The organism is Streptosporangium sp. CA-135522, from assembly GCF_050949235.1.
Lineage (GTDB): Bacteria > Actinomycetota > Actinomycetes > Streptosporangiales > Streptosporangiaceae > Streptosporangium.
The window spans coordinates 1176250-1231156 of the sequence record NZ_CP192026.1 but is presented as its reverse complement, the minus strand read 5'-3'; the positions used below and the strand labels follow the sequence as shown (position 1 = coordinate 1231156).

General features: G+C 67.4%; 65 protein-coding genes and 1 tRNA gene (2 of these 66 running past the window's edge). 5 read left to right on the top strand and 61 right to left on the bottom strand.

Annotated features, from left to right (window positions below):
* Positions 1-388: the 5' portion of a 30S ribosomal protein S9 gene (rpsI, locus tag ACQPYK_RS06180; protein ID WP_433251525.1), read on the bottom strand. It extends 131 nt beyond the left edge of the window; only the first 388 of its 519 coding nucleotides appear in the window; the start codon lies at positions 386-388; the stop codon falls past the left edge of the window.
* A gap of 69 nt (positions 389-457) precedes the next feature.
* The gene (gene rplM / locus ACQPYK_RS06175) at positions 458-901 is read right to left on the bottom strand and encodes a 50S ribosomal protein L13 (protein WP_433251522.1); all 444 of its coding nucleotides are present in this window, start codon (positions 899-901) and stop codon (positions 458-460) included.
* A 430-nt stretch (positions 902-1331) separates the two neighbouring features.
* Between rplM and ACQPYK_RS06170 the strand changes: the two genes are divergently transcribed.
* The 3 genes from ACQPYK_RS06170 to ACQPYK_RS06160 all read left to right on the top strand — a co-directional run bounded on the left by ACQPYK_RS06170 (position 1332) and on the right by ACQPYK_RS06160 (position 5706).
* Entirely contained in the window at positions 1332-2006 is a 675-nt protein-coding gene (locus ACQPYK_RS06170) for a CAP domain-containing protein (protein ID WP_433251519.1), read from the top strand.
* Positions 2007-2041: 35 nt separating this feature from the next.
* A complete protein-coding gene (locus tag ACQPYK_RS06165) occupies positions 2042-3181 on the top strand; it encodes a hypothetical protein (RefSeq protein WP_433251516.1) in 1140 nt (379 codons plus the stop codon).
* Between the two features lie 929 nt (positions 3182-4110).
* Entirely contained in the window at positions 4111-5706 is a 1596-nt protein-coding gene (locus ACQPYK_RS06160) for a hypothetical protein (RefSeq protein ID WP_433251513.1), read from the top strand.
* 12 nt (positions 5707-5718) lie between these two features.
* On the opposite strand, the gene truA is transcribed toward ACQPYK_RS06160, so the two are convergent.
* The 53 genes from truA to ACQPYK_RS05895 form a co-directional block, all read right to left on the bottom strand.
* Positions 5719-6681 (bottom strand): tRNA pseudouridine(38-40) synthase TruA, encoded by a 963-nt coding sequence (gene truA / locus ACQPYK_RS06155; RefSeq protein WP_433251510.1) that lies wholly within the window; start codon positions 6679-6681, stop codon positions 5719-5721.
* Positions 6682-6724: 43 nt separating this feature from the next.
* Positions 6725-7240 (bottom strand): 50S ribosomal protein L17, encoded by a 516-nt coding sequence (rplQ, locus tag ACQPYK_RS06150; RefSeq protein WP_433251507.1) that lies wholly within the window; start codon positions 7238-7240, stop codon positions 6725-6727.
* Between the two features lie 85 nt (positions 7241-7325).
* Entirely contained in the window at positions 7326-8342 is a 1017-nt protein-coding gene (locus ACQPYK_RS06145; RefSeq protein WP_433251504.1) for a DNA-directed RNA polymerase subunit alpha, read from the bottom strand.
* Between the two features lie 97 nt (positions 8343-8439).
* A complete protein-coding gene (gene rpsD, locus ACQPYK_RS06140; RefSeq protein ID WP_433251501.1) occupies positions 8440-9066 on the bottom strand; it encodes a 30S ribosomal protein S4 in 627 nt (208 codons plus the stop codon).
* A gap of 20 nt (positions 9067-9086) precedes the next feature.
* Entirely contained in the window at positions 9087-9491 is a 405-nt protein-coding gene (rpsK, locus tag ACQPYK_RS06135) for a 30S ribosomal protein S11 (RefSeq protein WP_012887860.1), read from the bottom strand.
* 45 nt (positions 9492-9536) lie between these two features.
* Positions 9537-9917: a 30S ribosomal protein S13 gene (gene rpsM, locus ACQPYK_RS06130; RefSeq protein ID WP_344913759.1), complete on the bottom strand. Its 381-nt coding sequence runs from the start codon at positions 9915-9917 to the stop codon at positions 9537-9539.
* Between the two features lie 211 nt (positions 9918-10128).
* A complete protein-coding gene (gene rpmJ, locus ACQPYK_RS06125) occupies positions 10129-10242 on the bottom strand; it encodes a 50S ribosomal protein L36 (RefSeq protein ID WP_003956441.1) in 114 nt (37 codons plus the stop codon).
* 24 nt (positions 10243-10266) lie between these two features.
* Entirely contained in the window at positions 10267-10488 is a 222-nt protein-coding gene (gene infA, locus ACQPYK_RS06120) for a translation initiation factor IF-1 (RefSeq protein WP_012887858.1), read from the bottom strand.
* Positions 10489-10996: 508 nt separating this feature from the next.
* A complete protein-coding gene (locus ACQPYK_RS06115; RefSeq protein ID WP_433251497.1) occupies positions 10997-11503 on the bottom strand; it encodes a hypothetical protein in 507 nt (168 codons plus the stop codon).
* Between the two features lie 146 nt (positions 11504-11649).
* Entirely contained in the window at positions 11650-12114 is a 465-nt protein-coding gene (locus tag ACQPYK_RS06110) for a hypothetical protein (RefSeq protein ID WP_433251494.1), read from the bottom strand.
* A gap of 106 nt (positions 12115-12220) precedes the next feature.
* The gene (locus ACQPYK_RS06105) at positions 12221-12664 is read right to left on the bottom strand and encodes a DUF1707 SHOCT-like domain-containing protein (protein WP_433251491.1); all 444 of its coding nucleotides are present in this window, start codon (positions 12662-12664) and stop codon (positions 12221-12223) included.
* A gap of 51 nt (positions 12665-12715) precedes the next feature.
* Positions 12716-13540, bottom strand: coding sequence for a type I methionyl aminopeptidase (map, locus tag ACQPYK_RS06100; RefSeq protein ID WP_433251488.1), 825 nt, complete (start codon positions 13538-13540; stop codon positions 12716-12718).
* A 120-nt stretch (positions 13541-13660) separates the two neighbouring features.
* On the bottom strand, positions 13661-14311 hold the full coding sequence (locus tag ACQPYK_RS06095; protein WP_433251485.1) for an adenylate kinase: 651 nt from the start codon (positions 14309-14311) through the stop codon (positions 13661-13663).
* On the bottom strand, positions 14311-15627 hold the full coding sequence (secY, locus tag ACQPYK_RS06090; RefSeq protein WP_433251482.1) for a preprotein translocase subunit SecY: 1317 nt from the start codon (positions 15625-15627) through the stop codon (positions 14311-14313). Before secY ends, ACQPYK_RS06095 begins: the two co-directional genes overlap by 1 nt.
* 176 nt (positions 15628-15803) lie before the next feature.
* Entirely contained in the window at positions 15804-16259 is a 456-nt protein-coding gene (gene rplO / locus ACQPYK_RS06085) for a 50S ribosomal protein L15 (RefSeq protein ID WP_306859603.1), read from the bottom strand.
* A gap of 2 nt (positions 16260-16261) precedes the next feature.
* Positions 16262-16444, bottom strand: a complete 183-nt coding sequence (rpmD, locus tag ACQPYK_RS06080) for a 50S ribosomal protein L30 (protein ID WP_012887849.1) — start codon at positions 16442-16444, stop codon at positions 16262-16264.
* A gap of 3 nt (positions 16445-16447) precedes the next feature.
* Positions 16448-17080: a 30S ribosomal protein S5 gene (gene rpsE / locus ACQPYK_RS06075; RefSeq protein ID WP_012887848.1), complete on the bottom strand. Its 633-nt coding sequence runs from the start codon at positions 17078-17080 to the stop codon at positions 16448-16450.
* 40 nt (positions 17081-17120) lie between these two features.
* A complete protein-coding gene (gene rplR / locus ACQPYK_RS06070; protein ID WP_433251477.1) occupies positions 17121-17504 on the bottom strand; it encodes a 50S ribosomal protein L18 in 384 nt (127 codons plus the stop codon).
* 2 nt (positions 17505-17506) lie between these two features.
* Positions 17507-18049, bottom strand: a complete 543-nt coding sequence (gene rplF, locus ACQPYK_RS06065) for a 50S ribosomal protein L6 (RefSeq protein WP_433251474.1) — start codon at positions 18047-18049, stop codon at positions 17507-17509.
* Between the two features lie 17 nt (positions 18050-18066).
* Positions 18067-18465, bottom strand: a complete 399-nt coding sequence (gene rpsH, locus ACQPYK_RS06060) for a 30S ribosomal protein S8 (protein ID WP_355594192.1) — start codon at positions 18463-18465, stop codon at positions 18067-18069.
* Positions 18466-18609: 144 nt separating this feature from the next.
* Positions 18610-18795 carry a type Z 30S ribosomal protein S14 gene (locus ACQPYK_RS06055; protein WP_012887844.1) on the bottom strand — a complete coding sequence of 62 codons (186 nt, stop codon included), beginning with the start codon at positions 18793-18795 and terminating at the stop codon, positions 18610-18612.
* A 2-nt stretch (positions 18796-18797) separates the two neighbouring features.
* Positions 18798-19379: a 50S ribosomal protein L5 gene (gene rplE / locus ACQPYK_RS06050; RefSeq protein WP_433251470.1), complete on the bottom strand. Its 582-nt coding sequence runs from the start codon at positions 19377-19379 to the stop codon at positions 18798-18800.
* The gene (gene rplX / locus ACQPYK_RS06045) at positions 19379-19684 is read right to left on the bottom strand and encodes a 50S ribosomal protein L24 (protein ID WP_306859613.1); all 306 of its coding nucleotides are present in this window, start codon (positions 19682-19684) and stop codon (positions 19379-19381) included. The genes rplE and rplX overlap by 1 nt, the downstream gene beginning before the upstream one ends.
* Positions 19685-20053, bottom strand: a complete 369-nt coding sequence (gene rplN / locus ACQPYK_RS06040; protein ID WP_012887841.1) for a 50S ribosomal protein L14 — start codon at positions 20051-20053, stop codon at positions 19685-19687.
* A 27-nt stretch (positions 20054-20080) separates the two neighbouring features.
* Positions 20081-20275, bottom strand: coding sequence for a hypothetical protein (locus ACQPYK_RS06035; protein ID WP_433251466.1), 195 nt, complete (start codon positions 20273-20275; stop codon positions 20081-20083).
* 37 nt (positions 20276-20312) lie between these two features.
* Positions 20313-20594 (bottom strand): 30S ribosomal protein S17, encoded by a 282-nt coding sequence (rpsQ, locus tag ACQPYK_RS06030; protein WP_012887840.1) that lies wholly within the window; start codon positions 20592-20594, stop codon positions 20313-20315.
* Complete coding sequence (gene rpmC / locus ACQPYK_RS06025) at positions 20587-20823, bottom strand: 50S ribosomal protein L29 (protein WP_012887839.1); 237 nt, start codon at positions 20821-20823, stop codon at positions 20587-20589. The genes rpsQ and rpmC overlap by 8 nt, the downstream gene beginning before the upstream one ends.
* Positions 20823-21242, bottom strand: coding sequence for a 50S ribosomal protein L16 (gene rplP, locus ACQPYK_RS06020; RefSeq protein ID WP_012887838.1), 420 nt, complete (start codon positions 21240-21242; stop codon positions 20823-20825). The genes rpmC and rplP overlap by 1 nt, the downstream gene beginning before the upstream one ends.
* A gap of 2 nt (positions 21243-21244) precedes the next feature.
* Positions 21245-22108: a 30S ribosomal protein S3 gene (gene rpsC / locus ACQPYK_RS06015; protein ID WP_433251461.1), complete on the bottom strand. Its 864-nt coding sequence runs from the start codon at positions 22106-22108 to the stop codon at positions 21245-21247.
* The gene (gene rplV / locus ACQPYK_RS06010) at positions 22108-22461 is read right to left on the bottom strand and encodes a 50S ribosomal protein L22 (protein ID WP_012887836.1); all 354 of its coding nucleotides are present in this window, start codon (positions 22459-22461) and stop codon (positions 22108-22110) included. The genes rpsC and rplV overlap by 1 nt, the downstream gene beginning before the upstream one ends.
* A 115-nt stretch (positions 22462-22576) precedes the next feature.
* Positions 22577-22855 (bottom strand): 30S ribosomal protein S19, encoded by a 279-nt coding sequence (gene rpsS / locus ACQPYK_RS06005; protein WP_012887835.1) that lies wholly within the window; start codon positions 22853-22855, stop codon positions 22577-22579.
* An 11-nt stretch (positions 22856-22866) separates the two neighbouring features.
* Positions 22867-23703: a 50S ribosomal protein L2 gene (gene rplB / locus ACQPYK_RS06000; RefSeq protein WP_433251456.1), complete on the bottom strand. Its 837-nt coding sequence runs from the start codon at positions 23701-23703 to the stop codon at positions 22867-22869.
* A 91-nt stretch (positions 23704-23794) separates the two neighbouring features.
* Positions 23795-24097, bottom strand: coding sequence for a 50S ribosomal protein L23 (gene rplW / locus ACQPYK_RS05995; RefSeq protein WP_433251453.1), 303 nt, complete (start codon positions 24095-24097; stop codon positions 23795-23797).
* Positions 24097-24744: a 50S ribosomal protein L4 gene (rplD, locus tag ACQPYK_RS05990; RefSeq protein WP_433251450.1), complete on the bottom strand. Its 648-nt coding sequence runs from the start codon at positions 24742-24744 to the stop codon at positions 24097-24099. The genes rplW and rplD overlap by 1 nt, the downstream gene beginning before the upstream one ends.
* The gene (rplC, locus tag ACQPYK_RS05985; RefSeq protein WP_400703728.1) at positions 24741-25394 is read right to left on the bottom strand and encodes a 50S ribosomal protein L3; all 654 of its coding nucleotides are present in this window, start codon (positions 25392-25394) and stop codon (positions 24741-24743) included. Before rplC ends, rplD begins: the two co-directional genes overlap by 4 nt.
* Positions 25395-25408: 14 nt before the next feature.
* A complete protein-coding gene (rpsJ, locus tag ACQPYK_RS05980; protein WP_012887830.1) occupies positions 25409-25717 on the bottom strand; it encodes a 30S ribosomal protein S10 in 309 nt (102 codons plus the stop codon).
* Between the two features lie 304 nt (positions 25718-26021).
* Complete coding sequence (gene tuf / locus ACQPYK_RS05975; protein WP_012887829.1) at positions 26022-27215, bottom strand: elongation factor Tu; 1194 nt, start codon at positions 27213-27215, stop codon at positions 26022-26024.
* A gap of 163 nt (positions 27216-27378) precedes the next feature.
* Positions 27379-29427: an elongation factor G gene (gene fusA, locus ACQPYK_RS05970; protein ID WP_433258705.1), complete on the bottom strand. Its 2049-nt coding sequence runs from the start codon at positions 29425-29427 to the stop codon at positions 27379-27381.
* An 87-nt stretch (positions 29428-29514) separates the two neighbouring features.
* Entirely contained in the window at positions 29515-29985 is a 471-nt protein-coding gene (gene rpsG / locus ACQPYK_RS05965) for a 30S ribosomal protein S7 (protein ID WP_012887827.1), read from the bottom strand.
* A 2-nt stretch (positions 29986-29987) separates the two neighbouring features.
* Complete coding sequence (gene rpsL, locus ACQPYK_RS05960; protein ID WP_012887826.1) at positions 29988-30359, bottom strand: 30S ribosomal protein S12; 372 nt, start codon at positions 30357-30359, stop codon at positions 29988-29990.
* Positions 30360-30888: 529 nt separating this feature from the next.
* A complete protein-coding gene (locus ACQPYK_RS05955; protein ID WP_433251445.1) occupies positions 30889-34776 on the bottom strand; it encodes a DNA-directed RNA polymerase subunit beta' in 3888 nt (1295 codons plus the stop codon).
* Between the two features lie 26 nt (positions 34777-34802).
* The gene (rpoB, locus tag ACQPYK_RS05950) at positions 34803-38270 is read right to left on the bottom strand and encodes a DNA-directed RNA polymerase subunit beta (RefSeq protein ID WP_433251443.1); all 3468 of its coding nucleotides are present in this window, start codon (positions 38268-38270) and stop codon (positions 34803-34805) included.
* 444 nt (positions 38271-38714) lie between these two features.
* Positions 38715-39230, bottom strand: coding sequence for a hypothetical protein (locus ACQPYK_RS05945; protein ID WP_433251440.1), 516 nt, complete (start codon positions 39228-39230; stop codon positions 38715-38717).
* On the bottom strand, positions 39227-39736 hold the full coding sequence (locus tag ACQPYK_RS05940; protein WP_433251437.1) for a hypothetical protein: 510 nt from the start codon (positions 39734-39736) through the stop codon (positions 39227-39229). The genes ACQPYK_RS05945 and ACQPYK_RS05940 overlap by 4 nt, the downstream gene beginning before the upstream one ends.
* Positions 39737-39977: 241 nt before the next feature.
* Positions 39978-40979 (bottom strand): ABC transporter ATP-binding protein, encoded by a 1002-nt coding sequence (locus tag ACQPYK_RS05935; RefSeq protein WP_433251434.1) that lies wholly within the window; start codon positions 40977-40979, stop codon positions 39978-39980.
* 374 nt (positions 40980-41353) lie between these two features.
* Positions 41354-41746 carry a 50S ribosomal protein L7/L12 gene (gene rplL, locus ACQPYK_RS05930; RefSeq protein ID WP_433251431.1) on the bottom strand — a complete coding sequence of 131 codons (393 nt, stop codon included), beginning with the start codon at positions 41744-41746 and terminating at the stop codon, positions 41354-41356.
* An 84-nt stretch (positions 41747-41830) separates the two neighbouring features.
* Positions 41831-42355 (bottom strand): 50S ribosomal protein L10, encoded by a 525-nt coding sequence (gene rplJ / locus ACQPYK_RS05925; RefSeq protein ID WP_433251428.1) that lies wholly within the window; start codon positions 42353-42355, stop codon positions 41831-41833.
* Between the two features lie 285 nt (positions 42356-42640).
* Entirely contained in the window at positions 42641-43462 is an 822-nt protein-coding gene (locus tag ACQPYK_RS05920) for an LppX_LprAFG lipoprotein (RefSeq protein WP_433251425.1), read from the bottom strand.
* Between the two features lie 152 nt (positions 43463-43614).
* A complete protein-coding gene (rplA, locus tag ACQPYK_RS05915; RefSeq protein ID WP_433251422.1) occupies positions 43615-44328 on the bottom strand; it encodes a 50S ribosomal protein L1 in 714 nt (237 codons plus the stop codon).
* 177 nt (positions 44329-44505) lie between these two features.
* Positions 44506-44937: a 50S ribosomal protein L11 gene (rplK, locus tag ACQPYK_RS05910; protein ID WP_184755528.1), complete on the bottom strand. Its 432-nt coding sequence runs from the start codon at positions 44935-44937 to the stop codon at positions 44506-44508.
* A gap of 115 nt (positions 44938-45052) precedes the next feature.
* Positions 45053-45847, bottom strand: coding sequence for a transcription termination/antitermination protein NusG (nusG, locus tag ACQPYK_RS05905; RefSeq protein WP_433251419.1), 795 nt, complete (start codon positions 45845-45847; stop codon positions 45053-45055).
* A gap of 67 nt (positions 45848-45914) precedes the next feature.
* Positions 45915-46163: a preprotein translocase subunit SecE gene (gene secE / locus ACQPYK_RS05900; RefSeq protein ID WP_433251416.1), complete on the bottom strand. Its 249-nt coding sequence runs from the start codon at positions 46161-46163 to the stop codon at positions 45915-45917.
* 76 nt (positions 46164-46239) lie between these two features.
* Positions 46240-46312, bottom strand: a tRNA-Trp gene (locus tag ACQPYK_RS05895).
* A gap of 255 nt (positions 46313-46567) precedes the next feature.
* On the opposite strand from ACQPYK_RS05895, the gene ACQPYK_RS05890 reads away from it, so the two are divergent.
* Positions 46568-47773 carry a pyridoxal phosphate-dependent aminotransferase gene (locus ACQPYK_RS05890; RefSeq protein ID WP_433251413.1) on the top strand — a complete coding sequence of 402 codons (1206 nt, stop codon included), beginning with the start codon at positions 46568-46570 and terminating at the stop codon, positions 47771-47773.
* A 123-nt stretch (positions 47774-47896) separates the two neighbouring features.
* On the opposite strand, the gene ACQPYK_RS05885 is transcribed toward ACQPYK_RS05890, so the two are convergent.
* The 3 genes from ACQPYK_RS05885 to ACQPYK_RS05875 all read right to left on the bottom strand — a co-directional run bounded on the left by ACQPYK_RS05885 (position 47897) and on the right by ACQPYK_RS05875 (position 50982).
* The gene (locus tag ACQPYK_RS05885) at positions 47897-49846 is read right to left on the bottom strand and encodes an ATP-binding protein (RefSeq protein ID WP_433251410.1); all 1950 of its coding nucleotides are present in this window, start codon (positions 49844-49846) and stop codon (positions 47897-47899) included.
* 129 nt (positions 49847-49975) lie between these two features.
* Positions 49976-50713, bottom strand: a complete 738-nt coding sequence (locus ACQPYK_RS05880) for a hypothetical protein (protein WP_433251407.1) — start codon at positions 50711-50713, stop codon at positions 49976-49978.
* Positions 50710-50982 (bottom strand): hypothetical protein, encoded by a 273-nt coding sequence (locus ACQPYK_RS05875; RefSeq protein ID WP_433251404.1) that lies wholly within the window; start codon positions 50980-50982, stop codon positions 50710-50712. The genes ACQPYK_RS05880 and ACQPYK_RS05875 overlap by 4 nt, the downstream gene beginning before the upstream one ends.
* A 153-nt stretch (positions 50983-51135) precedes the next feature.
* On the opposite strand from ACQPYK_RS05875, the gene ACQPYK_RS05870 reads away from it, so the two are divergent.
* A complete protein-coding gene (locus ACQPYK_RS05870; RefSeq protein ID WP_433251401.1) occupies positions 51136-52161 on the top strand; it encodes an adenosine deaminase in 1026 nt (341 codons plus the stop codon).
* On the opposite strand, the gene ACQPYK_RS05865 is transcribed toward ACQPYK_RS05870, so the two are convergent.
* The 3 genes in view from ACQPYK_RS05865 to ACQPYK_RS05855 are tightly spaced (at most 57 nt apart) and all read right to left on the bottom strand, a layout consistent with a single transcriptional unit that may run on beyond the window.
* Positions 52150-52944 carry a hypothetical protein gene (locus ACQPYK_RS05865; protein ID WP_433251398.1) on the bottom strand — a complete coding sequence of 265 codons (795 nt, stop codon included), beginning with the start codon at positions 52942-52944 and terminating at the stop codon, positions 52150-52152. The genes ACQPYK_RS05870 and ACQPYK_RS05865 overlap by 12 nt on opposite strands.
* On the bottom strand, positions 52931-53503 hold the full coding sequence (locus ACQPYK_RS05860) for an RNA polymerase sigma factor (protein ID WP_433251395.1): 573 nt from the start codon (positions 53501-53503) through the stop codon (positions 52931-52933). The genes ACQPYK_RS05865 and ACQPYK_RS05860 overlap by 14 nt, the downstream gene beginning before the upstream one ends.
* Positions 53504-53560: 57 nt before the next feature.
* Positions 53561-54907, bottom strand: partial view of an ATP-binding protein gene (locus ACQPYK_RS05855; protein ID WP_433251392.1) — the 3' portion only. It continues 696 nt past the right edge of the window; the window shows 1347 of its 2043 coding nt (coding positions 697-2043); its start codon lies beyond the right edge, outside the window; its stop codon occupies positions 53561-53563.

Sequence of the window (54907 nt, the reverse complement as noted above, 5' to 3'; positions counted from 1 at the left end):
CGGCCAGCGCGCGGGCAAGGCCCATGCGCAGGGCACCGGCCTGGCCGGTCACGCCGCCGCCGTTGATGCGGGCGATGACGTCGAACTGGTCCTCGGCGCCGAGCACCACGAAGGGCTCGTTGACGATCTGCTGGTGGACCTTGTTCGGGAAGTAAACGTCGAGCGGGCGACCGTTGATCGTCCACTTGCCGGTACCCGGCACGATGCGCACGCGGGCGACGGACTCCTTACGGCGGCCCGTGCCGTACGAGTTGCCCGTGGTGACGGGCTTACGGACGGCGGCCTCGCCGCTGGCAGTGGACTCGGAGGTGTACTCGGAGGGGAACTCCTCCGGGGAGTACTCCTGCTCGCCCTCGATGGGCGTCTCGACACCGGTGGACTCAGCCACGGTTCTCCTCTAACTTTCCTACTCGGCGTCGGCCGTCGGCCAACGCTGCTGGCGATAAGCAGCTAGCGACTACTGGGCGATCTGGGTGAGCTCGAAGGGCACCGGCTGCTGCGCCTGGTGCGGGTGCTCGGAGCCGGCGTAGACCTTGAGCTTCTTGATCATCTTCCGGCCGAGAGCGTTCTTGGGCAGCATGCCCTTGACGGCCTTCTCGACGGCACGGTCGGGGCGCTTGTCCATGAGCTCGCCGTAGGTCACGGAACGCAGACCACCGGGGTAGCCCGAGTGACGGTATGCCTTCTTCTGCTCGAGCTTGTTGCCGGTCAGCGCGATCTTCTCGGCGTTGATGATGATGACGAAGTCACCGGTGTCAACGTGGTTGGCGAAGGTCGGCTTGTGCTTACCGCGAAGCAGGATCGCGACGTGGCTGGCCAGCCGGCCAAGCACGATGTCGGTGGCGTCGATGATGTGCCACTGACGCTCGACTTCGGCAGGCTTGGGTGTGTACGTGCGCACGGTCGTATGCCTTCTTTGCTCGCGTCTTCGGCGCTGTCGGAAGTGACAGCAACATGGTCGGTAGGTGCGGGCACACGACAGCCCGGACCTTCCGTCTCCCTGGGATTGCGGAGATGACGCCGGACGCGCCGCGTATCGGTCTGCAGAGGAGACCAATTCGCACACAACGAACTAGCAGGATACCGGTGCGGATGAGCACGGGTCAAAAAGACGCGACCCTTCGCCGGTGTCCGTGAGCAGTCTACCGGTGACGGGGAGCTGCTCGGAATCGGCGCACTCGGGTTTCACAGAACGGTTCCAACACGTTCTCGACATTCTCTTCTTCCTCAATGCAAACATCTCTATCTTTGACAACGGTATGTGGCAGCCCCCTCACCTCCGGCATACCCAGCGGACCAGCCTGCGCCGTTTGGGAGTGTTCGCGTGTCTGATGACGGTGCTGCTGCTCGGGTTCGTCATCGGCCGGGGAAGCCGCGGCGAGGAGGCGCCCGACCAGATCTACCTCAACAACGCCGCTCCGGCGAAGCCCACTCCCACCGCGCAGCGCGCCCCGCTCGGCCGGGTCGTCCGGCCCGCCGCCACGCCCATGGTGACGCGGCGGCAGCCCACGCCGCACACCACTCGGAGCCCGCGCGATCCGGTCGACGACTTCACCGACGACGGCGAGTCCCGCTACGTCCTCAGCGGCGAGGAGGGGGCGAACGTCCCCACCGCCTCCACCCCGCTGAGCCCGATGGAGAAGGCGATCATCCGTCTCACCAACATCGAGCGCAGGCGGTACGGCTGCGCTCCGCTCCGGGTCGACCGGCGACTGATCAAGTCGGCCAGAGCCCACTCGGAGGAGATGGCCGGCAGCGGCACCTTCTCCCACAACTCCCCCGACGGCACGTCGCCCTGGGCCCGGATGGAGGCCGCCGGCTATCGCGACGGGGGCGCGGAGAACATCAGCCGCGGCTACGCCTCGGCCACCGAGACGGTGCGGAGCTGGATGGCGACCAGCAGCCACCGGGGCAACATCCTCAACTGCAAGCTGACCGCCACCGGCGTCGGGACCATGGAGGGTCCGGGTGGTCCCTGGTGGACGCAGGACTTCGGTTACTCCTGAGCCAATCGCCTTCGATACCGGGCTAGTCTCGGCGCATGGGTTTTCCCGGGGAACCGCCGCGCCGCCAGCCGTACGTCCAGCCTGACGCGTCGCCGCCCGCGCAGGGTGAGCACTGGTTCGAGCCCGCGCCGCGCCGCAACTCCCAGGGCTCCGACCCCGGCCCGCAGGGACACGCCCCCTACGCCCAATCCGTCCCGCAGGGCCACGGCGGTCCCTACGGCTCCACCCCGGGCCCGCAGGGACACGGTCCCCACGGCTCCGACCCCGGCTCGCAGGGACACGACCCCTACGGCGCCCGATCCGCCGCGCCGAGTCACGATCCCTATGACGCCGAGCCTGTGGCCGCCGCCGGGCCGGAACAGCCCGCGCGAGCGGAGCGGGGGGCCCGGCAGCGGCCTTCCCAGCAGACACCGCAGCCCCGCCAGGCGATGTGGAGCCCCTATGACGAGGGCCCACGCTCCCGGCGGCCGATCTTCATCGTGGTCGGCGTCCTTGGCGTGCTGGTCGCCGGAGGCATCGGCCTGGCCATGCTCGTCGACTCCGACCCCGCCCCGCAGTCCACCGCGGTGAGCCCTCCGGTCCGGGCCTCCAGCCTGCCGGCCCCCAACAACCCGGGGGGCAAGTTCGGATTCGCCGCCTCCCGGACCACCGACCCTTACGTGCTCACGCTGACCGAGCTGTTCAAGCGCACGAAGGTCTCGCACAAGGGTCAGAACTACCTGATGACCGTCCGCAGGACCGACAAGAAGTGCAAGGACGCCGTGGTGGGCGACAAGCTTCAGAAGGCGCTCACCGCGGGCAAGTGCACCCAGCTCCTGCGGGCCAGCTTCCGCGACGCCTCAGGGAAGATCATCGGCACCTTGGGGGTCGCCAACCTCAAGACCTCGGCGGCGGCTTCCAAGGTCATCTCCGCCGGAGCCGGTAAGTCCCGGGAGGAATACCTCAAGGCGCTGCCAGGCAAGGATAAAGTCACCAAATTTCTCGGCACGGGCGAGGCGTTCGCCGGCGGATGGAGCCATGGACACTACGCCGTAATGGTCTGGTTCCAGTACAAGGACGGGCATCTGCCGAAGAAGACCGAGGTCAAGAAGCTGAACGAGGCGGCCTTCGGGGCAGCCGACGCGACCGTCACGCCCGCCCTGGAGTCCCGCTCGCTGACCGGGAGAAGGCCCTGAGCAAGGGCGCATCGCATCGATTTTCGGCACAAAACCAGCGGGCGATACGACCGGGAACGCCCATACCCGCATGACGATCTCCGGCTATCGCTACGCTTCGACATATGCGTGGCCAGGAATCCGGGTCCGAGCACGAACGCGATGCCGAGGGTTCGGCCGCACCGGCGACGCCTCCGCCGAGTTTCGGCCAGCCTTCGCCGCACGTGCTTCGGACCGATCTCACAGGTGACGAACAGCCCTACGACCCTCCAGCGTGGCCGGAGCAGGCGCCCGGGACGGCCCAGCCGTGGACGCGCGCCGGTGACGGCGGTGCCCCCTACGACTGGTTCGCCGACCCCGAGGACGATCTCCCCACCCCGTGGCCCGGCTCATCGCAGCCCGGCCCCGCGGTGCCCGCGGAGCCTTCGGGACCGGCACGGCCGGATTTCCCCCGTCCGGAACCCCCTCTCCCTCCCTGGGCCGGTTCCCCTCCCCCTCCGGGGCCGTCCGCCCCGCCGTGGGGGGGACCATCCGCTCCCGGCGAGCCCGCTCCGCCGTGGAACGGGCCGTCCGCCCCCGGCCAACCGTCCGCCCCACCGTGGAGCGGACCGTCCACCCCGGGCGAGCCCGCTCCGCCGTGGAACGGGCCGTCCACTCCTGGCGAGCCCGCTCCATCGTGGAACGGGCCGTCCACCCCCGGCCAACCGGCCGCCCCAGCATGGAATGGGGCACCCGCCCACGGCCAGCCGTCCGGTCCTCCATGGGTCGGACCGTCCGCTCCCGGTGAGACCGCCCCGCCGTGGGGGGGACCATCCGTTCCTCAGGGACCGCCGGGGTGGACCGGCCCGGCCGCCGCCGGGCAGCCTCCGACGACTTCCGGTCCCGTGCCGCCGAGCACCCCGGCACAGAACGGTCCGGCGCAGAACGGTCCGGCACCGAGCAACCCGGTGATGAACGGCCCTGCGCTGTCCACCGACCCGATCGTGCCGGGTGCGCCGCCTTGGCAGCCGCCGCCCGCCTTCACCGCGGCCGCCGCGGGCATGCAGGTCTGGCCTTCATCCGCCCCGCAGGCCCATGGCGCCCCGCAGTGGCCCGCGGCCACGGGGGAACCGGTCTGGTCCGAGACGGAGGAGGCGGCCCGTCCGGGAGAGTCCGAGGACATCGCCGTATGGCCGCCCTCCGCGGTTCTGCCCGACGGTCTGGACGACAACACCGCCAACGTCCGCACGTCCCCGCCCACCGCGTCGGGTCGTCAGGAGCCCGCGGTCTCCACGCCGCCGCCCGGACCGGACGCCTCGCCCCCCGCCGAGACCGCCCCCGCTGCGACGCCTCCCGGGGCCGGCCATGTCCAGGCTCCTCAGCCCGGACCGGGCACCCACCCCATCGGTCCGCCGGCCTCCGAGCCGACCGTCCACCCCATCGGTCCGCCGGCTCCCGAATCGACCGTCCACCCCTCGGCGCCGATGTCGTCGCCCGAGCCGGCCTCTCCGCCCTCGGTTCCCGCGCTCGTCGCGCAGGACCCGACGTCCCAGCCGGAGTTGATGCCCCAGGTGTCCCCGACTCCCCTCGAATCCGGCACCGATCCTCAGGCGCCGACGGCACCCTCTTTCGAGTCCGCCGCACCGCCCTCGCCTCCCGGGGACCAGCTCACCCCGCCGGGCGGCATCCCGATGATCGCGCCGCCGTTCCCATCCGTCCCGGCGACGCCGTCCGCCGCCGCTCAGCAGTCGGGCCCCTCGACCGGAGCCATCGAACTGCGCGGGCCGTTCACCCCACCCTCGGCGGTCGTCCCCGAGGTCGTGACCGCTCCGCCCGCCCCGCCGGCTCGCAGTAAGACCAGCATCTTGCTGATCGCAGCCGTGGTCACGGTCGTGGTCGGCGGCATCGGCACCGGCGCCTTCTACGCCTACCAGTCGTTCAGCGCCAAGAAGACGGTCGGCGCGGCCGGCCCGGCCCCCAGCTCCGAGCCCGTCGATCCCACCGAGGACCCGCCCCCGGACGAGCCGGAACCGGTCAGCACCACGTTGATCAACTCCGAGAGGACCGACCCCGGCAAGATGACCGTGGCCGCCACCTTCACCAAGAAGGTGAAGCTGGCCGGGACGACGTTCGTCAGGGTCAAGACCGACGTCACCCGGCAGTGCCAGAAGGCCGCGGCCGGCAAGTTCGCCAACGCGCTACGCAGCGGGGACTGCCGCCAGGTGCTGCGGGCCACCTACGTGGACAGCAAGCGGAAGTACGCCGTGACCACGGGAATCGCGGTGTTGCCCACCCGGGAGTCCGCCGTGGAGGCGGACCGGGCGAAGAACCTGAACAGCAACCTGTGGTTCCGCGGCCTGCCTGGCACACCGGGCACCGGCGCCGAGCGTGTGCACATCGCGGGCGGTTACGCGGCCGGAATGGTCTGGGGCCGCTACATCGTGTTCAGCTACGCCACCTTCAGCGACGGCCACACCCCAACGGCCAAGGAAAAGAATCTCGGCAAGGTCAGCGGAGCCTTCCGCGACCAGACCGCCAAGGTCGTCGAGCGTCGTGTGACGAGCTGAGCGGACTGTCCGTCACGCGCTGAGCGTGCGTACCCGGCGGGTCTCCCTGGCCCGCCGGGCCAGCTCCTCGGCCTGCGGGTAGCGCACCTCCTCAAGGCAGAGGCCGTGCGCCGGTGCGACGTGCACTCCGGAGTCCCGTACGGCCCGCGTCAGCACCCGTCCGGGCCAGTCGACCGGAAGACGTCCCTCCCCGACGGGTAGCAGCGATCCGATGAGCGCGCGGACCATCGAGTGGCAGAACGCGTCGGCCACCACTGTCGCGACGAGGATGTCGTCCTCTCGGACCCAGTCGAGCCGCTGCAGCTCGCGAATCGTGGTCGCGCCCTCGCGCTTCTTGCAGAAGGCGGCGAAGTCGTGCTCTCCCAGAAGGGCGGCCGCGGCGGCGTTCAGCCGGTCGAGGTCGAGCGGCCGGGTGTACCAGAGCACCTCGCGGCGGCGGAGCGGGTCCACGCCGCCCGGCGCGTCGGAGATCCGGTAGGCGTACCGCCGCGACATGGCGGAGAATCGGGCGTCAAAGCCCTCAGGAGCCACCGTAACGCGATAAATCCTGACATCGGGGGGCAGAACCCCGGCCAGCCTCCTACGAAGGCTGGAGAGGCTCTCATCGATGGCGTCCATCGGCGTGACCGCGACCGGGATCCCGGCGGAGACCTCGCAGGCACCGGTCGACCCGGTGGCGATGCCGGGTGTGCGCCGGCCGTGCCGGCTCTCCAGCGCGCCGAACGCCTCGGCCTCCAGGTCCACATGGGCCACCTGCCCCCGGGCATGCACCCCGGCGTCGGTCCGCCCGGCCACGGTCAGTGCCGGTGGTTCGGGCAGCCTGAGGATCTTGCCGAGCGCTCCCTCGATCTCCCCCTGGACCGTCCGCCGGTTCGGCTGCTTGGCCCAGCCGGAAAAGTCGGTGCCGTCATATGCGAGGTCCAGGCGCAGCCGTACCACGATGTTCCTCCCGGAAAACGGGAACGGGCCCGGCATCTCCCCAGAAGGGATGCCGGGCCCGTTCACAGGACCTGAAAGATCAGGCGTTGTCCTTCTTGGCCTCGGTCTCCTCGGCGGGAGCCTCGGTGGCCTCAGCGGTCTCCTCGGCCGGAGCCTCGGTGGCCTCGTCGGCCTTGGGAGCCTCGGCCTTGGGAGCCTCGGCCGCGGCCGGAGCCTTGGTGGTGCGAACCGTGTTCAGCGGCTCGGACACCAGCTCGATGACGGCCATGGGGGCGGCGTCGCCCTTGCGGAGGCCGACCTTCGTGATGCGGGTGTAGCCGCCGGGACGCTCGGCGAAGGTAGGCGCGATCTCCGTGAACAGGTGGTGGACGACACCCTTGTCACGGACGATGGTCAGCACCTGGCGACGGTTGTGCATGTCGCCCTTCTTCGCCTTGGTGATCAGCCGCTCCGCCAGCGGGCGCAGGCGCTTGGCCTTGGCCACCGTGGTCTTGATCCGGCCGTGCTGGAACAGCTGGGTGGCGAGGTTGGCCAGGATCAGCCGCTCGTGAGCCGGGCTTCCGCCGAGACGGGCACCCTTTGCGGGCTGAGGCATTTCGTTCTCCTTGAGAGTGAACCCGCCCCGGCCGTACGAGGTACCGGGGTCGGGCCGGGGGTCGCACGACCCCCGATGTGCAAGCTCAGTACTGCTCGGTCTCGACGTACGCGCTGTCGTCGTCGTCGTAGCCACCGCCGGCCACCGCGCTGGGGTCGAACCCGGGCGGGGAGTCCTTCAGTGCGAGCGTCATCTCGTGCAGCTTCTGCTTGACCTCTTCGATGGACTTCGCACCGAAGTTGCGGATGTCCAGCAGGTCCTGCTCGCTGCGGGCGACGAGCTCACCCACGGTGTGGATGCCCTCGCGCTTGAGGCAGTTGTAGGAACGAACCGTGAGGTTCAGCTCCTCGATCGGCAGCGCCAGGTCGGCGGCCAGAGCCGCGTCCGTCGGCGACGGGCCGATGTCGATGCCCTCGGCCTCGACGTTCAGCTCGCGGGCGAGACCGAACAGCTCGACGAGGGTCTTGCCGGCGGAGGCCACCGCGTCACGGGGCTTCATGCACGGCTTGGTCTCGACGTCCAGGATCAGACGGTCGAAGTCGGTGCGCTGCTCGACACGGGTCGCCTCGACCTTGTAGGTGACCTTGAGCACCGGGGAGTAGATGGAGTCGATCGGAATACGGCCGATCTCCTGGCCCGGCTGCTTGTTCTGCGCCGCGGAGACGTAGCCGCGACCGCGCTCGACGGTCAGCTCCATCTCCAGCTTCGCCTTGCCGTTCAGCGTGGCGATGCGCAGCTCGGGGTTGTGCACCTCGACACCGGCCGGGGGCGCGATGTCGGCGGCGGTGACGTCACCGGGGCCCTGCTTGCGCAGGTACATCACCACGGGCTCGTCGTGCTCGGAGGAGACGACCAGCTCCTTGAGGTTCAGGATGATGTCGGTGACATCCTCCTTGACACCCGGCACGGTCGAGAACTCGTGCAGCACGCCCTCGATGCGGATACTGGTCACGGCCGCGCCCGGGATGGACGACAGCAGCGTGCGCCGCAGCGAGTTGCCGATGGTGTAGCCGAAACCCGGCTCCAGCGGCTCGATGATGAACTTCGACCGGGTCTCCTCGAGGGATTCCTCGACGAGGGTCGGACGCTGAGCGATCAGCATGTGGGTTCTCCCCTTCGTGACGACGCCCGCTATTTGACGTCGCTCGAACAACAGCATAGGTGCCGTACGGCGAACCGCACGGCACCCGCGTGAGCTACTACTTGGAGTAGAGCTCGACGATCAGCTGCTCCTGGACCTGGGTGTCGATCTGCTGACGGACCGGGAGCTGGTGGATCAGGACGCGCATGGCCTCCGGAGCGACGCCCAGCCAGGCCGGGTACGTCTTGTCACCGGCGGTGGCGCGGGCGACCTCGTAAGGCAGAAGGTTGCGCGACTTCTCGCGGACCTCGACGATGTCGTGCTCGCGAACGCGGTACGACGGGATGTCGACCTTCTTGCCGTTCACCAGGATGTGGCCGTGACGGACCTGCTGGCGAGCGGCGTCGCGGGACTCGGCGAAACCGGCGCGGTAGACCACGTTGTCGAGACGGCTCTCCAGGATCTGGAGGAGGTTCTCGCCGGTCTTGCCGGTCTTGCGGTTGGCTTCCTCGTAGTAGTTGTGGAACTGCTTCTCGAGGACGCCGTAGATGCGGCGGGTCTTCTGCTTCTCACGAAGCTGGAGCTGGTACTCAGACTCCTTGGGCCGGCCACGGCCGTGCTCACCCGGCGGGTAAGGACGGATCTCGATGGGGCACTTCGCGGACTCGCACTTCTTGCCCTTGAGGAAGAGCTTGGTCTTCTCCCGACGGCAGAGCTTGCAGTCCGCACCCGTGTAACGAGCCATTTTCTATCTTCTCCTGGGCGTCAGACGCGACGGCGCTTGGGCGGACGGCAGCCGTTGTGCGGCACGGGGGTGACGTCCTGGATGGAGCCAACCTCGAGGCCGGTCGCCTGCAGCGAACGGATGGCGGTCTCACGACCGGAACCGGGGCCCTTGACGAAGACGTCGACCTTGCGCATGCCGTGCTCCATGGCGCGGCGAGCGGCGTTCTCGGCGGCCATCTGCGCGGCGAACGGGGTGGACTTACGGGAGCCCTTGAACCCGACGTGGCCGGCGCTGGCCCAGGAGATCACGTTCCCGCTCGGGTCGGTGATCGAAACGATCGTGTTGTTGAACGTGCTCTTGATGTGGGCGTGCCCGTGAGCGACGTTCTTCTTTTCCTTGCGGCGCACCTTCTTCGGGGCACCCTGGCGGCTCTTAGGAGGCATTCTTTGCCTTCACTCCTGAGGTCTTCGGTCCTGCGGCTGCGCGGACTACTTCTTACCGGGCTTCTTCTTGCCGGCCACGGTCTTCTTCTTGCCCTTGCGGGTACGCGCGTTGGTCTGCGTACGCTGACCGTGCACGGGAAGGCCACGGCGGTGCCGGATGCCCTGGTAGCACTGAATCTCGATCTTGCGACGAATGTCGGCCTGAACTTCGCGACGGAGGTCACCCTCGATCTTGTAGTTCGCCTCGATGTAGTCACGCAGCGGAACGAGTTCTTCGTCCGTGAGCTGGTGGACACGGAGGTCGCCGCTGACGCCGGTGGCCTTGAGGGTCTCGAGCGCACGCGTGCGGCCGATTCCGAAAATGTAGGTGAGAGCGATCTCCAGCCGCTTGTCGCGGGGGAGGTCGACGCCAACCAGGCGAGCCATGGTCGGGCATTCTCCTTCTTTATGGCGGAGGTCCTGCGCCTCACTTCCCCTCCCCATGCCCGGGGTGAGGGCCCCGGCCTCCGACCGGGGGTCTCCTGCGGGGTACGGCCGCCGGCCGCCTACGCAGGTGTGAAACGCGATTACTTTGTGGCCTCACATGGGTCGAGTCCGCCACCAAGGAGCGGACTCTTGCAAGACCTTTTTTCCGTGACTAGCCCTGACGCTGCTTGTGGCGCAGGTTGTCGCAGATCACCATGACGCGACCGTGCCGGCGAATCACCTTGCACTTGTCGCAGATCTTCTTGACGCTCGGCTTGACCTTCATAGTCCTTATTCGTCCCTCAGACGCTTACTTGTATCGGTAGACGATCCGCCCACGACTGAGGTCGTAGGGGCTCAGTTCGACGACAACCCTGTCGTCAGGAAGGATCCGGATGTAGTGCATCCGCATCCGCCCGCTGATGTGGGCCAGGACCTTATGGCCGTTATCGAGCTGCACCCGGAACATCGCGTTCGGGAGCGACTCAACCACAGTGCCCTCGATCTCGATGGCGCCGTCTTTCTTGGCCATGTCCCTCGCGTTTCACTGATCGGTCGTCTGAGGCTTCGGAACACTAAGCAGCCGCGACCCAGCGCTTCGATGAGAGCGGCGGTTGCGACACCGCCGATGCGCAATGGTCATAGTGAACCGAAGAAGGAGTGTACGGCACCGGGCGAGGAAATGCGAAACACACGGCCGGCGCATTGACACAACCGCTACTCAGGATACCCCAGATCCACGACGAGATATCCGTCACCGTACACGGCCTGAACGATGACGTTGTCCTCACGGGAACGTATGGCCTGGTCGAAGCCGCCGCCGCAGGCCACCGGTCGACGTCCCTCACTCCCCCGGTACGGCGACGCCGCGGACCGCCGCGAACGCGAGGGCCCGGCCGCACCCGCGGGAGACCGACAGGGCGGAGGGATGATCCGGCCGCGCCCGCGGGAGACCGACAGGGCGGAGGGGTGGTCCGTGCCCGCCCGGAACGCGGCCCCGCCGATGGGCAGCATAAACCGTCCCGGCCGGGCACGGAGGTCTAGTGATCGGCTCGCTTACGGCGTTCGCGCGCCAGCACGAAGCTCGCGCCCAGGACCGTCACGGTCGCGCTCAACGCCCCGAAGAGCCAGGCGGTGCGCGTGGTGTGGTCGGCGACGGTCATCGCGACCCCACCGCCACCGGTGTTCGGGGTGCCGGTCGGATGGGCCTCGCCCACGACGAAGGTGCCGTTGTACGGCCCGCCCCGGACGCAGCGGATCGTGATGGCGTAGGTGCCGGGTGCGGCGTGCGGGCTGATCCGGGCGGCGCCCTGCATGGCGTGAGCGCGATGGCTGAGCCGTGCCGAGGTGGCGCTGAACGCCGCCGAGTAGGCGGTCGCCGGAACACCGCACGAGTCCGCGGTGATGCTGACGCTCTGTCCCGGCCGGACGGTCGACGGTGTGACGTTCACATCGTCGACACCGCTCATGCCACTTGTGAACAGGACGGCCAGCACGCTGCCCGCCATGACTGCGGCCGTCACCACGGGGTCTTGCCCGAGGCCCATCGCCCACCCCCACCTCATGGCCTGCCCCGACAACGATCACTTACCCCGTCTCGTCCGGGCCAACTGTCACGGGCGGTAAAGCTCTGACACAACGCGAAAAACCCTCCGATGACCATGCCATCGGAGGGTTCACGCGGTCGGCGTTCCTAGAACGCGTCGCCCCAGCCGCCGCAGTCGTCGAACTTGTCGCGGCCCTCGCAGACACGGATCTTGAAGTCGTCGAAGCCGCCGCTTCTCCTGAATCCGCCGTAGCCGGCGAAGCGCTGGTGTCCGAAAGTCTTGAACACCTTGGTGTGGTAGCCGGACCGGTCGTGCCACTTGAACCACACATAGCTGTACTCGCGGTCACGGTCACGGTCGAACAGGTCACCGAAGAACCAGTAGCGGCCGCCGTCCTTGTACCAGTAGCCCTTGAAATAGGACCGGTGACCGAAGTCCTCGCCGGCGCCGAACCCGGAATAATAGGGGCCGAAGAAGTGCTTGCTCGGGCCCTGCACCTGCTGGGCGGCGGACGCGCCGGCCGTCGCGGCCTGGGCGGGGGTCACGGCCAGACCGGCGGCGAGCGAACCGGCCAGAGCGGCACCGGTGAGAAGGGTACGGATCTTCCGCATGTCTTCCTCCTGAGAAGGGGTCCTGCTGTTCGGACACCGCTCACGTTAGGAAGATTGAACCCGGACTTCTGTGGAGGAATGCACACTCGACCCCGAGCGTGGACTATTACCGATTCCGGCTGTTGCCCAGGCCGGTGAGGAAGGTGGTGACCAGCAACATCACTCCCCACGGCCCCATCACCCACAGCGGCCAGGGGTAGGGGAAGTCGAAGCCGTCAGTCACGCCGAGGATGAGCCAGACCGCCCAGTTGATGCCGCTCGCCGCCGCCCAGGTGGCCCACATCGCCGTCAGGCCCTTGCGCTGTGTCTGCTGGACGTCGCGGCGCCCACGGCGCTCCCGGCGCTCTGGACGGCGGATCTGCGGCACTGACAGCTCGCGCAGGTCGACGTCGGGCAGGTCGGAGGTGAGCGTGGCCAGCTCGCCGTAGGTCTTGCTCGTGTAGAGCTGTTCCAGCCTCTCGTCGAACTCCTCGACGGTGAGGCGGCCCTGCGCGTAGTGCTCCCGCAGGACCGAGGCGACCTTGTCCCGGTCCCCGTCCGATGCCCGCATCTCCGGACCAGCCGCCATCATCAACCACATCCGCTCGCCGGCGGGCGGTGCTCACACCTTGCCCGCGTCTCCCAACAGGTCGGCAAGCCGCTCTTCTCCCCCGTCAAGCGCGGTCAGTACCCAAGGTCCATTATGTGTCACCGCGACGCTGTGTTCGAAGTGCGCCGAGGCCTTGCCGTCGACGGTGATGACGGTCCAGTCGTCCGACAGCACCTTGGTCCGGTCGGTGCCGAGGTTCACCATCGGCTCGACGGCGAAGCACATGCCCGGCTCGAAGCGCGGCCCCCGGCCGGGCTTGCCGTGGTTGGCGACCCACGGGTCCATGTGCATCTCGGTACCGATGCCGTGCCCGCCGTACTCCTGGGGGATGCCGTAGCGGCCCTGGGAGCGGACGTACTTCTCCACCTCGTGGCCGATGTCGGACAGGTGACGGCCGACGGTGAGCGCGGCGATACCCCGCCACATGGCCTCCTCGGTGACCCGCATCAGCTCGGTCAGCTTGGGGTCCACCTCGCCGACGGGAACCGTGATGGCCGAATCGCCGTGCCAGCCTTCGAGAATGGCGCCGCAGTCGATGGAGATGACGTCGCCTTCCTGCAGCGCACGCCTGTTGCTCGGGATGCCGTGGACGACCTCGTCGTTGACCGACGCGCAGATCGTGGCGGGGAACCCCTGGTATCCCTTGAAGGAGGGGATCGCTCCCTCGTCCCGGATCGCCTTTTCGGCGATCACGTCGAGATCCAGCGGGGTCATCCCCGGCCGGACGCTTTCACGGAGCAACTGCAACGTCCGGCCGACCACCAGACCCGCCGCCCGCATCTTCTCCAGTTGCTCAGGTGTCTTTACCTGAATTCCATGCTTGTGCTTCTTGAACACGTGCGCACCCCCTGGGGTGGTTCAACGGGCAATCCGGGAGCTCAATTCCCCCGATTGTGCCCTAAACGACAGCACGCCACCCATGGGAACCCATGGGTGGCGTGCTGAATGGATGCTCTTCTAGTCCGTGAAGGGGCCCAGGGCCTCCATCGCGCGCTGGGTGACCTCTTCCACCGGGCCGGTCGCGTCCACCCCGACCAGGATGCCCTCGTCGGCGTAGAAGGAGACCAGCGGAGCGGTCTGCTCCTGGTAGACCTCCAGCCGATGCCGGACGGTCTGCTCCTTGTCGTCGTCCCGCTGGTAAAGCCGCCCACCGCAGGCGTCGCAGACGTCGTCCTTCTTGTCGTCGAAGTCGACGTGCCAGATGCGGCCGCACTGGCTGCAGGTGCGGCGACCGGCCAGCCGGCGCACGACCTCGTCGTCGTCGACCACGAGCTCCAGGACGATGTCGAGAGCGACGCCGAACTCCGCGAGCATCTTCTTCAGGATCTCGGCCTGGGGCACGTTCCTGGGGAAGCCGTCGAGCAGGAAACCGTCCTGCGCGTCGCTCTCTGAGAGTCGGTCGCGGACCATCGCGATGGTGACCTCGTCGGGTACGAGGTCTCCGCGGTCCATGTATTCCTTGGCAAGCTTGCCGAGCTCCGTACCGCCCGAGACGTTGGCACGGAAGATGTCACCTGTCGAGATCTTCGGGATGGACAGGTTAGATGCGATGAACTGGGCCTGCGTCCCCTTACCCGCTCCGGGGGGCCCCACCAGGACGAGACGCACTACTTCAGGAAGCCTTCGTAATTGCGCTGCTGAAGCTGGCTCTCGATCTGCTTCACGGTGTCAAGGCCGACACCAACCATGATCAGAATGCTCGTCCCTCCGAACGGGAAGTTCTGACTCGCACCGACGACCGCCAGGGCGATGATCGGCACCATGGCGATCAGGCCCAGATAGAGCGCACCTGGAGCGGTGAGCCGCGTGAGCACGTAGTTCAAGTACTCAGCCGTCGGCCGGCCCGGGCGGATACCCGGGATGAACCCACCGTACTTCTTCATGTTGTCGGCGACTTCAACGGGGTTGAAGGTAATGGACACGTAGAAGTAGGTGAAGAAGACGATCAGCAGGAAGAAGGTGAGCATGTAGATCGGTGTGTCGCCCCTGACCAGGTTCTGCTGGATCCACTGGACGATCGCGCTGGGCTCCTGCTGGGAGTTACTGAAGAGCGTCGTGACCAGCTGCGGAAGGTAGAGCAGCGAGGAGGCGAAGATGACCGGGATGATGCCCGCCTGGTTGACCTTCAGCGGGATGTAGGTCGAGGTCCCGCCGTACATCCGGCGGCCGACCATGCGCTTGGCGTACTGCACCGGCACCCGGCGTTGGGCCTGCTCGACCATGACCACCAGCGCGATCATCGCGATACCTGTCACGATCACCACCGCGAAGACGAAGAAGCCCTTCGTCCGGGCGATGGTCAGCAGCTCGGCCGGGAAGACCGCGATGACCTGGGTGAAGATCAGGATGGACATGCCGTTGCCGACGCCGCGGTCGGTGACGAGCTCGCCCAGCCACATGATGACGGCGGTGCCGGCGGTCATCGTCAGCACCATCGTGACGATGGTGAAGACGTTGTCCTTGTCCAGCAGGATCTCCTCACGGCACTGCGGGAAGAGCTGCCCGGTGCGCGCGAGGGCGATGAAGGCGGTCGACTGGAGGATCGCCAGACCGATCGTCAGGTAACGCGTATACTGGGTGATCTTGGTCTGTCCGGCCTGGCCCTCCTTCTTGAGGGCTTCCAGGCGAGGGATCACCACCACCAGAAGCTGAAGGATGATGCTCGCGGTGATGTACGGCATGATGCCGAGCGCGAACACCGACAGCTTCAGCAAGGCGCCACCGCTGAACAGCTGCACCATGCCGTAGATGTTGCCGGCATCGCCGGACTGTGCCTGCTGGAGGCATCGGGCGATGTTTTCGTTATTGACACCCGGAGTCGGAAGAACCGAGCCGAGCCGGAACAGCGCGATGATGCCCAATGTGAAGAGCAACTTCTTGCGCAGGTCCGGCGTACGGAACGCTCGGGTAAACGCGGTCAGCACGGTCCCTCCTGCGCGCCTGAAAGGCGAGGTCGGTCAGCGATGGTTCGGGGGTGGTCCATCTTTGCTATCTCAAGTCAGCGAGCCCGCGGAAATGAGTTGAGGCCCACTATCCAGCGAACTCTAACGCACTACGGGCGCGGGGGCCCATTACGAGCCCCCGCGCCACGTCATTATGCCTACAGCTCGGAGACGGAGCCCCCGGCAGCCGCGATCTTCTCCTTGGCACTGGCGGAGAAGGCGTGCGCCTGCACGTTCAACGCCACGGAGATCTCGCCGGTTCCCAGAACCTTCACGAGCTGCCTCTTGCGGACCGCGCCCTTGGCGACCAGCGTCTCGACGGTGACGTCGCCACCCTCGGGGAACAGCTCGCCGAGCTTGTCCAGGTTGACGACCTGGTAGGTCGTCTTGAACAGGGCGTTGGAGAAGCCCTTCATCTTGGGCAGACGACGCTGGAGCGGAACCTGGCCACCCTCGAAGCCGAGGGGAACCTTGTTCCGGGCCGTCGTGCCCTTGGTGCCACGACCGGCGGTCTTGCCCTTGGACGCCTCGCCGCGGCCCTTGCGGACCTTCGACTTGTTGGCGCCGGGAGCCGGACGCAGGTGGTGGATACGGAGCGGACTGTTCTCTGCCATGTCTAGTCGACCTCTTCCACGGTGACGAGGTGCGTCACCACGGTGACCATGCCGCGGATCTCCGGGCGGTCCTCCTTGACGACGACATCGCCGATGCGCTTCAGACCGAGTGAACGCAGCGAGTCACGCTGGTTCTGCTTGCCACCGATCTTGGAACGAACCTGGGTGATCTTCAGGCGTGCCATCGGCTAGCTCACCGCCTTAGCCGCCGCGGCCTCCGCGATGCCCTCGGCGCGAGCCTTGAGCATGGCCTTGGGGGCGACATCCTCGATCGGCAGGCCACGACGGGCCGCGATCTCCTCGGGGCGGCTGAGGCCCTTCAGAGCGGCCACGGTGGCGTGCACGATGTTGATCGGGTTGTCCGAGCCGAGCGACTTGGACAGCACGTCGTGGATGCCGGCGCACTCCAGCACGGCGCGCACCGGGCCACCGGCGATGACGCCGGTACCGGGCGAGGCCGGACGGAGGAAGACGACACCCGCGGCCTCTTCACCCTGCACGATGTGCGGGATGGTGCCCTGGATGCGGGGCACCCGGAAGAAGTGCTTCTTGGCCTCTTCGACGCCCTTGGCGATGGCCGCGGGGACTTCCTTGGCCTTGCCGTAGCCGACGCCGACCATGCCGTTGCCGTCACCGACGATGACGAGGGCGGTGAAGCTGAAGCGACGACCACCCTTCACGACCTTGGCCACTCGGTTGATCTTTACGACGCGCTCGATGTACGAGACGCCCTTGTCAGCGTTGCCACCGCGGCGATCGTCACGACGACCGTCACGCCGCTCGCCACCGGCGGCGCCACCGCGACGCGGAGCTCCAGCCATCAGTGGTTCCTCTTCTCGTTGCTCTTGTTAGGACGGGCCATCAGAACTCCAGCCCGCCTTCGCGGGCGCTGTCCGCGAGGGCCGCGATGCGACCCGCGTAACGGTTTCCGCCACGGTCGAACACGACCGCGGAGATCCCGGCAGCCTTGGCCCGCTGAGCGAGAAGCTCGCCGACCTGCTTCGCCTTGTCGGTCTTCGCGCCGGAGTCGGCACGCAGGGAGGACTCCATGGTGGAGGCGCTCACCAGCGTGTGGCCCTGGGCGTCGTCGACGATCTGCACGAACAGGTGTCGCGTGGAGCGGTTGACGACCATGCGCGGACGCGCGGCCGTGCCGACCACCTTCTTGCGGACTCGGCCGTGGCGGCGGGCCCGCGAGACGGCGCGGGCGGCCGTGTGCTTGCCGAACGCAGTCTTGCCAGCCATGCCTACTTACCAGCCTTTCCGACCTTGCGGCGGATAACCTCGCCCTGGTAACGCACACCCTTGCCCTTGTACGGGTCGGGCTTGCGCAACTTGCGGATGTTCGCGGCGATCTCGCCGACCTTCTGCTTGTCGATGCCGTCCACGTGGAACAGGGTCGGCTTCTCAACGCGGAAGGTGACACCCTCGGGGGCGTCGACGATCACCGGGTGGCTGAAGCCGAGAGCGAACTCGAGCTGAGTCGGGCTCTTGGCCTGAACGCGGTAACCGACGCCCACGATCTCCAGGGTCTTGGAGTAACCCTGGGTCACACCGGTCACCATGTTGGCGATCAGCGTGCGGGACAGGCCGTGCAGCGCACGGACCTTGTTCTCGTCACTGGGACGAGAGACGGTGACGGTGCCGTCGTCGCCCTTGGCGACGTCGATCGGCTCCGCGACCGTGTGAGAGAGCGTGCCCTTGGGGCCCTTGACCGTGACATCCCGGCCGTCGATGGCGACGTCCACGCCGTTCGGTACAGGGATGGGCAGCCGTCCGATTCGTGACATGCTGTGATTTCTCCCTTCTACCAAACGAAGGCGAGGACTTCCCCGCCCACTCCACGCTTGCCGGCCTGCTTGTCGGTCATGAGGCCGCCGGACGTCGAGATGATCGCGACGCCCAGTCCACCCAGGACCCGGGGCAGGTTGTCCTTCTTCGCATAGACCCGCAGGCCGGGCTTGGAAACCCGGCGCAGGCCCGAGAGCGACCGCTCACGGCTCGGCCCGAACTTGAGCTCCACCACGAGGTTCTTTCCGACCTTGGCGTCCTCGACGCTCCAGGCCTGAATGTAACCCTCCTGCTGAAGGATCTCGGCGATGTGCGCCTTGATCTTCGAGTACGGCATGGCCACGGTGTCGTGGTACGCCGAGTTCGCGTTTCGCAGACGCGTGAGCATGTCTGCGATCGGGTCGGTCATCGTCATGGCCGGTGGCCTTCCTCACCGCGGTTTCCGCAAGGGACCTACGGTGCGGTCATGGGCGCTTGAGGCAGCGCCCGGTGAATACGACTATCTATGTGCGGCTGGGTACCGCGCGGTCCGGTGGCGTCCACCGGACCGCGCGGACTGCTACCAGCTGGACTTGGTGATGCCAGGCAGCTCGCCCCGGTGCGCCATCTCGCGGAAGCAGATGCGGCACAGGCCGAACTTCCTGTAGACGGCGCGGGGACGACCACAGCGCGAGCACCGAGTGTACGCCCGGACCTCGAACTTGGCCTTGCGAGCAGCCTTGACCTTGAGCGACGTCTTCGCCATGATCAGGCCTCCTTGAAGGGGAAACCGAGAAGCTTCAGCAGCGCCCGGCCCTGGTCGTCGGTCTTAGCGGTGGTCACGACCGTGATGTCCATACCACGCTGACGGTCGACCTTGTCCTGGTCGATCTCGTGGAACATGACCTGCTCGGTGAGACCGAAGGTGTAGTTGCCGTTGCCGTCGAACTGCTTGGGCGACAGGCCGCGGAAGTCACGGATACGCGGCAGCGCCAGCGACAGCAGCCGGTCCAGGAACTCCCACATGCGGTCGCCGCGGAGCGTGACGTGCGCACCGATCGGCATGCCCTCGCGCAGCTTGAACTGGGCGATGGACTTACGGGCCCGGACGACCGCCGGCTTCTGGCCGGTGATCACGGTGAGGTCACGGACGGCGCCGTCGATGAGCTTCGAGTCGCGCGCGGCCTCGCCGACACCCATGTTCACCTTGATCTTGGTGATCGTGGGGACCAGCATGATGTTCTCGAACCCGAACTGCTCGTTCAGCTTCGCGATGATCTCTTCGCGGTAGCGCTGCTTGAGCCGCGGAACGGGCCGCGTCTCGACGGACTCAGTGGTGTTGGCGGTCATCAGTTGTCCTCACCCGACTCGTCAGAGGCGGCCTTGGCCGACTCCTTCTTGGCAGGCTTCTCGTCATCCTTGAGCTTCTTGACGTTGCTCACGTGGATGGGAGCCTCCATGGTCTGCACGCCGCCGGTCTTGGCGCCACGCGGGCCCTGGTTGGTCTCCTTGGAGTGCTTCTTGATCATGTTGACGCCTTCGACCACCACGCGCTCCTCGCGCGGGAGGGCGGCGATCACACGACCCTTGGCACCCTTGTCCTTGCCGGCGATGACCTGAACCAGGTCACCCTTCTTCACATGAAGCTTCGGCATTTACAACACCTCCGGCGCGAGCGAGATGATGCGCATGAACTTCTTGTCACGCAGCTCACGTCCGACGGGGCCGAAGATACGCGTGCCACGAGGGTCACCGCTGTCCTTGATGATGACGGCGGCGTTCTCGTCGAAGCGGATGTAGGAGCCGTCGGGCCGGCGGCGCTCCTTGACAGTACGGACGATGACCGCCTTGACGACGTCGCCCTTCTTCACGGTGCCGCCAGGAATGGCGTCCTTGACCGTGGCGACGATGATGTCGCCGATTCCCGCGTAGCGCCGACCCGAGCCACCGAGCACACGGATGCAAAGAACTTCCTTCGCACCCGTGTTGTCGGCGACCTTGAGTCGCGACTCCTGCTGGATCACTTGAACTCCTGTTTGTCTCGCTGGTTCTCACCCGGTGGTGAGCCTTGCGGAACTGATGTGGTCTTGTTCCTCCGGCGACAGTCCTGCCTGGTCGAGCCCGCCCTGCCCGGCACTGTCGCGGTACGGCTTGCGCCCCCCGCCGTGCCGGCCGGACCTGCTCTCCCGCGAACCGCACGTCGCAGGCGGGGCGGAGATCAACTCCACCCCCTTGGACACCAGCATGGGGGGTGACCGGGTCACCCCCCACGAGGCGCGTTTCTTACTTGGCCTTCTCGAGAATCTCGATGACCCGCCAGCGCTTGCTGGCCGACAGCGGCCGGGTCTCCATCAGGAGAACGCGGTCGCCGACGCCGCAGGCGTTGGCCTCGTCGTGCGCCTTGTACTTGGTCGTCCGACGGATGACCTTGCCGTACAAGGGGTGCTTGACGCGGTCTTCGACAGCGACGACGACAGTCTTGTCCATCTTGTCGCTGACGACCAGACCCTCGCGGGTCTTGCGGTAGTTCCGCGTCTCGGTTGTGCTCTCAGCTGTCTCAGCCATCGATCGACTCCTTCTCAACCGTAACAATGCCGAGCTCCCGCTCGCGCATCACGGTGTAGATACGGGCGATCTCGCGGCGGACGGCACGCAACCGCCCGTGGCTCTCCAACTGGCCGGTTGCGGCCTGGAAGCGGAGGTTGAACAGCTCCTCCTTGGCTTCCTTCAGCTTCTGAACCAGGGTGTCCTGGTCCTCCACCCGCAGCTCACCGGCGGTCAGGCCCTTAGCCATCACGCCTCACCCACTTCACGCTTAACGAACCGGCACTTCATCGGGAGCTTGTGCATCGCACGACGCAGGGCTTCGCGAGCCACCGGCTCGGCGACACCCGACAGCTCGAACATGACGCGACCGGGCTTGACGTTGGCGATCCACCACTCCGGCGAACCCTTACCGGAACCCATGCGGGTCTCGGCCGGCTTCTTGGTGAGGGGACGGTCCGGGTAGATGTTGATCCAGACCTTGCCGCCACGCTTGATGTGACGAGTCATGGCGATACGAGCCGACTCGATCTGGCGGTTGGTCACATAGGAGTGCTCAAGCGCCTGAATGCCGAACTCGCCGAACACGACCCTGGTGCCACCCTTGGCGGCGCCGTGACGGTCGGGCCGGTGCTGCTTGCGGTGCTTGACCCTGCGCGGGATCAGCATGGTCAGCTCCCTTCAGCACCCGGCTGCGCAGCCGGGCCGGTCTCGGGGGCAGCCTGCGAGGCCGCCTCGTTCCTGGGGGCACGGTCGCCACGAGCGGCACCGCCACGACGGGGGCGGTCGCCACCGGCGCCACCACCACGACGGGGACGGTCGCCACCGGCACCGGGGCCGCGACGGTCGTCACGGTCCCGACGTTGGCCCGCACGAGCACCGGCGGCGGCCGCCTCACGCTCGGCGCGGCTGGTCGGAGCCTCACCCTTGTAGATCCACACCTTCACACCGATACGGCCGAAGGTGGTACGGGCCTCGTAGAGGCCGTAGTCGATGTCGGCGCGGAGCGTGTGCAGGGGCACGCGGCCCTCGCGGTAGAACTCCGAACGGGACATCTCGGCGCCGCCCAGACGACCGGAGCACTGCACCCGGATGCCCTTGGCGCCGCTCTTCATGGCCGACTGCATCGCCTTGCGCATGGCGCGACGGAACGAGACACGGCTGGACAGCTGCTCGGCCACACCCTGAGCGACGAGCTGCGCGTCGATCTCGGGGTTCTTGACCTCGAGGATGTTCAGCTGGACCTGCTTCTTGGTCAGCTTCTCGAGGTCACCGCGGATCCGGTCGGCCTCGGCGCCGCGGCGGCCGATGACGATGCCCGGACGGGCGGTGTGAATGTCGACCTGAACCCGGTCGGTGGTCCGCTCGATCTCCACCTTGGAGATGCCGGCCCGCTCCATGCCCTTCTTGAGCATGCGGCGGATCGCCACATCCTCGGCAACGTACGACTTGTAGAGCTTGTCGGCATACCACCGGCTCTTGAAGTCGGTCGTGATGCCGAGGCGGAACCCGTGCGGGTTAACCTTCTGACCCACTAGCGGGTCCTCCCCTTCGGCTCGCGGGACTCCACGATCACGGTGATGTGGCTGGTCCGCTTGTTGATCCGATAGGCACGACCCTGAGCGCGGGGACGGAACCGCTTCAGCGTCGGGCCCTCATCGACCCACGCACGGCTCACGAAGAGCGTGTCGCGGTCGAGTTTGAAGTTGTGCTCCGCGTTGGCAATGGCGCTGGACAGCACCTTGTACACGGTCTCGCTCGCCGACTGGGGAGCGAACTGCAGCACGGCCTGCGCCTCCGAAGCGGGCAGCCCGCGAATGAGGTCCACCACACGGCGGGCCTTCATGGGCGTGTGGCGCGCGAACCGCACCTGAGCCCTGGCTTCCATCGCTTACTCCTCTTAACCTTCTGCTTCGTATGGTCGAGTCCATCTCGCCTCGCAACGATCGGTACAGCTGCCGCTGCCCGGCCGTTCCCGGCTCGACTTTCTCTCCCTAAGGCGCTTACCGCCGGCTGCGGCGGTCTTCCTTGACGTGGCTGCGGAACGTCCGCGTCGGCGCGAACTCACCGAGCTTGTGGCCGATCATCGACTCGGTGACGAACACCGGGACGTGCTTGCGGCCGTCGTGTACGGCGATCGTGTGACCGAGCATGTCGGGCACGATCATGGAGCGCCGCGACCACGTCTTGATGACGTTCTTGGTGCCCTTCTCGTTCTGGACATCCACCTTCTTCTGAAGGTGGTCGTCCACGAAGGGACCCTTCTTAAGGCTACGTGGCATTTTGGCTGCTCCTACCGCTTCTTCCGCTTGGTACGACGGCGGATGATCAGCCGGTCGCTGGCCTTGTTCGCCGCACGAGTACGACCCTCGGGCTTGCCCTTGGGGTTGACGGGGTGACGACCGCCGGAGGTCTTACCCTCACCACCACCGTGCGGGTGGTCGACCGGGTTCATCGCGACACCGCGGACGGTGGGGCGCTTGCCCTTCCACCGCATACGGCCGGCCTTGCCCCAGTTGATGTTGGCCTGCTCGGCGTTGCCGACCTGGCCGATGGAGGCCCGGCAGCGAACGTCGACCTGGCGCATTTCGCCGGAGGGCATACGCAGCGTGGCGTACTGGCCCTCCTTGGCGAGCAGCTGGATCTGCGCACCGGCGGACCGGCCCAGCTTGGCGCCACCACCCGGACGGAGCTCCACCGCGTGGATGAAGGTACCGGTCGGGATGTTGCGCAGCGGGAGGCAGTTACCCGGCTTGATGTCGGCCGTGGGGCCGTTCTCGATCAGGTCGCCCTGCTTGAGGCCGGTCGGGCAGAGGATGTAGCGCTTCTCCCCGTCGGCGTAGTGCAGCAGAGCGATGCGGGACGTGCGGTTCGGGTCGTACTCGATGTGAGCGACCTTCGCCGGGATCCCGTCCTTGTCGTGGCGCCGGAAGTCGATGATCCGGTAAGCACGCTTGTGCCCGCCACCCTGGTGGCGGGTGGTGACCCGGCCGTGGACGTTACGGCCACCCTTGCTGTGCAGGGGTGCAAGCAGCGACTTCTCGGGCGTGCTGCGCGTGATCTCGGCAAAGTCCGAGACGCTGGCGCCGCGTCGACCCGGGGTCGTCGGCTTGAGTTTACGGATGCCCATCTTTTTCGTTCATCCTTCGTCGGTTAATCCGGGAGAATGCCCCTCGCCTCACAGCGAGGGGCGTTCACCCTGTACTTACTGAGCGAGCGGGTCAGCCGACCTGGCCGAAAATGTCGATCCGGTCGCCTTCGACCAGGCTCACGATCGCGCGCTTGGTGCTGGGGCGCTGGCCGTAGCCGGCCTTGGTCCGCTTGCGCTTGCCCTGGCGGTTGATGGTGTTGACGCTGGCCACCTTGACGCCGAAGATCTGCTCGATGGCGATCTTGACCTGCGTCTTGTTGGCCGTCTTCCGCACCAGGAACGTGTACTTGTTGTGCTCGTCGATCAGGCCGTAGCTCTTCTCGGACACAACCGGCTTGATGATGATGTCGCGCGGGTCGGCGATCTTCTCCATCAGGCGTCTTCCTTCCCGCTCTTGCTCAGACGCGTGACGACCTGGTCGTACGCCTCCTGAGTGAAAACGACGTCGTCGTAGCAGAGCACGTCGTAGGTGTTCAGCTGTCCGGCGTCCAGCAGGTGGACCTCGGGAGCGTTGCGCAGGCTCAGCCAGGTGAGCTCGTCACCCTCATCGACGACCATCAGGACGCTACGAGTGTCGGTGATCTTCCGCAGCGACTCGAGAGCCGCCTTGGTCTTGGGGGTCTCCCCCTCGATCAGAGCGCTGACCACGTGGATCCGGCCGCCGGCCGCCCGGTCGGAGAGGGCGCCACGCAGGGCGGCGGCCTTCATCTTCTTGGGGGTCTTCTGGGAGTAGTCCCGGGGAAGCGGGCCGTGGACGATGCCACCGCCGGCGAACTGCGGGGCGCGGGTCGAACCCTGACGGGCGCGGCCGGTGCCCTTCTGGCGGTACGGCTTCTTGCCGCCTCCGCTGACCTCACCACGGGTCTTGGCCTTGTGGGTGCCCTGCCGGCGAGCGGCGAGCTGGGCCACGACGACCTGGTGGATCAGCGGAATGTTGACCTTGGCGCCGAAAATGTCGCCGGGCAGGTCGACGGTGCCGGTCTTCGCCCCGCTCACGTCGAGGACGTCAATGGTGCTCACTTGGCAGCCCCCTTCTTGGCAGCGGTACGGACGAGAACCAGGCTGCCGTTGGCGCCGGGAATCGCACCCTTGATCAGGATGAGACCCTTCTCGGCGTCCACGGCGTGAACCTTGAGGCTCTGGATGGTGGTACGGACGTTACCCATCCGACCGGCCATGCGCAGGCCCTTGAAGACGCGGCCCGGGGTGGCGCAGCCACCGATGGAACCCGGCGAACGGTGCTTGCGCTGGGTACCGTGCGAGGCGCTCAGGCCCTTGAAGCCGTGGCGCTTCATGACACCGGCGAAACCCTTGCCCTTGCTCTTGCCCGTCACGTCGACGAACTGGCCGGCCTCGAAGGTGTCGGCGAGGAGCTCCTGGCCCAGGGTGTAGTCGCTCGCGTCGTCGGTACGGATCTCCGTGAAGTAGCGGCGCGGGGTGATGTCGTGCTTGCGCAGGTAGTCGCCGAGCGGCTTGTTGACCTTCCGCGGGTCGACCTGCCCGAAGCCGAGCTGTACGGCGGAGTAGCCGTCCTTCTCGGGGGTGCGGACGCGGGTCACGACGCACGGACCAGCCTCGACGACGGTCACCGGGACCATCCGGTTGTCCGCGTCGAAGACCTGGGTCATGCCGAGCTTCTTGCCCAGGACGCCCTTGATCTGCTTAGCCATGTCAGTGCGTTCCCTCAGAGCTTGATCGAGATGTCAACGCCGGCGGGGAGGTCGAGTCGCATGAGCGAGTCGACCGTCTTCGGCGTCGGGTCGATGATGTCAATCAGCCGCTTGTGCGTGCGCATCTCAAAGTGCTCGCGGCTGTCCTTGTATTTGTGCGGCGAGCGGATGACGCAGTACACGTTCTTCTCGGTCGGCAGCGGCACCGGGCCCGCGACCTTAGCGCCAGTCCTCGTCACCGTCTCGACGATCTTCTTGGCCGAGCTATCGATGACCTCGTGGTCATAGGCCTTGAGCCGGATGCGGATCTTCTGTCCCGCCATAATGGCCTCGGTGTCCTTCGCTGTCGTCTGAAAAAGTTACGTGCGGCCTGTTGCCGCTATGTGATGGTCGAGGCCGTCGCACCGTTCGCAGGCGCGCCTTCCTCTTCCGTGCCCCACGTAGCAGACACTGTCGATCTGCGCTTTCTTCCGTGATCTGGCAGTTACTTCGGTCACTTCGCGGCCGAACCAACTGCGAGATCACGGTTCGTGGGGGTCTGCCGGAGACGCATGCCGTACGGCATGAGCCCCCTCGTGGTGTGGCGGCCGACCCTGCGATGAGGGCCGGCCGCCACCCCGCGATGTACTACTTGATGATCTTGGTCACTCGACCCGCACCGACGGTGCGGCCACCCTCACGGATGGCGAACTTGAGACCGTCCTCCATCGCGATGGGCTGGATCAGCGAGACGGACATCTCGGTGTTGTCACCGGGCATGACCATCTCGGTGCCCTCGGGCAGGTTCACAACACCGGTCACGTCAGTCGTACGGAAGTAGAACTGCGGACGGTAGTTGTTGAAGAACGGGGTGTGGCGACCGCCCTCGTCCTTCGACAGGATGTAGACCTGAGCCTCGAACTCGGTGTGCGGGGTGGTCGTGCCCGGCTTGATGATGCACTGGCCGCGCTCGACGTCCTCACGCTTGATACCGCGCAGGAGCAGACCCACGTTGTCGCCCGCCTGGCCCTCGTCGAGGAGCTTGCGGAACATCTCGACACCGGTGACCGTGGTGGTGGTCTTGGTGTCCTTGATGCCGATGATGTCGACGGTCTCGTTGACCTTGACGATGCCGCGCTCGATACGACCGGTGACAACGGTGCCACGACCGGTGATCGAGAAGACGTCCTCGATCGGCATGAGGAACGGCTTGTCGGTCTCACGGGCCGGCTGCGGGACGTTCTCGTCCACAGCGGTCATGAGCTCGATGATGCTGTCGCCCCACTTCTCGTCGCCCTCGAGCGCCTTCAGCGCCGAGACGCGGACGACGGGCAGGTCGTCGCCGGGGAACTCCTGGGCCGAGAGAAGCTCACGGACCTCGAGCTCGACGAGCTCCAGGATCTCCTCGTCGTCCACCATGTCGGCCTTGTTCAGGGCGACAACGATGTAGGGGACGCCGACCTGGCGGGCCAGGAGGACGTGCTCCTTCGTCTGCGGCATCGGACCGTCGGTGGCGGCGACCACGAGGATCGCGCCGTCCATCTGAGCCGCACCAGTGATCATGTTCTTCACGTAGTCGGCGTGACCGGGGCAGTCCACGTGAGCGTAGTGGCGCTGCTCGGTCTGGTACTCGACGTGCGCGATGGAGATCGTGATACCACGAGCCTTCTCCTCGGGCGCCTTGTCGATCTTGTCGAACGGGGTCGCCTCGTTGAGGTTCGGGTAACGCTCGTGGAGCACCTTGGTGATCGCCGCGGTCAGAGTGGTCTTGCCGTGGTCGATGTGTCCAATGGTGCCGATGTTTACGTGCGGCTTGGTCCGCTCGAACTTGGCCTTGGCCACTGCTCTGTCTCCTTAGAGATTCTGACTTGACTTGCGTCTTCGTACTCGGGCTTGGGGAGGCCGGTCCCTCTCAGGACCGGCCGACGAGAAGCTACTCGCCCCGCACCCCCTCGGTGGCGGGGCGACGATCTCCTCGCCTCCCGCACCGAAACGGATGCCGGACTTACTCGCCCCGCACCTTCGCGACGATCTCCTTGGCGATGTGCGCAGGCACTTCCGCATAGGAGTCGAACTGCATGCTGTAGCTCGCGCGTCCCTGCGTCTTGCTACGGAGGTCTCCCACGTAGCCGAACATCTCAGAGAGCGGCACGAGCGCCTTGACGATGCGGGCGCCGGAGCGCTCGTCCATCGCCTGGATCTGTCCACGCCGACCGTTGAGGTCGCCGATGACGTCACCCATGTAGTCCTCGGGCGTGGTGACCTCGACGGCCATCATCGGCTCCAGGATTACTGCGTCCGCCTTGCGCGCGGCCTCCTTGAAGGCCATCGAGCCAGCGATCTTGAAGGCCATTTCGGACGAGTCCACCTCGTGGTAGGCGCCGTCCTGCAGGGTGACCTTGACCCCGACCATGGGGTAGCCGGCGAGAACACCGAACTCGGCGGCCTCCTGGGCACCCGCGTCGACCGACGGGATGTACTCCCGCGGGATGCGGCCACCGGAGACCTTGTTGGAGAACTCGTAGCCGTCGTTGCCGTCGCCCAGCGGCTCAAGGTCGATGATGACCTTGGCGAACTGGCCGGAGCCACCGGTCTGCTTCTTGTGGACGTAGTCGACCTTCTCCACCTTGCGGCGGATGGTCTCGCGGTACGCCACCTGCGGACGGCCGATGTTGGCCTCGACCTTGAACTCGCGGCGCATCCGGTCGACGAGGATCTCCAGGTGGAGCTCGCCCATACCCCAGATGACCGTCTGCCCGGTCTCCTCGTCACGCCGGACCTGGAAGGACGGGTCCTCCTCGGCCAGACGCTGGATCGCGGTGCCCAGCTTCTCCTGGTCACCCTTGGTCTTGGGCTCGATGGCGACGCTGATGACCGGCGCCGGGAAGTTCATCGACTCCAGGACCACGGGGTGAGCCGGGTCGGACAGGGTGTCACCGGTGGTGGTGTCCTTCAGGCCCATGACGGCGACGATCTGACCGGCGACGGCCGACGGGCGCTCCTCGCGCTTGTTGGCGTGCATCTGGTAGATCTTGCCGATCCGCTCCTTGCGGCCCTTCACCGAGTTGACCACGGCGGTGCCGGTCTCGAGCGTGCCCGAGTAGATGCGGATGTAGGTGAGACGGCCCAGGTGCTGGTCGCTCATGATCTTGAAGGCCAGCGCGGAGAACGGCTCAGTCACGTCCGCGTGACGCTCGATGATCTCCTCTTCCTTGCCGACCGCGTGGCCCTTGAAGGCCGGGATGTCGATCGGGGCGGGAAGGTAGGCGACGATCGCGTCGAGCAGGGGCTGGACGCCCTTGTTCTTGAACGCGGTGCCGGTCAGGACCGGGTTGATGGCGCTGGCCAGCGTGGCGCGGCGGATGGCCGCGACCAGCTGCTCCTCGGTGGGCTCGACGCCCTCCAGGAAGAGCTCCATCAGCTCGTCGTCGTTCTCGGAGACCGTCTCGACGAGCTTGTCACGCCACTCGCGGGCGGTCTCGGCGTGCTCGGCCGGGATGTCCACGGTCTCGTACATCTCGCCCTTGGCCGCCTCGGCGCTCCAGAGCAGGCCCTTCATCTTGACCAGGTCGATGACGCCCTTGAAGTCGGCCTCGACGCCCCAGGGAAGCTGGATGACGGCGGGGGTCGCGTTCAGGCGGCTGATCATCATGTCGACGCAGCGGTGGAACTCCGCGCCGACCCGGTCCATCTTGTTGACGAAGCAGATGCGGGGCACGTCGTAGCGGTCGGCCTGACGCCACACCGTCTCGGACTGCGGCTCGACACCGGCCACGCCGTCGAACACGGCGACGGCACCGTCGAGGACGCGGAGCGAGCGCTCCACCTCGATCGTGAAGTCCACGTGACCCGGCGTGTCGATGATGTTGATCGTGTGGCCGAGCCACTCGCAGGTGGTAGCAGCGGAGGTGATGGTGATACCACGCTCCTGCTCCTGCTCCATCCAGTCCATCGTGGCTGCGCCCTCGTGGACTTCACCGATCTTGTAGTTGATACCGGTGTAGAACAGGATGCGCTCGGTCGTCGTGGTCTTGCCCGCGTCGATGTGGGCCATGATCCCGATGTTGCGGACCTTGGCCAGGTCAAGAGCGGTCGTGGTGGCCACTTCTCTCGCGTCCTCGTCGTCTCGTCGAACCCGCTGTTACCAGCGGTAGTGGGCGAAGGCCTTGTTGGACTCGGCCATCTTGTGGGTGTCCTCGCGCTTCTTGACACTGGCGCCGAGGCCATTGCTGGCGTCGAGCAGTTCGTTCATGAGGCGCTCGGTCATGGTCTTCTCGCGGCGGGCGCGGGAGTACTGCACCAGCCAGCGCAGGGCCAGGGTGGTGCTGCGCGCGGCGCGCACCTCGACCGGGACCTGGTAGGTCGCGCCACCGACACGGCGGCTGCGGACCTCAAGGGTGGGCTTGACGTTGTCCAGCGCGCGCTTCAGGGTGACGACCGGGTCGTTGCCGGTCTTCTCCTTGGCACCCTCAAGGGCGCCGTAGACGATGGACTGCGCGATGGAGCGCTTGCCGTCCAGGAGCACCTTGTTGATGAGCGCGGTGACCAGCGGCGAGTTGTGGACCGGGTCAGCCATGAGCTGACGACGGCCAGGAGAACCCTTGCGAGGCATTCTTACTTCTCCTTCTTCGCGCCGTAACGGCTACGGGCCTGCTTGCGGTTGCGAACACCCTGGGTGTCCAGCGAGCCACGGATGATCTTGTAGCGAACACCCGGCAGGTCCTTCACACGACCGCCACGGACGAGCACGATGGAGTGCTCCTGGAGGTTGTGACCGACACCCGGGATGTAGGCCGTGACCTCGATGCCGTTGGTGAGCCGGACACGCGCGACCTTGCGGAGGGCGGAGTTCGGCTTCTTGGGGGTCGTGGTGTAAACGCGCATGCAGGTGCCGCGTCGCTGGGGGCTGGCCTTGAGCGCCGGGGTCTTGGTCTTGGTGACCTTATCCTGGCGGCCCTTGCGGACCAGCTGCTGAATCGTAGGCACCGCGTCTCCGTTCGTGCTTGCCGGTGATTCGAATGTTGTGCTTTTTGCAGGCACTGCCGGTGTCATGACCTGCGATTTTTCCGTCCACTCCGACCCACGCGGTCGGGCGTGTCGCGCATGAATCGCGCCACATTCCCAGCTAGGCCGGCCCAGTGGAGGAGGCCATGCGCCGCCTCTGCCGACTCCCTGACGGGAAACCTGTCGACGCGCACGCATGAGAACCCATGAAGCCATGGGCACGAAGGGAAAGACTACCTAGTCCAACGCAACACGTCAAAACGGTTGCGCCCGTCGGGCACCGTCATGAGCCGCTGCATTCGTGTCCTGGCTCCCGCGATCGGTTTCCGGCCGACCGCTGCTGGGTCCGTAACGAGTTTACCGTCCGCAGAGGACTTCTCTGGCCGTTCTCCTCGTTACGGCACGGCTTTCACCGCAACATTCCGGTCAAGAAGATCCACCGCGTCCGGAGCCGGACAGACGACGGCGCCCGGTTCCCCACCTCGGGGAACCGGGCGCCGCCGGTGATCACTTAGCGGTTGTACTGACCGAAGTCGTACTCCTCCAGCGGCACGGCCTCACCGGAGCCCGAACCGAAGGTGTAGTCCGCGGCGGAGCCGTCGTAGCCGCCGACCGTGTACATCGCGGCCTTGGCCTCCTCGGTGGGCTCGACCCGGATGTTGCGGTACTGCGGCATGCCGGTACCGGCCGGGATGAGCTTTCCGATGATGACGTTCTCCTTGAGACCGAGCAGCGAGTCCGACTTGGCGTGGATCGCCGCGTCGGTGAGCACCCGGGTGGTCTCCTGGAAGGACGCCGCCGACAGCCAGGACTCGGTGGCGAGCGAGGCCTTGGTGATACCCATCAGCACCGGACGACCCGAGGCCGGCGTACCGCCCTCGGCCACGCACTCGCGGTTGATCCGCTCGAAGCGCGGCCGCTCGACGAGCTCACCGGGCAGCATGTCGGCATCGCCCGACTCCAGCACGTTCACGCGCTTGAGCATCTGCCGGACGATGATCTCGATGTGCTTGTCGTGGATCGACACACCCTGCGAGCGGTAGACCTGCTGAACCTCGGCCACCAGGTGCAGCTGCACGGCCCGCGGGCCGAGGATGCGCAGCACCTCGTTGGGGTTGACGGCACCGGCGATCAGCTGCTGGCCGACCGTGACGCGCTGACCGTCGGAGACCAGCAGACGCGACCGCATGGACACCGGGTAGGCGACCTCTTCCGAACCGTCGTCCGGAACGATCACGATCTTGCGGGTCTTGTCGGTCTCGTCGATGCGGACCCGGCCCTCGGCCTCGCTGATCGGGGCGACGCCCTTGGGGACGCGCGCCTCGAAGAGCTCCTGGACACGGGGCAGGCCGTGGGTGATGTCCGCACCCGCCACACCACCGGTGTGGAAGGTACGCATCGTCAGCTGGGTGCCGGGCTCACCGATCGACTGGGCGGCGATGATGCCGACCGCCTCGCCGACGTCCACCAGCTTGCCGGTCGCGAGCGAACGGCCGTAGCAGGTGGCGCAGACACCGATCTTGGCCTCGCAGACGAGGGCGCTGCGGGTCCTGACGGTCTCCACCCCGGCCTCGACCAGCGCGGTGACGTGGATGTCGTTGATGTCGACACCCGCGGACGCGATGACCTTGCCGTCCACCTCGACGTCCTCGGCCAGGATGCGGCCGTGCACGTTGCTCTCGGCGTTCTCCGCCTTGACCAGGTTGCCCTGGGAGTCACGCTCGCCGACGTGCAGCGGGACCCCGCGGTCGGTGCCGCAGTCGATCTCGCGGACGATGACGTCCTGCGCGACGTCCACCAGACGACGGGTCAGGTAACCCGAGTCGGCGGTCCGCAGCGCGGTGTCGGCCAGACCCTTCCGCTGTCCGTGGGTGGAGATGAAGTACTCCAGCACCGACAGGCCCTCGCGGAACGAGGCCTTGATCGGACGCGGGATCGTCTCACCCTTGGTGTTGGACACCAGACCGCGGATACCGGAGATCTGCCGGACCTGCATCAGGTTTCCTCGGGCGCCCGACTGGACCATCATCCAGACCGGGTTGGTCTTCGGGAACGCCTTCTGCATGTCGTCGGTCACGTCACTGGTCGCGTGCGTCCAGATCTCGATGAGCTCCTGACGGCGCTCCTCGTCCGTGATGAGACCGCGCTCGTACTCCCGCTGGACCTTGTCGGCCCTGCGCTCGTACGTCTCCATGATCGTGGCCTTGTTGGGCGGCGAGATGACGTCCTCGATGGAGATCGTCACACCGGCCCGGGTCGCCCAGTAGAAACCGGCGTCCTTGAGCGCGTCGAGCGCGGCCGCGACCTCGACCTTGGGGTACTTCTCGGCCAGCTCGTTGACGATGGCCGACAGCTGCTTCTTGCCGACCTGCGAGTTCACGTACGGATAGTTCGCCGGCAGCGTCTGGTTGAACAGGCAGCGGCCGAGCGTGGTCTCCAGGCGGTAGCCGTCACCCGGCTCCCAGCCTTCGGGAGCCGTCCAGCCGCGGGGCGGCGGGACCTCACCCTTCAACCGGATCTGGATCTTGGCCTGGATGTCCAGCTCGCGCCGGTCGTAGGCCATGAGCGCCTCGGACACCGAGCCGAAGACGCGACCCTGACCGGGCGCGTTCTCGTCGTCGTCCTTGAGGGTGGTCAGCGAGTAGAGACCGATGATCATGTCCTGGGTGGGCATGGTCACCGGCTTACCGTCGGCCGGCTTCAGGATGTTGTTGGTGGACAGCATCAGGATGCGGGCCTCGGCCTGCGCCTCGGCCGACAGCGGCAGGTGCACGGCCATCTGGTCACCGTCGAAGTCCGCGTTGAACGCGGTGCAGACGAGCGGGTGGATCTGGATGGCCTTGCCCTCGACCAGCTGCGGCTCGAAGGCCTGGATGCCCAGGCGGTGCAGGGTGGGCGCGCGGTTGAGCAGCACGGGGTGCTCGGTGATGACCTCTTCGAGGACGTCCCACACGACCGGACGGGCACGCTCGACCATCCGCTTGGCCGACTTGATGTTCTGCGCGTGGTTCAGGTCGACCAGGCGCTTCATCACGAACGGCTTGAACAGCTCCAGCGCCATCTGCTTGGGCAGGCCGCACTGGTGCAGCTTCAGCTGCGGGCCGACGACGATGACCGAACGGCCGGAGTAGTCGACTCGCTTGCCCAGCAGGTTCTGGCGGAACCGGCCCTGCTTGCCCTTCAGCATGTCGCTGAGGGACTTCAGGGGGCGGTTGCCGGGGCCGGTGACCGGACGACCGCGGCGGCCGTTGTCGAACAGCGCGTCGACGGCCTCCTGCAGCATCCGCTTCTCGTTGTTCACGATGATCTCGGGCGCGCCGAGGTCAAGGAGACGCTTGAGACGGTTGTTGCGGTTGATCACGCGGCGGTACAGGTCGTTCAGGTCCGAGGTCGCGAACCGGCCACCGTCGAGCTGCACCATCGGGCGCAGGTCCGGCGGGATGACCGGGATGCAGTCCAGGACCATGCCGTTGGGCGAGTTGCGCGTGTTCAGGAACGCGGACACGACCTTGAGACGCTTGAGCGCGCGGGCCTTCTTCTGGCCCTTGCCGCTGCGGATCGTCTCGCGCAGGTTCTCGGCCTCGAGGTCGAGGTCGAAGTTGGTCAGACGCTCCTGGATGGCCTGGGCGCCCATGCCACCGCGGAAGTAGCGGCCGAAACGGTCGCGCATCTCGCGGTAGAGCAGCTCGTCGCCCTCAAGGTCCTGGACCTTGAGGTTCTTGAAGCGGCTCCAGACCTCGTCCAGACGGTCCAGCTCGCGCTGGGCCCGGTCACGGAGCTGGCGCATCTCGCGCTCGGCGCCCTCGCGGACCTTGCGGCGCTGGTCGCCCTTGGCGCCGGCGGCCTCCAGCTCGGCCAGGTCGTTCTCGAGCTTCTTCTGGCGGGCCTCGATGTCGGCGTCCCGACGCTGCTCGACGTGCTGCCGCTCGACGGAGATCTTCGCCTCGAGCGAGGGCAGGTCACGCTCACGCATTTCCTTGTCGACATGCGTGATCATGTAGGCCGCGAAGTAGATGACCTTCTCGAGGTCCTTCGGAGCCAGGTCGAGCAGGTATCCCAGACGGGACGGGACACCCTTGAAGTACCAGATGTGCGTGACCGGCGCGGCCAGCTCGATGTGGCCCATCCGCTCACGACGCACCTTGGCGCGAGTCACCTCGACACCGCAGCGCTCACAGATGATGCCCTTGAAGCGGACGCGCTTGTACTTACCGCAGTAGCACTCCCAGTCCCGGGTCGGACCGAAGATCTTCTCGCAGAAGAGTCCGTCCTTCTCGGGCTTGAGGGTCCGGTAGTTGATGGTCTCGGGCTTCTTCACCTCGCCGTGCGACCACTGGCGGATATCGTCAGCCGTCGCGAGGCCGATCCGAAGCTCGTCGAAGAAGTTGACGTCCAGCACTTGTATTCCCCTCCTCAGCTTCTAGATCAGACCTCTTCGACGCTGCTCGGCTCGCGCCGAGACAGGTCGATGCCGAGCTCTTCCGCGGCGCGGAAGACGTCCTCGTCGGTGTCACGCATCTCGATGGACATGCCGTCGCTGGAGAGCACCTCGACGTTCAGGCACAGCGACTGCATTTCCTTGATGAGGACCTTGAACGACTCGGGAATGCCCGGCTCGGGGATGTTCTCGCCCTTGACGATGGCCTCGTAGACCTTCACTCGGCCGAGGACGTCGTCGGACTTGATCGTCAGCAGCTCCTGCAGGGCGTAGGCGGCGCCGTACGCCTCCAGCGCCCACACTTCCATCTCACCGAAGCGCTGTCCGCCGAACTGCGCCTTACCACCGAGCGGCTGCTGGGTGATCATGGAGTACGGACCGGTCGAACGCGCGTGGATCTTGTCGTCGACCAGGTGGAGCAGCTTCAGGATGTAGATGTAGCCGACCGAGATCGGGTGCGGGAACGGCTCCCCGGAACGGCCGTCGAACAGCTGGGCCTTTCCGTTCGCGCCGACCATCCGCCCGCCGTCCCTGTTGCGCAGGGTGTTGTCCAGCAGGCCGACGATCTCTTCCTCGTTGGCACCGTCGAACACCGGGGTGGCCATGTTGGTGCGCGGGTCGACCTCGGCGAAGCCCTTGTCGCGCAGCCGCTCGGCCCACGCCTCCTGGACACCCGAGATGTCCCATCCTCTGGCGGCGATCCACCCGAGGTGGGTCTCCAGGACCTGGCCGACGTTCATACGGCCGGGCACGCCCAGCGGGTTGAGGATGATGTCGACCGGCGTGCCGTCCTCCAGGAACGGCATGTCCTCGACCGGGAGGATCTTGGAGATGACGCCCTTGTTGCCGTGACGGCCGGCCAGCTTGTCACCGTCGGTGATCTTACGCTTCTGGGCCACGTAGACGCGGACCAGCTCGTTGACACCCGGAGGAAGCTCGTCGCCCTCCTCACGGCTGAACACGCGCACGCCGATGACCTTGCCCTGCTCGCCGTGCGGCACCTTCAGGGAGGTGTCACGGACCTCGCGGGCCTTCTCACCGAAGATCGCGCGCAGCAGCCGCTCCTCGGGGGTCAGCTCGGTCTCGCCCTTGGGCGTGACCTTGCCGACGAGGATGTCGCCGGGCACGACCTCGGCGCCGATGCGGATGATGCCGCGCTCGTCGAGGTCGGCCAGGACCTCCTCGGAGACGTTCGGGATGTCCCGGGTGATCTCCTCGGGGCCCAGCTTGGTGTCACGGGCGTCGACCTCGTGCTCCTCGATGTGGATCGAGGAGAGGACGTCGTCCTGGACCAGACGCTGGGACAGGATGATCGCGTCTTCGTAGTTGTGGCCCTCCCACGGCATGAACGCCACGAGCAGGTTCTTACCGAGCGCCATCTCGCCGGTGTCGGTGCAGGGACCGTCGGCGACGACCTGGTTCACCTCGATCCGGTCGCCTTCCTTGACGATCGGCTTCTGGTTGAAGCAGGTGCCCTGGTTGGAGCGCTTGAACTTGGCGACACGGTAGGTCGTGCGGGTGCCGTCGTCGTTCATCACGGTGACGTAGTCGGCGGAGACCTCCTCGACCACGCCCGCCTTGTCGGCGGTGATGACGTCGCCGGCGTCGGTCGCGGCACGGTACTCCATGCCGGTGCCGACCAGCGGCGCCTCGCTCTTGAGCAGCGGCACCGACTGGCGCTGCATGTTGGAGCCCATGAGCGCCCGGTTGGCGTCGTCGTGCTCCAGGAACGGGATCATCGCGGTCGCGACGGACACCATCTGGCGCGCCGACACGTCCATGTAGTCGACCTCGTTGGCCCGCAGGGACTCGAACTCGCCGCCCTTACGGCGGACGAGCACGCGGTCCTCGATGAACGTGCCGTCGGGGCCGATCGGAGTGTTCGCCTGGGCGATGACGTAACGGTCCTCCTCGTCCGCGGTGAGGTATTCGACCTGGTCGGTGACCCGACCCTCGACGACCTTGCGGTACGGCGTCTCGACGAAGCCGAAGGAGTTGACCCGGCCGAAGGAGGCCAGCGAGCCGATCAGACCGATGTTCGGTCCTTCCGGCGTCTCGATCGGGCACATGCGGCCGTAGTGCGAGGGGTGAACGTCACGGACCTCGAAGCCGGCCCGCTCACGGGACAGACCACCGGGGCCCAGCGCGGACAGACGCCGCTTGTGCGTCAGGCCGGCCAGCGGGTTGGTCTGGTCCATGAACTGCGACAGCTGGGAGGTTCCGAAGAACTCCTTGATCGACGCGACGACCGGACGGATGTTGATCAGGGTCTGCGGCGTGATCGCCTCGACGTCCTGGGTGGTCATCCGCTCACGGACGACGCGCTCCATGCGGGCCAGGCCCAGGCGGACCTGGTTCTGGATGAGCTCGCCGACGGTGCGCAGGCGCCGGTTGCCGAAGTGGTCGATGTCGTCGGTCTCGACGACGATCTCGCGACCGGCGCCCGCCATCGAGGTCTCGCCCGCGTGAAGCTTGACGATGTACTCGATCGTGGCGACGATGTCCTCTTCGGTCAACGTGCCCTGCGTGATTTCGCTGTCGACGCCGAGCTTCTTGTTGATCTTGTAGCGGCCGACCTTGGCGAGGTCGTAACGCTTGTGGTTGAAGTACAGGTTCTCCAGCAGCGTCTGGGCCGACTCCTTGGTCGGCGGCTCGCCCGGACGCAGCTTGCGGTAGATGTCCAGCAGGGCGTCGTCCTGGCCGGCCGTGTGGTCCTTCTCCAGGGTGGCGCGCATGGACTCGTACTGCCCGAAACGCTCAAGGATCTGCTCGTTGGTCCACCCGAGCGCCTTCAGCAGGACCGTGACGGCCTGCTTGCGCTTGCGGTCGATACGGACGCCGACGCTGTCACGCTTGTCGATCTCGAACTCGAGCCAGGCGCCCCGGGAGGGGATCACCTTGCAGCCGTAGAGGTCCTTGTCGGAGGTCTTGTCGACGCTGCGGTCGAAGTAGACGCCCGGAGACCGGACCAGCTGGGAGACCACGACACGCTCGGTGCCGTTGATGATGAAAGTGCCCTTGCCGGTCATGAGCGGGAAGTCGCCCATGAACACGGTCTGGCTCTTGATCTCACCAGTGGTGTTATTGATGAACTCCGCCGTGACGAACATCGGGGCGGAGTAGGTCATGTCCTTGTCTTTGCACTCATCAACTGAGTACTTGGGCGGCTCGAACCGGTGATCGCGGAACGACAGGGACATGGTCCCGGAGAAGTCCTCGATGGGACTGATCTCTTCGAAGATCTCTTCGAGACCCGACTGGGCCGGAACGTCCTTGCGCCCGGCCTGGCGAGCCGCCTCGACCCGCCCCTTCCACTTCTCGTTGCCGAGCAACCAGTCGAAGGACTCGGTCTGGAGAGCGAGAAGATCAGGAACTTCGAGCGGCTCCTGAATTCGTGCGAAAGACACACGACGGGGACCAGCGGGTACGGCGGAGGCGTTGCGCGAGGCTGCCAACAGATGTCCTTCCGAGGGCTCGCGGCGGACTGACTACACGCACGCCAGACGACCATGCATCAGAGCACCAAAAGAAGCGGGTCGTCAAAGGGCAGCGCAAAGGGGCAGTGTAGCCGAACGGCATACACCTGTCCACTTCAGTCCTGCTGCATGCTCCACGTTGGTCGCAGCATCGCCCGTCAGCGCCGAAACGTCAAGCCCGCGAAGCGACATTTCGGCCGAGGAACAGCCGTGACTCTGGGAGTTTTCCCACCGGATGACCTGCGCACACCCTCGGATCCAAGACGATACCCGCGACCTGGTGTGGCTAACGCTCAGTCACACGGCGGATCGAACGCTAGCCGATGTTCGGCTGACGATCGACGCTGCCATGGCCGATGTACCCATGGGCATGCCGATCTCAAACCTGTTCTTTACTAACAATTGAGTAACCCGCCACGCCGACTAGCCCGACGGAGGGTCTCCCAGCAGCGTGGACAGCTCGGCGACCAGCCAGCGCGAGTCCTTCTTGACCATGACCAGACGCGCCCGGTTCTGACTGATCTGGCGCCGGGGTTCCTTCTCGCCGGCGGCGGTCCTCATGACGCTCGTGCGCATGAACAACAGGACCTCGACCCGGCCGGTCTCCACCTTCTCCACCGCCGCCCCGGCCACCGTCACCTGCTGCACCTTGCGCTGCTGTCTGGCCAGCGGCGCGAAGGTCGTGGCGAGCTGCCGGTAGTGCTGGGCGAGGGCGCCGGTGGTGTAGCCCCCGGCTCGTGCGAAATCTTGTTCGATCGTACGATAGTCGTACGACAGCATGTCGGAGGCGACCTGGCGCGCCGCCGTCAGTGCCTCCTGCCCGGCGGCCTCGTCCGCGCGCAGCCGGCCCAGATCGGCGGACATGACCCAGACGGCGGCCGCCAGCGCGAACGCCACGGCGGTCAGCACCCCTGTCACCAGCAGGGAGACGCGCGTCACGGGACCAGCTCCGCCTTCGACACGAGCCATGCCCCCGCGACCTTGGTCAGTTCCATGTTCCACTGGTTGAACCGCTCCTGAAGGGCGTCCTTGCTCCCCTCCCGGTGGATCACCGCGTCGCCCACCACCATCACCCGGGCCATGTCCCCCTTCAGCGAGACGAGCCCGCAGGCCCGCAGCGCGCCCGTCTGGAGGACCTTTTCCTTGACCGTGGTCTCCTTGAGCGTCACGAGGGTCTTGGCATAGTCCGCCTTGGCCGTCCCGGTAGAGGTGTCCAGGATGCGTTTGATGTCGGCGTCGACGCTCTGGTGGCCGACCGAGAGCAGGTCCAGCGCGTGCGCCCCCGCCGCCCGGAGCACCGCCTCGCGGTCGTCGGCCGCCGCCTGTGCCTCTCGCAGCTCTCCGCCGACCCAGAGGGCGGCGGCCAGCAGCACCGCGATCAGCAGGACCAGCGCCGGTCCGGCGACCCTCAGCGGGCGAGGAGGCCGAGCAGCGTTCACCGCCATGCGTTGTCTCCCGTCGCACGGTCTCCGGAGCGCCGGCCGGCGGCCATGCTGCGCCGGCCGTCCGATAGGCCCCCGATCGCCGGATCATAACCCGCCGCGGGGACGCGTCACAGGAGGGTCGCCGGAGCCGTTGCGACCATCTGGGGCCCGCGCACCTACCGGGCGAGGCAGACCCTTGCGACCACCTGCGGCCCGCGCACCTACCGGGCGAGGCGGAAGGGAGCCCGGCGCCGCCGGCGGATCACCTCACGCCGTTGACGTGAGCCGCGACGAGCCGGGGATACTCCTCCAGCCAGTTACGGCCACGCTCGTCCACGAACGAGTTGGGCGGCGGGATGACGCCGTTGGCCGCCAGCCAGGAGCCCGGCGGGCGCTGCGTGCGCCGGAGGCGGCTCGCGCTCGGCATGAGCTGTGGCGGGATCGGCGGCAGGCCTCCCGGGTCGTGCCCCATCTGCGCCTCGGCCTCCAGCTCGGAGACGTCCTTCTCCTCCGACATGCCGATCGGCCCGTGCCGGCGGGCGTTGAGGAACTGCCGGACCACGGGCTCGTCGCTGGAGAGCAGCATCTCTCTCGGCCCGAACATGACCAGCTCGCGCCGGAACAGCAGACCTATGTCGTCGGGCACCGTGCGCGCGGTGTTGATGTCGTGGGTGACGATGAGGAACGTCGCCTCGTTCTCCGCGTTGAGATCGACGAAGAGCTGGTTCAGATAGGACGTGCGAACCGGATCCAGGCCGGAGTCGGGCTCGTCGACCAAGATGATCTCCGGATCGAGGACGAGCGCCCGGGCCAGGCCGGCCCGCTTGCGCATGCCGCCGGAGATCTCTCCGGGAAGCTTCCCCTCCGCGCCGATCAGCCCGACGAGATCCATCTTCTCCATCACGATCCGGTGGATCTCCGTCTCGCTCTTCCTGGTGTGCTCGCGCAGCGGAAAGGCGATGTTGTCGTAGAGGCTGAGCGAGCCGAACAGGGCTCCGTCCTGAAACAGGACGCCGAACATCCTCCGGAGCTCGTAGAGCTTGTTCTCACTGCAGTTGGCCAGGTCGTGGCCGTCGATCCAGATGTGGCCGCGCTCGGGCCGCAGAAGGCCGACCAGGGTCTTCAGGAAGACGGATTTACCGGTGCCCGAGGGACCGAGCAGCACGGAGATCTCTCCCGCGGGGAGCGTCAGCGTGACGTCCTCCCAGATGACCTGCCTGCCAAACGACTTGGTCAGGCCCTCGACCACGACTTCGACGCCCACGTGCCGCCCTCCGGGGACCACGGGCCGCACCCGGCCGGTAGCTTGACGGACAATCACCTACGGATGACACAACCGTAACGACGATCCCCTGAATTGGAAGAGGGTCCAATAGGTTCCGGTGATCGTTATGGCACATTTATGAGATGTGGCGTCCAACAACGGATGTCACGCGGGCGCGGTCCGGCCTCCCCGACAGACACCTCTCTCCCGGGGACGGTCCCCCAAGGACAGGCGGGAGGCCCGAGTACGCAGCGGCCCGGATATCCCGGATACGCAGAAACCCGAACACAGAAGCCCGGGAACGCAGAAGCCCGGGAACGCGAAAAGAGCGGGCCACCGGCACCTGGTGGACCCGCTCTTTTCGGTGAAGCGAATTACTTGACGGTGACCGTCGCGCCGGCGGCCTCGAGGGCGGCCTTGGCCTTCTCCGCCTGCTCCTTGTTGACCTTGCCGTCGAAGACGGGCTTCGGAGCGCCGTCCACGAGGTCCTTGGCCTCCTTGAGGCCCAGGCTCGTCAGGGCCCGGATCTCCTTGATGACCTGGATCTTCTTGTCGCCGGCGGCCTCGAGGACGACGTCGAACTCGTCCTGCTCCTCAACCTCTTCGGCGGCGGCAGCGCCACCGAGACCCGGGGCGGCGGCGACCGCGACCGGAGCGGCGGCCTTGACGTCGAAGGTGTCCTCGAAGAGCTTCACGAAGTCGGACAGCTCAAGGAGGGTCATCTCCTTGAAAGCGTCGAGCAGCTCGTCGGTGCTGAGCTTCGCCATGGTGGTTCCTCCGTATGGATCTAACAACTAAGAATTGGGACCGCGGTACGTATGCGCTAATCCCCTACGACCGCTTGCGCGGACCTACTCGCCGGCCTCTTCGCGCTTGGCGCGCAGAGCCTCGGCCAGCTGAGCCATGTTGGTGGGCAGCGCGTTGAAGACGGCGGCCGCGTGGCCCTGCTTCGCCTTCAGAGCGCCGGCCAGCTTCGCGAGGAGGACCTCACGCGACTCAAGGTCGGCAAGCTTGCTGATCTCGGTCGGGGTCATCGACTTGCCGTCGACGACACCACCCTTGATGATCAGGAGGGGATTGGCCTTGGCGAAGTCACGCAGACTCTTGGCAGCCTCGACCACGTCGCCGTTGACGAACGCGATCGCCGACGGACCCGCGAGCAGGTCGTCGAGCTGGTTGATCCCGGCCTCGTTGGCCGCGATCTTGGTCAGCGTGTTCTTCACCACGGCGAACTTCGCATTCTCACCGAGAGAAACGCGCAGCTGCTTGAGCTGAGCGACGGTGAGACCGCGGTACTCGGTCAGAACGGCAGCGCTAGAGCCTTCGAAGCTGCTCTTGAGCTCGGCTACAGCCGTTGCCTTTTCCGCCTTCGCCATGGGCCTCCTTCCAGATGTGCCGCCGGCAAAGGCCCATAAACGCGAACAAGCCCCGGCGCGGGCGCACGGGGCTCACATAAGGAGGTCAGTCCAAATGAAAACTCACATCACACCTGCGCGGGCCGTCCACTCATGTGGATCCTTGGGTCGTCAGGCCACGAGGCTTGACGACGACCGGCGGTCTTCGGCGTTGACAGCTTACGCCCTAGCGGGGCACACGCCAAATCGAGCGGAACGGCTCGCGCCCCACGGCCGGTGACCGTGGGGCGCGAGCCGTTCCGGGCGTCAGTTCTGGCCGTGGTTCTTCGGCAGGTCGCCCACCTGGTCGGCGGGCGGGGCCGCGATCTGCACGGGCTCGTTGAAGCCCTTGAAGAGGGCCGCCAGGTTGAACACGGCACCCTGCTCGGAGCCGCTCAGCGTCACCTTGCGGGGCAGGCTCTCAGCGTCGGACCACAGGTCGAACTTGAGGTCCTTGACCCGTGAGAGCTGCTCCTGGAGCCGCTCACGCTTGGCCGGGTCGATCGCCTGGGCGGCCTCGGCCACCGGGAAGGTGCCGCTGTAGTGGGTGGTCTCCACCCCGCCGACCGTCTCGGTGCCGACCGACTTGACGTCCTTCGACGCCGTCAACATCTTGACGGTCCCGGCGAGGTCGAACTGCTGGACCTGCGCCATGAACTTCTTGACCTCGGCCTGGTGCTGGGCGTCGAGCTCGCCGAGCGATACCTTGGTCCACGGCTTGGTCGCGCCGGCGAACTTGTTGAGCAGCTCGGACTTGACGTAGACCGTGTCACCGGTCAGGATCGCCCGCGCCCCACCGGGCACGTTCTGCCCGCCGAAAGTGATCGTGTCCAGCTTGATGTCCGTCGCCAGCTCGGGCCTGCCCTGGTACAGCACGCTGCCCTGGACCTTGCTCGCGCCCCTGTCTCCGCCGGTGGTGTCGAGCACCAGGTCCGCGGAGTAGGAGGTGACCTCTCCCACCCTCTGCGCGCTCTGCTGCACCGCCTCGGCGGCGGCGAGCTTGACCCTCCCGAGAGAACCGGCGCTCTGCGCACCGCATCCTGCGACCGCGACCAGTGCGGCCGTTCCCAGTGCCAGTGCGGGAGCCATTCGGCGCATCCGTCTTCACCCCTTCGTCTCCCCCGATGAACTTGTCCACGACACTACGCCGCGAAAACCGGGGGCGCGTCGTCCAGAAGAATGAAGAAAGGCCTCAACCGAATGGCCATTCGGTTGAGGCCTCGCTACGAGGACGACTGCTATCAGGCGTCGAGCTCGGCGGTCATCGCCCGCGTCACGTTCGGGTCGACCGGGATGCCGGGGCCCATGGACGTGGAGAAGACGACCTTCTTGACGTAGCGTCCCTTGGCCGCGGACGGCTTCAGACGCAGCACCTCGTCGAGGGCGGCGGCGTAGTTCTCGATGAGCTGGCGCTCACCGAAGGACACCTTGCCGATGATGAAGTGCAGGTTCGCGTGCCGGTCGACACGGAACTCGATCTTGCCGCCCTTGATGTCGGTGACGGCCTTGCCGACGGCCGGGGTCACGGTGCCGGTCTTGGGGTTCGGCATCAGACCACGCGGACCGAGCACGCGGCCCAGGCGGCCGACCTTGCCCATGAGGTCCGGGGTGGCGACGACGGCGTCGAAGTCGAGGCGGCCCTTGGCGACCTCGTCGATCAGCTCGTCGGCCCCGACGATGTCGGCGCCCGCTGCACGGGCCTCCTCGGCACGGTCACCGGTCGCGAAGACCAGGACCCGGGCGGTCTTACCGGTGCCGTGCGGGAGGTTGACGGTGCCGCGCACCATCTGGTCCGCCTTGCGGGGGTCGACGCCGAGTCGCAGGGCGACCTCGACGGTGGCGTCGAACTTGGTGACCGAGGTCTCCTTGGCCAGCTTGGCCGCCTCGGCCGGGCTGTAGAGGCTCTCGTTGTCGACCTTCTCCGCTGCGGTGCGGAAAGCTTTGCTGCGCTTCACTTGATCACTCCTGTGGATCCGAGTGTTCGTGGTGCGGGCCAGCGCCTGGCCCCTCCACTTACTTCGAGGTTGTGGTGGACGCGCTCACGGTCGCGCCCGTTGTCGGACCCTCGCCGGTCACGCGGATCGTGCTTGGCATCCGCGTTCGCGCCTTCGAGCCCGGCTCGCCGCCTTCGGCTAGTCGGCGATCGTGATGCCCATCGACCGGGCGGTGCCGGCGATGATCTTCTCGGCCGCCGCGATGTCGTTGGCGTTGAGGTCCTGCATCTTGGTCTCGGCGATCTGGCGCAGCTGCTCCTTGGTGAGCTTGCCGACCTTGTCCTTCTGCGGGACGGGCGAGCCCTTCGCCACACCGGCGGCCTTCTTGATCAGCTCAGGCGCCGGGGGCGTCTTCGTGATGAAGGTGAAGGTGCGGTCCTCGAAGATGGTGATCTCAACGGGGATGATGTTGCCGCGCTGGGCCTCGGTGGCAGCGTTGTACTGCTTCACGAAGTCCATGATGTTGACGCCGTGCGGACCGAGGGCGGTACCGACCGGCGGAGCGGGCGTGGCCTGGCCAGCGGGAAGCTGGACCTTGACCAGTGCCGCAATCTTCTTCTTAGGAGGCATGGTTCTCTCCGGGTCCTAATCGGGGTGATGCGGCTCCCACGCAGACACGGGGAGCATGTCGGTAGGCCGCGCTTCGCGAAGCACGGCCACCGAACGTCTTAGTTTATGTGATCCGTCAGATCTTCGAGACCTGGTTGAACGAGAGCTCGACCGGGGTCTCACGACCGAAGATCGACACCAGCACCTTGAGCTTCTGTGACTCGGCGCTGATCTCGCTGACCGTGGCGGGCAGCGTGGCGAACGGACCGTCCATGACCGTCACGGACTCGCCGACCTCGAAGTCGACGGTCGCGGCGGAGGCCTTCGCCGTCGACTTCTTGACCTCTTCCGACGGCTCGGGCGCGAGCAGCTTGGCGACCTCTTCGAGGCTCAGCGGGCTCGGCTTGTTGGACAGACCGACGAAACCGGTCACGCCGGGCGTGTTGCGCACCGCGGACCAGGACTCGTCGGTGAGGTCCATCCGGACCAGCACGTAGCCGGGCAGCACCCGCTCCTTGACGAGCTGGCGCTTACCGCTCTTGATCTCGGTCACGTGGTGGGTGGGCACCTCGACCTGGAAGATGTAGTCCTCCATGTTGAGGGACTGCGTGCGGGTCTCGATGTTCGACTTCACGCGGTTCTCGTAACCCGCGTAGGAGTGGATGACGTACCACTCGCCGAACTGACTGCGCAGCTGGCGCTTGAACTCCTCGACCGGGTCGACGTCGGGAAGGACGTCACCGTCCTCGTCGACCTCGCCCGCCGGGGCTTCCTCGGCGGCGCCGTCCTCGGCCTCGTCGGCCTCGGTTTCGGCATCGACGTCAAGCTCGTCGGGCTCGTCGAACGAGTCCTCCGTAACGTCGAAGGCCTCTTCCGGCTCGCCCGCTCGCTCTTCGCGGGACTCGCCGGCCGGCTGTGAAGACTCGGACACGGTGACTCATTCTCTTTCCGTCGATGGGCTGGTGGACTTACCGCGGGACGGCGCGCCGGATGTCGGTTCAGGCTCCGCCGAAGATCCGAAGCACTCCCTCGGTGAGCACTGCGTCGAGCCCAGCCACGATCCCGACCATGATCAGAACAAAGACCAGCACGATGGTGGTGTAGGAGATAATGTCCTTGCGCGTGGGCCAGATGACCTTGCGCAGCTCAGCGACGACCTGTCGATAGAAAAGGGCAGGAGAAGTACGCTTGGCCTTCTTCTCACCGCTCGGCTTGTCTGCGGTTTCGCCGCGCGTGTCGATCGCCACAGTCCTCACCTGAATCCGTCGTATCCAACGCATGTCTGCGGCGCGCTAGACGCCCTGATGCGCGGACCGCTCCTCGCAGGGCACGAGGGACTCGAACCCCCAACCGCCGGTTTTGGAGACCGGTGCGCTACCAATTGCGCTAGTGCCCTAAGACATGAACCACCATACATCGGTTGGACCGATGTTTGTCCGTGGCTCACGGTCTTGACCGCCGATTCACGCAAGCGGCGGAAAGACCATGCCGGAGTCTACGTGGGAATGGCTGCCACGTCGAACCGGCGACCGATCGCCTCGCCGCGGTGTCTTCCCTCTCCTCCCGTACGGTCCCGTACGGCTTGCCCATGACCCGTCCACATCCTGGATAAGCGGCGGAAACAGCGCCAGGGGTCTGTAACCATGGAGGTATGACCCGTCCTCGCATCTCCGCGCGCATCTCCGCGATCTCCGAGTCCGCCACGCTCGCCGTGGACGCCAAGGCCAAGGCGATGAAGGCGGCGGGCCGCCCGGTCATCGGCTTCGGCGCCGGCGAGCCCGACTTCCCGACCCCCGACTACATCGTCGAGGCGGCCGTCGAGGCGTGCCGGACCCCCCGCTTCCACAAGTACACCCCGGCCGGGGGCCTTCCGGAGCTGAAGCAGGCCATCGCCGACAAGACGCTCCGCGACTCCGGCTACCAGGTCGACGCCGCCCAGGTGCTGGTCACCAACGGAGGCAAGCAGGCCGTCTACGAGGCCTTCGCCACGCTGCTCGACCCGGGTGACGAGGTCCTGGTCATCGCCCCCTACTGGACGACCTACCCCGAGGCCATCAAGCTGGCCGGTGGCGTCCAGGTCGACGTCGTGACCGACGAGACCACCGGCTACCTCGCCACCGTCGAGCAGCTCGAGGCCGCCCGCACCGACCGCACCAAGGTCCTGCTGTTCGTCTCACCGTCCAACCCGACCGGCGCGGTCTACACCCCCGAGCAGGTCGAGGCGATCGGCCGCTGGGCCGCCGAGCACGACCTTTGGGTCGTCACCGACGAGATCTACGAGCACCTCACCTACGGCGACGCGACCTTCGCGAGCATCGCCACCGTCGTCCCCGAGCTGGGCGACAAGGTCGTCATCCTCAACGGCGTCGCCAAGACCTACGCGATGACCGGTTGGCGGGTGGGCTGGCTGATCGGCCCGAAGGACGTCGTCAAGGCCGCGACCAACCTGCAGTCGCACGCCACCTCCAACGTCTCCAACGTCGCCCAGGCCGCCGCCCTGGCGGCCGTCACCGGCGACCTGTCCGCGGTGGCGAGGATGCGCGAGGCCTTCGACCGCCGCCGCCAGACCATGGTCCGCATGCTCGGCGAGATCCCGGGTGTGTTGTGCCCCGAGCCGAAGGGCGCGTTCTACGCCTACCCGTCGGTCAAGGAGCTGCTGGGCAAGGACTTCGGCGGCAGGCGCCCGCAGACGTCCGCCGAGCTCGCCGAGCTCATCCTTGAAGAGGCCGAGGTCGCCCTCGTCCCCGGCGAGGCCTTCGGCACCCCGGGTTACTTCCGCCTGTCCTACGCGCTGGGTGACGACGACCTCGTCGAGGGTGTCAGCCGGGTGGCCAAGTTCCTGGGCGACGCCCGCTAGAAGTCCGCTCGCCGTACATGCGAAAGGTCCGGACCATGATGGTCCGGACCTTTCGCATGTACGGCCCGCATGTACGGCCCGCATGTACGGCCCGCATGTACGGCCCGCATGTACGGCGGGCGGTCAGGTGCGAGGTTTCCCGAGTGCGTGGTCCAAGGCGGCCTGCAGGCCGGTCAGGGACCCCAGCTCGGTCAGCCGCTCGAACTCCGACCTGCCCATCCGTCCGCGCAGCCTCAGCTCGGACCTGCGCATCAGGCTCGTGAGCACGGGCGAGCGACTGGGCGGCACCTCGGCGGCTGTCCAGGCGGCACCGGCCGCGCCGAGCAGGAGAGCGGCGAGCTCGTCGTCTCCGTCGGCCTCGGCGATCACGGCGGCCGCCTCCATGCCCTCCAACAGGGAGAAGGTGTCGCCGAACAGCCGGGCCACGCGCAGGGAGTCGCGGACGGACTCGGCGGCCGCGGCGGTGTTGCCACGCAGGTGCTCGGCCTGGCCCAGCAGCAGGTCCAGACGGATGAGGGTCCAGCGGTCGCCGCAGGACTCGCAGAGCCCGCGCCCTTCCTGCAGGACGGACACGACCTCCCGCTGATTGCCCGCGAGCATCATGGCCGTGGCCACGACCGTGTAGGTGGGCAGGAAGCCGGGGAAGACGTTGCCGCTGGAGCGGTGCCGCTCCCGGGCGTCCTTGATGAGCCGCAGGGCCTCGCGCACCTCGCCCCGCAGGACCGCCAGATGGGCCTGGAACTGGCTGACGTAGGCCGCGGCGTATCCGTGGGAGTCCTCGACGACGCACTGGGCGAGAAGGCGCTCGGCGTGTTCGAGCTCGCCGCGCTGGATCGACACCCAGGCGTACACCCACAGCGCCTTGATCCGCTCGGGACCGGGGGTGCGTTCGAGGTCCAGGCCGCGCTGGAGGAAGTTGTTACCGGGAACGTGCATGCCGCAGCACGCCCACAAGAACCACAGGTTGCCGACCATGTCGAGGCCCTTGCGGCGCTCCTCGGGCCTGGAATAGCAGTATTCGATGGCCAGGCGCACGTTGGCGCACTCCAGCACCAGCCTGCGGTACCAGTCGAGTTGCCGGCGCCGCCATCCCATCTCGGCGCGCGCGGACAGGGCGAGGTAGTGGTCGCGATGGCGCCGGCGCATCTCTCCGGTCTCGCCCAGGCGGTCCAGCCAGACGGCGCCGAACTCGCGGACGGTGCCGAGCATGCGGTAGCGGACGCCGCACTCCCCCTCCTCGCGGGCGAGGACGGACTTGTCGAGCAGGCCGACCAGCGCGTCGAGGACCTCCTCGGCGGTGAGGCCGTCCGCGGCGCAGACGTCCTTGACCGCTTCGAGGTCGAACGTGCCGGAGAAGACCGACGCCCTGGCCCACAGCAGGCGCTCCCGCGGGCTGCACAGCTCGTGGCTCCAGCCGTAGGCGGCGCGCATGGAGCTGTGCCGCCAGCTGCCGCCGGCGGCGGCGAGCACGTCGGCGGCGCCCGGATCGGGGCTGGCGGCGGCGAGCTCGATCGCCAGCGGCAGGTGGTCGAGCCGCTCGCAGAGCCCCGCCGGGTCCACGCCGTCGAGCCGTCTGTCGGCGAGGGCGGTGAGCAGGTGGACGGCGTCGGCCGGAGAAAGGCCGCCGACCCGGTAGAGGTGCTCGCCGGACAGGCCCAGCAACTGCCTGCTGGTGGCCAGGATCCGCAGGCCCTCGACGGAGCGCAGCAGCAGGTCGACCAGGATGCCGACCGCGCCGACGACGCGGTCGCAGGTGTCCAGGACGATCAGGCTCCGGCGCGGGAGGAGCTCCTCGACCAGGCTTTCCAGGGCGGGCACGCCGGGCCGCGCGCCGGCGCCGATCACCTCGGCGAGCGTCTCGGCCAGGGAGGTGAGGTCGGCGGGAGCGTCGGAGAGGTCCACGACGTGGACCCCGCCGGGAAACTCCGCTTCGAGGGTTCGGGCCAGGTGCAGCGCGAGGCGGGTCTTGCCCACCCCCGCGGCACCGGTCAGCGTGACGTGGCGGGCCCGGGCCAGCAGGGCAGAGACCTCGGCCAGCTCAGTGTCCCTGCCGACGAAGACGTCCGCTCTCATCGCAGCCCCAGCTTCGTACTGACTACATGTGCTCCTACGGTCGCACGACGGAACGGTCGACTGAAACCCCGTTGGCCACATTTCCCGGGGTCACGGCTTCAGTCAACGGCATGTGCCGTGGTAGGGACATCACCTCTCTTCAAATGAATCAAGACACCAAATAATGATGACTCTATAAATATGGGCTTTCATGGCTAGATGCCATGCCGGTACGGCTTGGGGTGCCGGTAAGAAACGTGCCAGTACTGAGCCCCGAACGAGCGGCTCTGTCCGGGTCACCGTGGTGACCTTCGTTGCGCCGGACCTCGATGACCCCGCTGTGATCTTGTGCGGGAAAGATCGATCGACGCCCCGAGGTCGACAAGGCGATCTCGGTGTAGGAGGACGGGCTTGATCCGGCGGTACAGCCGTCAGCGCCGAGAATGATCTTTGTCGCCGGCCGGTGCGACGCGGCCATGGTCGGTGACGTCCGGGTTGATCGATCAGGTGGGCAGGGTTCCGCCCGCACGGCGGCGCAGCCACAGGTGAAAGGCCCTGTCGATAGAGGAAGAGCGCCGCCGGCGCCAGACCGACGACGATGGCGATGCCCGACTCGGGGCGCAGGCCGTCCTCGGCGATCCGCTTGAGACCGAAGATCAGTGCAAGGATCCCGACGATGGACATGATCGCGCTGATGAAGTCCGGGCGGGAGACCGACTCGTCCCGGTACTCCGGCAGCACGAGCGGGCCGAACACGATCAGCGGCAGCACGATCGGGACGCCGAGCAGGAAGACCGAGCCCCACCGGAACAGCTCCAGGAACGTGCCGCCGACCAGCGGTCCGACCACCGTGCCGAGGCCATGGTGGTTGCGCTCATGAGAGATCACATCATGATCGTGGACGTGCCGAGCTCGTCGTCGTCATCGACCCTCCCGGCTTCGCCCATCCGAACCAGACAGCCCTTGGCACCGCCGAGCTCGACGGATCGGGCTCCCTCCCGCCGGTAGCCTCTGATCCGCCTGGCCGTCTCAGCCGCGGCGTCGCCCCGGTAGACGACCGCCTGGATGTCGTACGTCCCCGGGGGAGATCCTCCCTGGCCCAGGAGGTGGAGTAGATGGTCCTGCCGAAGCCGTCCTTGACCGACCACTTCCCCCACACCAGACCGTACTGCGCGCGGCCAGGAACTCGTCGAAGGCCGCCTCGTCTTCTTCCGTCATCAGCGAGGTCCCCTTTCGCCCTCCCCAACGCACGAGCGCACCACCGGGTTGAGAGCAACATTGACCGGGAAGTGTCCGCCGTACGGCACCATATGGAAATGCCACGTCCCCTCAGCGAACTGCCCAAGGCTCACCTGCATCTGCACTTCACCGGCTCGATGCGCCACTCCACCCTGATCGAGCTCGCCCAGGAACAGGGCCTGCACCTGCCGGAGGCGCTGAAAGAGGACTGGCCGCCCCGGTTGCGGGCGACCGACGAGCGGGGCTGGTTCCGGTTCCAGCGGCTGTACGACATCGCGCGGGCGGTCCTGCAGCGGGAGGACGACGTCTACCGGCTGGTGCGCGAGGCCGCCGAGGACGAGGCCGCCGAGGGGTCGCGCTGGCTGGAGATCCAGGTGGACCCGTCCGGGTACGCCCAGCGGTTCGGCGGGCTCACGCCGGCCCTGGAGCTGATGCTCGACGCCGCGCGCCGGGCGGCCGACCACGCGGGGATCGGCATCGCGGTCGTGGTCGCCGCCAACCGGACCCGGCATCCGCTGGACGCCAAGACGCTGGCCCGCCTCGCCACCCAGTACATGGACCAGGGCGTGGTCGGGTTCGGGCTCTCCAACGACGAGCGCCGGGGCCGGGCCCGTGACTTCGACGGGGCGTTCCGGCTCGCCAAGCGGGCCGGGCTGCTGGCCGTACCGCACGGTGGAGAGCTGCTGGGGGCCGCCAGCGTGGCCGAGTGCGTCGACGTGCTGGGCGCCGACCGGGTCGGGCACGGCGTGCGGGCGGCCGAGTCGCAGCGGCTGATGGAGCTCCTCGCCGAACGGCGGATCACGTGCGAGGTGTGCCCCACCTCCAACGTGGGGCTCGGCGTGGCCGAGCGCGCCGAGGACGTGCCGTTGCGGCGGCTGTTCGACGCCGGGGTGCCGATCGCGCTGGGGGCCGACGACCCGTTGCTGTTCGGCGCCCGCCTGCTGCCGCAGTACGAGCTGGCCCGGCAGGTGTACGGCTTCGGCGACGCGGAGCTGGCCGAGCTGGCCCGGCAGTCGATCCGGGCGTCGACGGCCCCGGAGCCGGTGCGCAAGGACCTGCTCAAGGGGGTCGACGACTGGCTGGCGTCAGCGGACTGAACGGGCGATCCGCAGGGCCCGCCGGAGGTCGTCGACCCCCTCCAGACGCAGCCCGGCCCGTTCCCGCTGCCAGATGAGGGTGGGGCCGGCCGACCGGGGACGGACCGAGGCCCCGCCCCCGCCGCGGGGCAGGTAGCTCAGGCCGTGCCGGGCCGGGATCCACTGTGCAGGGGAAGCCCCCACCGCGACCTCCTCCGGCCACGGCGGGCCCAGCTCCTTGCGAAAGACGACCTGGAGCGTGCCGTCGTACTCGTCCAGCCTTATCCCCGGCCACAGCAGCGACACCACCCGGCCGCCGTCGCTCACCCTGACCTCCCGGGGGGCGCCCAGCTCGGCTGGGACGGAGATCGGGAACGCCGCCTGCGCCCGAGCCTGTTCCAGGGTGGCCCGCCGCTCCCCCGGCAGCGGCTCCGGCAGCCCGGACGGCGGCGACGCGGGATCGCCGATCCTCAGTTCGACCCCGGCGAACCTCAGGATCTGCGCCACCGCGGCCCGTCCTGCCGGGGTCGCCCCGAAGAACAGGGCGAGAAGGATCGCGACGCCGGAGACGACCGCTCGCCACCTCAGGCGGGAACCCGGCCGCAGCCTGCGCCATGCCCGTCGCAGTGCCCGCCGTACCGGCGCCCACGGGGTGGACGCGCGGACGCCGGAGCGGCGGTCCGCGGCGGGGGATTCGAGGCGGGCCCGTACGGCCCGCGCCACGTCGGCGGGGGGCGGGGCCGGGATGTCGAGGGATTCGCCGAGGGCGAGAAGCCGGGCTTCGAGATCGTCAGGCGAGGTCACGGCCCACCTCCTCCCGCAGGCGTCTGAGGCCGCGGAAGGTCCGCGACTTGACGGTGCCGACCGGCAGGTCGAGCACCTGCGCGGTCTCGGCCTCCGACAGCTGCAGGAAATACCGGCAGACGACGACGTCGCGTTCCCGCTCGGGAAGCGTACGCACCACGTCCAGGAGCCGGGTACGCCGGTCGGTGGCGACGGCCACGTCCTGCGGATCCTCGACCTCGGACGCGTCGAGTCCGCCCAGCTTCACGGCCAGCTCGGCCCGGCGGCCCCGCGAACGGGTCAGATTATGGGCCTCGTTGGCCACGATCCGCAGCAGCCAGGGACGGAACGGCGCGTCGCGGCGGAAGGCGGCCAGGTGGCGGTAGGCCTTGACGAACGCCTCCTGGACCACGTCCTCGGACTCGTCGGCGGCGCCGAACATCACCGCCGTGCGGTGCGCGAGCGCGCTGTAGCGGGTGACCAGCGCCTCGTAGGCGACCAGATCACCGGCCAGGGAGCGGGCGATCGCCTCGTCGTCGTCCGTCGGGGGCTCCTTCGCGGATGTCGTGAGAGATTCCACCGCATGGCGGCATCCGGTGGGAAGCCCCTTCCCGAAGGGAGGGCGTCCGAAGGGACCTCAGCCGAGGGCGTAGGCCACCGCGAGGTCGGGATCGTCGTCGTGGCCCGCGGTGAAGGCCGCGTCGTAGGCGTCGTCGCCGAGCAGTTGCCGGGCCGTGCGCTCGGCGACCGTCCCCGGCTCCGACATGCTCTGCGAGCCGGGCGCCCGCAGCCCGAACAGGGCCCGCAGGCGCGTTCCCGCGCCCTGGAGGCGGGCCGTACGGTACCCGTCTCCCTGCACCGCGGCGATCACCGCCAGCTGGTCGACGGTCAGCGCCACGCCGGTCGCGTCCCGCAGCCGCCACTTGACGTCGAGCGACTGCCTGGCCGCCACCGTCGCCTCCGCCGTCCGGCCGAGGCCGAGATGGGCTATGGAGAGCACGTAGTCACCGCAGGCGCGGGCCCAGCGCTCGCCTCGGGCGTCGCAGAGCCGCTGCACCTCCTCCAGCACCGTGACGGCCCTGTCGAACTCGCCGCGCCAGGTGGCCGCCATCGCCACGGTCACCAGGGCGAGCGGCTCGCCGACGGTCGTGGTGCCGGCCCCGCGGAAATATTCACGCGCGAGCTCGGTCGCGGGCTCCACCGCGTGGAGGGCCCCGGTGAACAGGCGGTGACCGGCCAACCGGAGCTGGGCGTGCCCGGCCGCGGCGTAGTCTCCCCAGTCGAGGGCGGCCGACAACGCCGCCTCCGCCCGCCGGCGGCCGGCCTCCAGCTCTCCCTGGGCGATGGCCGCACAGGCGTCGGCCCACAGGAGCCGGGGCAGCCCGGGGTCGGTGACGGGCGCCGCGTCGATCGCCCGTCCCATGTGGTGGCGGCCTTCGCTCAGCCGGCCAAGGCAGAACCAGAGGATCCACAGCGTCCCGGCGAGCTCGACGGACAGCGGGGTGGACGAGTCGCCGGAGCCGAGCGCGAGCCGGAGATCGGTGATCGAGAAGCTCAGCCGGGCCGCCCATTCCTCCTGCCCGGGGCCGTACCAGTCGGCGTCGGCCCGGCGGGCCAGGTCCAGGTGGTAGTAGCGGTGACGCTGGATCAGCCGGGCCTCTTCGCCGAGCCGGGCGAGCCGTTCCCTCCCGAAGTCCCTGACCGCCTCCGGCTGCCGGTAGCCGCCGGGAATCCGGGTGAGCAGCGACCTGTCCGCCAGAGCGGCCAGCAGGCCCGGCACGTCGGCCAGCCGCTCGTCGCCGCACACCCACCGGGCGGCCTCGGCGTCGATGTTCCCGGCGAAGACCGACAGCCGGGCCCAGAGCAGGCGCTCCTCGGGGCCGCACAGCTCGTGGCTCCAGCCGATCGCCAGGCGCGTGACACGGTGCGGGGAGGGCAATGTCCAGCCGGTGGACGGGGCCGCCGACCGCTCCTCCAGCCATCC

Bases quoted from the DNA above. Each gene is read 5' to 3' on its own strand.
- rplX (WP_306859613.1), bottom strand. From the start codon at position 19,684: ATGCCGAAGCTTCATGTGAAGAAGGGTGACCTGGTTCAGGTCATCGCC.
- rplC (WP_400703728.1), bottom strand. From the start codon at position 25,394: ATGGCTAAGCAGATCAAGGGCGTCCTGGGCAAGAAGCTCGGCATGACC.
- rpsJ (WP_012887830.1), bottom strand. From the start codon at position 25,717: ATGGCGGGACAGAAGATCCGCATCCGGCTCAAGGCCTATGACCACGAG.
- ACQPYK_RS05940 (WP_433251437.1), bottom strand. From the start codon at position 39,736: ATGGCGGTGAACGCTGCTCGGCCTCCTCGCCCGCTGAGGGTCGCCGGA.
- ACQPYK_RS05870 (WP_433251401.1), top strand. From the start codon at position 51,136: ATGGAAATGCCACGTCCCCTCAGCGAACTGCCCAAGGCTCACCTGCAT.
- rpsK (WP_012887860.1), bottom strand. From the start codon at position 9,491: ATGCCTCCTAAGAGCCGCCAGGGTGCCCCGAAGAAGGTGCGCCGCAAG.
- infA (WP_012887858.1), bottom strand. From the start codon at position 10,488: ATGGCCAAGAAAGACGGCGCCATCGAGATCGAGGGCACTGTGGTTGAG.
- rplL (WP_433251431.1), bottom strand. From the start codon at position 41,746: ATGGCGAAGCTCAGCACCGACGAGCTGCTCGACGCTTTCAAGGAGATG.
- rpmD (WP_012887849.1), bottom strand. From the start codon at position 16,444: ATGGCACGCCTGAAGATCACCCAGGTTCGTTCCAAGATCGGTGGCAAG.
- ACQPYK_RS06105 (WP_433251491.1), bottom strand. From the start codon at position 12,664: ATGCGGGCATCGGACGGGGACCGGGACAAGGTCGCCTCGGTCCTGCGG.
- rpsS (WP_012887835.1), bottom strand. From the start codon at position 22,855: ATGCCACGTAGCCTTAAGAAGGGTCCCTTCGTGGACGACCACCTTCAG.
- rpsQ (WP_012887840.1), bottom strand. From the start codon at position 20,594: ATGGCTGAGACAGCTGAGAGCACAACCGAGACGCGGAACTACCGCAAG.
- ACQPYK_RS05890 (WP_433251413.1), top strand. From the start codon at position 46,568: ATGACCCGTCCTCGCATCTCCGCGCGCATCTCCGCGATCTCCGAGTCC.
- ACQPYK_RS06165 (WP_433251516.1), top strand. From the start codon at position 2,042: ATGGGTTTTCCCGGGGAACCGCCGCGCCGCCAGCCGTACGTCCAGCCT.
- rplB (WP_433251456.1), bottom strand. From the start codon at position 23,703: ATGGGCATCCGTAAACTCAAGCCGACGACCCCGGGTCGACGCGGCGCC.
- rpmC (WP_012887839.1), bottom strand. From the start codon at position 20,823: ATGGCTAAGGGCCTGACCGCCGGTGAGCTGCGGGTGGAGGACCAGGAC.
- rplW (WP_433251453.1), bottom strand. From the start codon at position 24,097: ATGGAGAAGATCGCCGACCCGCGCGACATCATCATCAAGCCGGTTGTG.
- rpsH (WP_355594192.1), bottom strand. From the start codon at position 18,465: ATGACGATGACCGACCCGATCGCAGACATGCTCACGCGTCTGCGAAAC.
- rplP (WP_012887838.1), bottom strand. From the start codon at position 21,242: ATGCTGATCCCGCGCAGGGTCAAGCACCGCAAGCAGCACCGGCCCGAC.
- rplK (WP_184755528.1), bottom strand. From the start codon at position 44,937: ATGCCTCCTAAGAAGAAGATTGCGGCACTGGTCAAGGTCCAGCTTCCC.
- ACQPYK_RS06145 (WP_433251504.1), bottom strand. From the start codon at position 8,342: ATGCTGATCGCTCAGCGTCCGACCCTCGTCGAGGAATCCCTCGAGGAG.
- rplF (WP_433251474.1), bottom strand. From the start codon at position 18,049: ATGTCACGAATCGGACGGCTGCCCATCCCTGTACCGAACGGCGTGGAC.
- ACQPYK_RS06035 (WP_433251466.1), bottom strand. From the start codon at position 20,275: ATGCTGGTGTCCAAGGGGGTGGAGTTGATCTCCGCCCCGCCTGCGACG.
- rpsG (WP_012887827.1), bottom strand. From the start codon at position 29,985: ATGCCTCGCAAGGGTTCTCCTGGCCGTCGTCAGCTCATGGCTGACCCG.
- ACQPYK_RS06055 (WP_012887844.1), bottom strand. From the start codon at position 18,795: ATGGCGAAGACGTCGCTCAAGGTCAAGGCTGCTCGCAAGGCCAAGTTC.
- rpsM (WP_344913759.1), bottom strand. From the start codon at position 9,917: ATGGCTCGCCTGGTTGGCGTCGACCTCCCCCGCGACAAGCGGCTGGAG.
- rplE (WP_433251470.1), bottom strand. From the start codon at position 19,379: ATGACCGCCAACACCACTGAGTCCGTCGAGACGCGGCCCGTTCCGCGG.
- rplR (WP_433251477.1), bottom strand. From the start codon at position 17,504: ATGGCTGGCAAGACTGCGTTCGGCAAGCACACGGCCGCCCGCGCCGTC.
- rpmJ (WP_003956441.1), bottom strand. From the start codon at position 10,242: ATGAAGGTCAAGCCGAGCGTCAAGAAGATCTGCGACAAGTGCAAGGTG.
- rplV (WP_012887836.1), bottom strand. From the start codon at position 22,461: ATGGAAGCCAGGGCTCAGGTGCGGTTCGCGCGCCACACGCCCATGAAG.
- rplQ (WP_433251507.1), bottom strand. From the start codon at position 7,240: ATGCCTCAGCCCGCAAAGGGTGCCCGTCTCGGCGGAAGCCCGGCTCAC.
- truA (WP_433251510.1), bottom strand. From the start codon at position 6,681: ATGCCGGGCCCGTTCCCGTTTTCCGGGAGGAACATCGTGGTACGGCTG.
- ACQPYK_RS06110 (WP_433251494.1), bottom strand. From the start codon at position 12,114: ATGCGGAAGATCCGTACCCTTCTCACCGGTGCCGCTCTGGCCGGTTCG.
- rplO (WP_306859603.1), bottom strand. From the start codon at position 16,259: ATGGCAGAGAACAGTCCGCTCCGTATCCACCACCTGCGTCCGGCTCCC.
- ACQPYK_RS06170 (WP_433251519.1), top strand. From the start codon at position 1,332: ATGACGGTGCTGCTGCTCGGGTTCGTCATCGGCCGGGGAAGCCGCGGC.
- fusA (WP_433258705.1), bottom strand. From the start codon at position 29,427: ATGGCCCACATCGACGCGGGCAAGACCACGACGACCGAGCGCATCCTG.
- rpsE (WP_012887848.1), bottom strand. From the start codon at position 17,080: ATGGCTGGAGCTCCGCGTCGCGGTGGCGCCGCCGGTGGCGAGCGGCGT.
- rpsD (WP_433251501.1), bottom strand. From the start codon at position 9,066: ATGGCTCGTTACACGGGTGCGGACTGCAAGCTCTGCCGTCGGGAGAAG.
- ACQPYK_RS06160 (WP_433251513.1), top strand. From the start codon at position 4,111: ATGAACGGCCCTGCGCTGTCCACCGACCCGATCGTGCCGGGTGCGCCG.
- ACQPYK_RS05920 (WP_433251425.1), bottom strand. From the start codon at position 43,462: ATGGCTCCCGCACTGGCACTGGGAACGGCCGCACTGGTCGCGGTCGCA.
- ACQPYK_RS06115 (WP_433251497.1), bottom strand. From the start codon at position 11,503: ATGGGCCTCGGGCAAGACCCCGTGGTGACGGCCGCAGTCATGGCGGGC.
- ACQPYK_RS05885 (WP_433251410.1), bottom strand. From the start codon at position 49,846: ATGAGAGCGGACGTCTTCGTCGGCAGGGACACTGAGCTGGCCGAGGTC.
- rplJ (WP_433251428.1), bottom strand. From the start codon at position 42,355: ATGGCGAAGGCGGAAAAGGCAACGGCTGTAGCCGAGCTCAAGAGCAGC.